The sequence below is a fragment of the Arthrobacter sp. FW306-07-I genome (assembly GCF_021800405.1).
Classification (GTDB): Bacteria; Actinomycetota; Actinomycetes; order Actinomycetales; family Micrococcaceae; genus Arthrobacter.
In genome coordinates this window covers 3,812,825-3,869,158 of record NZ_CP084550.1, presented here as the reverse complement: position 1 = coordinate 3,869,158, position 56,334 = coordinate 3,812,825, and the positions used below count along the sequence as shown (strand labels likewise).

Annotated in this window: 53 protein-coding genes and 1 pseudogene (1 of these 54 running past the window's edge); 25 read left to right on the top strand and 29 right to left on the bottom strand. The window is 65.1% G+C overall.

Annotated elements, in window-relative coordinates; translation table 11 throughout:
- Positions 1-58: 58 nt before the first annotated feature.
- Positions 59-1,348 (bottom strand): MFS transporter, encoded by a 1,290-nt coding sequence (locus tag LFT46_RS18020; RefSeq protein WP_236820563.1) that lies wholly within the window; start codon positions 1,346-1,348, stop codon positions 59-61.
- Positions 1,349-1,431: 83 nt separating this feature from the next.
- The gene (locus tag LFT46_RS18015; protein ID WP_236799779.1) at positions 1,432-2,664 is read right to left on the bottom strand and encodes a M20 metallopeptidase family protein; all 1,233 of its coding nucleotides are present in this window, start codon (positions 2,662-2,664) and stop codon (positions 1,432-1,434) included.
- Between the two features lie 136 nt (positions 2,665-2,800).
- Between LFT46_RS18015 and LFT46_RS18010 the strand changes: the two genes are divergently transcribed.
- The gene (locus tag LFT46_RS18010; RefSeq protein WP_236799778.1) at positions 2,801-3,820 is read left to right on the top strand and encodes an Lrp/AsnC family transcriptional regulator; all 1,020 of its coding nucleotides are present in this window, start codon (positions 2,801-2,803) and stop codon (positions 3,818-3,820) included.
- A gap of 65 nt (positions 3,821-3,885) precedes the next feature.
- Here the strand turns inward: LFT46_RS18010 and LFT46_RS18005 are convergent, their stop codons facing one another.
- On the bottom strand, positions 3,886-4,359 hold the full coding sequence (locus tag LFT46_RS18005; RefSeq protein WP_236820562.1) for a hypothetical protein: 474 nt from the start codon (positions 4,357-4,359) through the stop codon (positions 3,886-3,888).
- Between the two features lie 315 nt (positions 4,360-4,674).
- On the opposite strand from LFT46_RS18005, the gene LFT46_RS18000 reads away from it, so the two are divergent.
- The 4 genes from LFT46_RS18000 (at position 4,675) to LFT46_RS17985 (ending at position 8,071) form a co-directional block, all read left to right on the top strand.
- Complete coding sequence (locus LFT46_RS18000) at positions 4,675-4,974, top strand: putative quinol monooxygenase (protein WP_236799776.1); 300 nt, start codon at positions 4,675-4,677, stop codon at positions 4,972-4,974.
- An 88-nt stretch (positions 4,975-5,062) separates the two neighbouring features.
- The gene (locus LFT46_RS17995; protein ID WP_236799775.1) at positions 5,063-5,941 is read left to right on the top strand and encodes a Rieske 2Fe-2S domain-containing protein; all 879 of its coding nucleotides are present in this window, start codon (positions 5,063-5,065) and stop codon (positions 5,939-5,941) included.
- Between the two features lie 377 nt (positions 5,942-6,318).
- Entirely contained in the window at positions 6,319-7,311 is a 993-nt protein-coding gene (locus LFT46_RS17990) for an IS481 family transposase (protein WP_236820561.1), read from the top strand.
- Positions 7,295-8,071 carry an MBL fold metallo-hydrolase gene (locus LFT46_RS17985; RefSeq protein ID WP_236822075.1) on the top strand — a complete coding sequence of 259 codons (777 nt, stop codon included), beginning with the start codon at positions 7,295-7,297 and terminating at the stop codon, positions 8,069-8,071. Before LFT46_RS17990 ends, LFT46_RS17985 begins: the two co-directional genes overlap by 17 nt.
- 212 nt (positions 8,072-8,283) lie before the next feature.
- On the opposite strand, the gene LFT46_RS17980 is transcribed toward LFT46_RS17985, so the two are convergent.
- The gene (locus LFT46_RS17980) at positions 8,284-9,849 is read right to left on the bottom strand and encodes an HNH endonuclease signature motif containing protein (protein WP_236820560.1); all 1,566 of its coding nucleotides are present in this window, start codon (positions 9,847-9,849) and stop codon (positions 8,284-8,286) included.
- Positions 9,850-9,929: 80 nt separating this feature from the next.
- A complete protein-coding gene (locus LFT46_RS17975) occupies positions 9,930-11,129 on the bottom strand; it encodes an N-acetylglucosamine-6-phosphate deacetylase (protein WP_236820559.1) in 1,200 nt (399 codons plus the stop codon).
- 145 nt (positions 11,130-11,274) lie between these two features.
- On the opposite strand from LFT46_RS17975, the gene LFT46_RS17970 reads away from it, so the two are divergent.
- Positions 11,275-12,168, top strand: a complete 894-nt coding sequence (locus tag LFT46_RS17970; RefSeq protein WP_236799770.1) for a hypothetical protein — start codon at positions 11,275-11,277, stop codon at positions 12,166-12,168.
- A 77-nt stretch (positions 12,169-12,245) separates the two neighbouring features.
- Here LFT46_RS17970 and LFT46_RS17965 read toward each other — a convergent pair whose 3' ends face one another.
- Positions 12,246-12,836 (bottom strand): AAA family ATPase, encoded by a 591-nt coding sequence (locus tag LFT46_RS17965; protein ID WP_236820558.1) that lies wholly within the window; start codon positions 12,834-12,836, stop codon positions 12,246-12,248.
- A 224-nt stretch (positions 12,837-13,060) separates the two neighbouring features.
- On the opposite strand from LFT46_RS17965, the gene LFT46_RS17960 reads away from it, so the two are divergent.
- Entirely contained in the window at positions 13,061-13,339 is a 279-nt protein-coding gene (locus tag LFT46_RS17960) for a hypothetical protein (protein ID WP_236820557.1), read from the top strand.
- 2 nt (positions 13,340-13,341) lie between these two features.
- Complete coding sequence (locus LFT46_RS17955) at positions 13,342-14,274, top strand: threonine/serine dehydratase (protein WP_236799767.1); 933 nt, start codon at positions 13,342-13,344, stop codon at positions 14,272-14,274.
- A 59-nt stretch (positions 14,275-14,333) separates the two neighbouring features.
- Here the strand turns inward: LFT46_RS17955 and LFT46_RS17950 are convergent, their stop codons facing one another.
- Positions 14,334-14,684 carry a hypothetical protein gene (locus tag LFT46_RS17950; RefSeq protein WP_236799766.1) on the bottom strand — a complete coding sequence of 117 codons (351 nt, stop codon included), beginning with the start codon at positions 14,682-14,684 and terminating at the stop codon, positions 14,334-14,336.
- Between the two features lie 157 nt (positions 14,685-14,841).
- Here LFT46_RS17950 and LFT46_RS17945 point away from each other — a divergent pair, with 157 nt between their 5' ends.
- Positions 14,842-15,756: a hypothetical protein gene (locus LFT46_RS17945; RefSeq protein WP_236799765.1), complete on the top strand. Its 915-nt coding sequence runs from the start codon at positions 14,842-14,844 to the stop codon at positions 15,754-15,756.
- Positions 15,757-15,815: 59 nt separating this feature from the next.
- Here the strand turns inward: LFT46_RS17945 and LFT46_RS17940 are convergent, their stop codons facing one another.
- The 3 genes from LFT46_RS17940 to hisC form a co-directional block, all read right to left on the bottom strand.
- Complete coding sequence (locus LFT46_RS17940) at positions 15,816-16,457, bottom strand: NADPH-dependent F420 reductase (RefSeq protein WP_236799764.1); 642 nt, start codon at positions 16,455-16,457, stop codon at positions 15,816-15,818.
- An 84-nt stretch (positions 16,458-16,541) separates the two neighbouring features.
- Entirely contained in the window at positions 16,542-17,174 is a 633-nt protein-coding gene (locus LFT46_RS17935) for a YitT family protein (RefSeq protein ID WP_236802948.1), read from the bottom strand.
- 53 nt (positions 17,175-17,227) lie between these two features.
- A complete protein-coding gene (gene hisC, locus LFT46_RS17930) occupies positions 17,228-18,331 on the bottom strand; it encodes a histidinol-phosphate transaminase (protein ID WP_236820556.1) in 1,104 nt (367 codons plus the stop codon).
- A gap of 83 nt (positions 18,332-18,414) precedes the next feature.
- On the opposite strand from hisC, the gene LFT46_RS17925 reads away from it, so the two are divergent.
- A complete protein-coding gene (locus LFT46_RS17925) occupies positions 18,415-18,915 on the top strand; it encodes an Lrp/AsnC family transcriptional regulator (protein ID WP_236799762.1) in 501 nt (166 codons plus the stop codon).
- 203 nt (positions 18,916-19,118) lie between these two features.
- Complete coding sequence (locus LFT46_RS17920; protein ID WP_272910810.1) at positions 19,119-21,125, top strand: rhamnogalacturonan lyase; 2,007 nt, start codon at positions 19,119-19,121, stop codon at positions 21,123-21,125.
- Between the two features lie 100 nt (positions 21,126-21,225).
- On the opposite strand, the gene LFT46_RS17915 is transcribed toward LFT46_RS17920, so the two are convergent.
- From LFT46_RS17915 to LFT46_RS17900, 4 genes are all read right to left on the bottom strand, one after another.
- The gene (locus LFT46_RS17915; RefSeq protein ID WP_236799761.1) at positions 21,226-22,185 is read right to left on the bottom strand and encodes an SRPBCC family protein; all 960 of its coding nucleotides are present in this window, start codon (positions 22,183-22,185) and stop codon (positions 21,226-21,228) included.
- Between the two features lie 137 nt (positions 22,186-22,322).
- Positions 22,323-23,054 (bottom strand): polysaccharide deacetylase family protein, encoded by a 732-nt coding sequence (locus LFT46_RS17910; protein WP_236820555.1) that lies wholly within the window; start codon positions 23,052-23,054, stop codon positions 22,323-22,325.
- Positions 23,055-23,302: 248 nt separating this feature from the next.
- A complete protein-coding gene (locus LFT46_RS17905; RefSeq protein ID WP_236820554.1) occupies positions 23,303-25,945 on the bottom strand; it encodes an exo-rhamnogalacturonan lyase family protein in 2,643 nt (880 codons plus the stop codon).
- Positions 25,946-26,124: 179 nt separating this feature from the next.
- Positions 26,125-26,277 carry a hypothetical protein gene (locus tag LFT46_RS17900; protein ID WP_236799758.1) on the bottom strand — a complete coding sequence of 51 codons (153 nt, stop codon included), beginning with the start codon at positions 26,275-26,277 and terminating at the stop codon, positions 26,125-26,127.
- A gap of 238 nt (positions 26,278-26,515) precedes the next feature.
- On the opposite strand from LFT46_RS17900, the gene LFT46_RS17895 reads away from it, so the two are divergent.
- The gene (locus LFT46_RS17895; RefSeq protein ID WP_236799757.1) at positions 26,516-27,127 is read left to right on the top strand and encodes an NADPH-dependent FMN reductase; all 612 of its coding nucleotides are present in this window, start codon (positions 26,516-26,518) and stop codon (positions 27,125-27,127) included.
- 115 nt (positions 27,128-27,242) lie between these two features.
- On the opposite strand, the gene LFT46_RS17890 is transcribed toward LFT46_RS17895, so the two are convergent.
- The gene (locus LFT46_RS17890) at positions 27,243-27,719 is read right to left on the bottom strand and encodes a sensor histidine kinase (protein WP_236820553.1); all 477 of its coding nucleotides are present in this window, start codon (positions 27,717-27,719) and stop codon (positions 27,243-27,245) included.
- Positions 27,720-27,920: 201 nt separating this feature from the next.
- Here LFT46_RS17890 and LFT46_RS17885 point away from each other — a divergent pair.
- The 4 genes and pseudogenes from LFT46_RS17885 to LFT46_RS17870 all read left to right on the top strand — a co-directional run.
- A pseudogene (locus LFT46_RS17885) lies at positions 27,921-28,478 on the top strand (ZIP family metal transporter); the annotation flags it as partial.
- A gap of 1 nt (position 28,479) precedes the next feature.
- On the top strand, positions 28,480-28,830 hold the full coding sequence (locus tag LFT46_RS17880; protein ID WP_373462130.1) for a DUF6325 family protein: 351 nt from the start codon (positions 28,480-28,482) through the stop codon (positions 28,828-28,830).
- Positions 28,831-28,865: 35 nt separating this feature from the next.
- Positions 28,866-29,165, top strand: coding sequence for an SHOCT domain-containing protein (locus LFT46_RS17875; RefSeq protein WP_236799754.1), 300 nt, complete (start codon positions 28,866-28,868; stop codon positions 29,163-29,165).
- A 70-nt stretch (positions 29,166-29,235) separates the two neighbouring features.
- Positions 29,236-29,823, top strand: a complete 588-nt coding sequence (locus LFT46_RS17870) for a hypothetical protein (RefSeq protein ID WP_236820552.1) — start codon at positions 29,236-29,238, stop codon at positions 29,821-29,823.
- Between the two features lie 59 nt (positions 29,824-29,882).
- Here LFT46_RS17870 and LFT46_RS17865 read toward each other — a convergent pair whose 3' ends face one another.
- Together LFT46_RS17865 and LFT46_RS17860 are read right to left on the bottom strand one after the other, a co-directional pair.
- Positions 29,883-30,587, bottom strand: a complete 705-nt coding sequence (locus LFT46_RS17865) for an ABC transporter ATP-binding protein (protein WP_236820551.1) — start codon at positions 30,585-30,587, stop codon at positions 29,883-29,885.
- Between the two features lie 28 nt (positions 30,588-30,615).
- The gene (locus LFT46_RS17860; protein ID WP_236820550.1) at positions 30,616-31,719 is read right to left on the bottom strand and encodes an ABC transporter permease; all 1,104 of its coding nucleotides are present in this window, start codon (positions 31,717-31,719) and stop codon (positions 30,616-30,618) included.
- 166 nt (positions 31,720-31,885) lie between these two features.
- Between LFT46_RS17860 and LFT46_RS17855 the strand changes: the two genes are divergently transcribed.
- From LFT46_RS17855 to LFT46_RS17840, 4 genes are all read left to right on the top strand, one after another.
- The gene (locus tag LFT46_RS17855) at positions 31,886-33,202 is read left to right on the top strand and encodes a sensor histidine kinase (protein WP_236820549.1); all 1,317 of its coding nucleotides are present in this window, start codon (positions 31,886-31,888) and stop codon (positions 33,200-33,202) included.
- Positions 33,199-33,858, top strand: a complete 660-nt coding sequence (locus LFT46_RS17850; RefSeq protein WP_236820548.1) for a response regulator — start codon at positions 33,199-33,201, stop codon at positions 33,856-33,858. Before LFT46_RS17855 ends, LFT46_RS17850 begins: the two co-directional genes overlap by 4 nt.
- Before the next feature lie 156 nt (positions 33,859-34,014).
- Complete coding sequence (locus LFT46_RS17845; protein WP_236820547.1) at positions 34,015-35,628, top strand: AMP-binding protein; 1,614 nt, start codon at positions 34,015-34,017, stop codon at positions 35,626-35,628.
- 102 nt (positions 35,629-35,730) lie between these two features.
- Positions 35,731-35,916 carry a hypothetical protein gene (locus LFT46_RS17840; protein WP_236799748.1) on the top strand — a complete coding sequence of 62 codons (186 nt, stop codon included), beginning with the start codon at positions 35,731-35,733 and terminating at the stop codon, positions 35,914-35,916.
- Between the two features lie 188 nt (positions 35,917-36,104).
- On the opposite strand, the gene LFT46_RS17835 is transcribed toward LFT46_RS17840, so the two are convergent.
- The gene (locus tag LFT46_RS17835) at positions 36,105-36,404 is read right to left on the bottom strand and encodes an antibiotic biosynthesis monooxygenase family protein (RefSeq protein ID WP_236799747.1); all 300 of its coding nucleotides are present in this window, start codon (positions 36,402-36,404) and stop codon (positions 36,105-36,107) included.
- 36 nt (positions 36,405-36,440) lie between these two features.
- Positions 36,441-36,959 carry a GNAT family N-acetyltransferase gene (locus tag LFT46_RS17830; RefSeq protein ID WP_236820546.1) on the bottom strand — a complete coding sequence of 173 codons (519 nt, stop codon included), beginning with the start codon at positions 36,957-36,959 and terminating at the stop codon, positions 36,441-36,443.
- 169 nt (positions 36,960-37,128) lie between these two features.
- Between LFT46_RS17830 and LFT46_RS17825 the strand changes: the two genes are divergently transcribed.
- Positions 37,129-38,328, top strand: coding sequence for a GAF domain-containing sensor histidine kinase (locus tag LFT46_RS17825; RefSeq protein WP_236820545.1), 1,200 nt, complete (start codon positions 37,129-37,131; stop codon positions 38,326-38,328).
- Positions 38,329-38,398: 70 nt separating this feature from the next.
- On the opposite strand, the gene katG is transcribed toward LFT46_RS17825, so the two are convergent.
- Positions 38,399-40,693 (bottom strand): catalase/peroxidase HPI, encoded by a 2,295-nt coding sequence (gene katG / locus LFT46_RS17820; protein WP_236820544.1) that lies wholly within the window; start codon positions 40,691-40,693, stop codon positions 38,399-38,401.
- A gap of 327 nt (positions 40,694-41,020) precedes the next feature.
- Between katG and LFT46_RS17815 the strand changes: the two genes are divergently transcribed.
- Positions 41,021-42,112, top strand: coding sequence for an SDR family oxidoreductase (locus LFT46_RS17815; protein ID WP_236820543.1), 1,092 nt, complete (start codon positions 41,021-41,023; stop codon positions 42,110-42,112).
- On the opposite strand, the gene LFT46_RS17810 is transcribed toward LFT46_RS17815, so the two are convergent.
- The gene (locus LFT46_RS17810; protein WP_236799742.1) at positions 42,066-43,301 is read right to left on the bottom strand and encodes an MFS transporter; all 1,236 of its coding nucleotides are present in this window, start codon (positions 43,299-43,301) and stop codon (positions 42,066-42,068) included. The genes LFT46_RS17815 and LFT46_RS17810 overlap by 47 nt on opposite strands.
- A 227-nt stretch (positions 43,302-43,528) precedes the next feature.
- On the opposite strand from LFT46_RS17810, the gene LFT46_RS17805 reads away from it, so the two are divergent.
- The gene (locus LFT46_RS17805; RefSeq protein ID WP_236822073.1) at positions 43,529-45,262 is read left to right on the top strand and encodes an ABC transporter ATP-binding protein; all 1,734 of its coding nucleotides are present in this window, start codon (positions 43,529-43,531) and stop codon (positions 45,260-45,262) included.
- Positions 45,259-47,286, top strand: coding sequence for an ABC transporter ATP-binding protein (locus LFT46_RS17800; RefSeq protein WP_272910809.1), 2,028 nt, complete (start codon positions 45,259-45,261; stop codon positions 47,284-47,286). The genes LFT46_RS17805 and LFT46_RS17800 overlap by 4 nt, the downstream gene beginning before the upstream one ends.
- A 98-nt stretch (positions 47,287-47,384) precedes the next feature.
- Here LFT46_RS17800 and LFT46_RS17795 read toward each other — a convergent pair whose 3' ends face one another.
- The 8 genes from LFT46_RS17795 to LFT46_RS17760 form a co-directional block, all read right to left on the bottom strand.
- Positions 47,385-48,476, bottom strand: coding sequence for a type I restriction endonuclease (locus LFT46_RS17795; protein ID WP_236799740.1), 1,092 nt, complete (start codon positions 48,474-48,476; stop codon positions 47,385-47,387).
- 472 nt (positions 48,477-48,948) lie between these two features.
- The gene (locus tag LFT46_RS17790; protein ID WP_236799739.1) at positions 48,949-50,325 is read right to left on the bottom strand and encodes an MFS transporter; all 1,377 of its coding nucleotides are present in this window, start codon (positions 50,323-50,325) and stop codon (positions 48,949-48,951) included.
- Between the two features lie 87 nt (positions 50,326-50,412).
- Positions 50,413-50,865: a MaoC family dehydratase gene (locus LFT46_RS17785; RefSeq protein ID WP_236820542.1), complete on the bottom strand. Its 453-nt coding sequence runs from the start codon at positions 50,863-50,865 to the stop codon at positions 50,413-50,415.
- A complete protein-coding gene (locus LFT46_RS17780) occupies positions 50,866-52,059 on the bottom strand; it encodes a thiolase family protein (protein WP_236820541.1) in 1,194 nt (397 codons plus the stop codon).
- The gene (gene fabG, locus LFT46_RS17775; RefSeq protein ID WP_236820540.1) at positions 52,059-52,835 is read right to left on the bottom strand and encodes a 3-oxoacyl-ACP reductase FabG; all 777 of its coding nucleotides are present in this window, start codon (positions 52,833-52,835) and stop codon (positions 52,059-52,061) included. The genes LFT46_RS17780 and fabG overlap by 1 nt, the downstream gene beginning before the upstream one ends.
- Before the next feature lie 70 nt (positions 52,836-52,905).
- Complete coding sequence (locus LFT46_RS17770) at positions 52,906-54,102, bottom strand: acyl-CoA dehydrogenase family protein (protein WP_236820539.1); 1,197 nt, start codon at positions 54,100-54,102, stop codon at positions 52,906-52,908.
- On the bottom strand, positions 54,099-54,563 hold the full coding sequence (locus LFT46_RS17765; RefSeq protein ID WP_236820538.1) for an acyl-CoA thioesterase: 465 nt from the start codon (positions 54,561-54,563) through the stop codon (positions 54,099-54,101). Before LFT46_RS17765 ends, LFT46_RS17770 begins: the two co-directional genes overlap by 4 nt.
- Positions 54,556-55,806, bottom strand: a complete 1,251-nt coding sequence (locus LFT46_RS17760) for a CaiB/BaiF CoA transferase family protein (protein WP_236820537.1) — start codon at positions 55,804-55,806, stop codon at positions 54,556-54,558. The genes LFT46_RS17765 and LFT46_RS17760 overlap by 8 nt, the downstream gene beginning before the upstream one ends.
- Before the next feature lie 174 nt (positions 55,807-55,980).
- On the opposite strand from LFT46_RS17760, the gene LFT46_RS17755 reads away from it, so the two are divergent.
- A protein-coding gene (locus LFT46_RS17755) for a LysR substrate-binding domain-containing protein (protein ID WP_236799732.1) crosses the window boundary here: on the top strand, positions 55,981-56,334 show its 5' portion. It continues 543 nt past the right edge of the window; the window shows 354 of its 897 coding nt (coding positions 1-354); the start codon lies at positions 55,981-55,983; its stop codon lies off the right edge, out of view.

Sequence of the window (56,334 nt, the reverse complement as noted above, 5' to 3'; positions counted from 1 at the left end):
GGGAACGAAAAGGTCCCCGGCGCAGCCACACGCGCCGGGGACCGTTCGACTACCAAACCTAGTGCGTCAGGTCCTTGCCCTTGGTCTCGGGGATGGTGAAGACGAACGCCGCGCTGACCACGAGCAGCAGCACTGCGTACACGTTGAACACCTGCGGCGCGCCCAGCGAGGAGCCGAGCCACTGCTGCAGGTACGGGGCCGTCCCGCCGAACAGCGCCACGCAGATGGAGTAGGGAACGCCCACACCCACGGTACGGATCGACGTCGGGAACAGCTCGGCGTAAACGGCCGGGACGATGGCTGCGCACGCGGCGATGAACACCAGCATCACGGACATGCTCACGGCCAGCTGCCAGGCTGAGTCCTTCAGCAGCCAGGTCATGGGGAAGTGCAGTACCGCCGAGCCGATGGCGCCGGCCCAGAGGACTTTCTTGCGGCCGATCCGGTCAGACAGCTTGCCCCAGACCGGCAGGGCGGCGATGAACACGATGTTGGCCACGACGCTGGCCCACAATGCTTCGCCCCGGTCGATCTTCAGTGCGGTGGTGGCGTAGCTCGGTGCCACCACGCCCCAGATGTAGTAGATCACCGTGAGGCCCACCGTCAGCCCGATGACCTGCAGGGCCTGCTTGCGGTAGCGGACAACCTGCGGCCAGATCGCGGCGCGCTTCTCGGTGGCAGCCTCACCCTGGAAGGCCTCGGTTTCGTGCAGCCGCGACCGCATGATCAGCGCGTACAAGCCCATCGCGGCGCCGATCAGGGACGGAATGCGCCAGCCCCAGGCGTTCATCGCCTCGGTGCTCAGTGCCATGTTGAGCACGGCCCCCAGCAGCGTGCCGAACAGGATGCCCACCGTCCCTGAGGTGTAAATAAGGGTGGCCCAAAAGCCGCGGTGCTCCCTGGGTGCCATCTCCGACAGGTACGTCTGCGACGACGGCAGCTCACCACCGTGCGCCAGGCCCTGGACCAGCCGGGCTGCCAGCAGCATCAGGGAGGCGAACGCGCCGACGCTGGCGAAGGTGGGTGCGATGCCGATCATCAGGCTGCCCAGCGAGGCGAGGCCCACGGCGAGGGTCATTGAGGACTTGCGGCCGATCCGGTCGCCGATCCAGCCAAAGAGGAAGCCGCCAAACGGCCGGGCCACAAAGCCGACGGCGAAGATCGCCAGGGTGGACAGCACCGCCGACGCCGGGTCTTCCTTGCTGAAGAGTTGGCTGGCGATGAACGGGGTGAAGGTGGCGTAGATGGCCCAGTCGTACCACTCGACGGCGTTGCCGATGCCGGTGCCGACGACGGTCTTGGCGGTGGACATGCGGCCGGTCCTGGACTTGGTTGCTGCAACTGACATGGTGTTCTTCCTGGTCGGTTGGTCTGGAGGGGCAGCGGCGCTGCTGCCGATTTCTTGGGGTGCTGGGTTCTTTAGGGGGCTCTTTAGGAGGCGTTGGCGAGGGCGGCCAGGCGTGAGATGGCGAGTTCCGCATAGAGTGCGGCCCCGTCAGCCAGCACGCCGTCGTCGAACGTTGCGTACGGTGAGTGGTTGAACGGCGAGGCGTCGTGGTCGTCGCCGGGTGCGACGGCGCTGAGCCCCACGAAGGTGCCGGGCACCTCGGCCAGTACCCGGGAGAAGTCCTCCGAGCCGCTGAGCGGGGTGGCCCAGCGGGAGAGGCGGCGCTCGCCGAAGAGTTCGGTGATCACCTTCTCTGCGGTGTGGGTTTCGTCCTCGCTGGTGATGGTGAGGGGGTACTCCTGCAGGTAGTCGACGGCGACCTCCACCCCGTGCGCGGCGGCGATCCCCTTGAGCAGGCGCGGGACCGCGTCCATCATCTTCAGGCGCGAGGCCTCTGAGAACGTCCGGATAGTGGCCTCGATGCGGGCCGACTCCGGGATGACGTTCCGCTTGGTGCCGGCGTGCAGTACGCCCACGGACAGGACCACGGGATCGAACATGTTGAACTGCCGGGTGACCATCACCTGCAGGGCCGTCACCATCTCCGCGGCAACGGTGACCGGGTCCTTCGCGGAGTGCGGGGCGGAGCCGTGGCCGCCGGCGCCGAGCACCGTGACTTCCAGGCCGTCGGAGGCGCTGAGCATGACGCCGGGCTTTGTGCAGAATGTGCCGTGCGGCTCGAGTGAGGAGAACACGTGCATGCCGTAGGCCGCGCTGACCCGGGTGCCGGCGGCATCCAAAACGCCTTCGCGGAGCATGTAGCTGGCGCCGTCGAAGCCTTCCTCGCCGGGCTGGAACATCAGGACGACGTCGCCGTTGAGTTGGTGCCTCTTCTCGGCCAGGAGGGTGGCGGCCCCGGCGAGCATTGAGGTGTGCAGGTCGTGGCCGCAGGCATGCATGGCGCCGTCAGCCTGTGAAGTGAAGTCCACTCCGCTTTTCTCCTGGACGGGCAACCCGTCCATGTCGGCGCGGAGGAGGACGGCAGGGCGGGGCTTTGCGTCCTCGCCCGAAGTGGAACCGGCGCCTCCGCGCAGCACTGCCGTGACCGACGTCGTCTCCTTGCCCAGGGTGATCTCGTACGGGAGCCCCTCCAGCGCCTCAAGGACCTTCTCCTGGGTGCGGGGGAGGTGGAGCCCGATTTCCGGCTGCCGGTGAAGGTCGTGGCGCAGGCGGGTCAGGTCTCCCTGTAGGTCTTGGGCGTCATCTCTAATGGGCACGGGTCACTCCTCGGCGGTCGGCATCAGGGCTTGTGGACTATTGTGAAGTGGCGTGGTTCACACTTGTGGAAACCGCTGGAATTATCCTCCTGCCTGCTCTTCCTGGCAGGATTCGTGCAAACCCTAGGAGGGCCTGGTGGAGCTCAGCGAGGACGATCTTGCCCTGATCCAGGTCCTGCAGGCCTCACCGAGGCTGGGCTGGGCCGATGCCGCGAAGGTCCTCGGCGTGCACGCCACCACGCTGGCCGCCCGCTGGGACCGCCTGACCTCAAACGGTGCCGCATGGGTGACGGCACACCTGGCGGGCGACCCGAAGCAGATGCTCCTGGCTTATGTGGCAGTGGACTGTGAGATGAACCTGCGGGACAGCGTCACCGCGGAGCTGGCGGCCGTCCCCGAGATCGTCACGGTGGAGGAGTCAGCCAGCAACCGCGACCTGATGCTGACCGTCATCACCCGCTCGCTGGAGGAGTTCAGCGCCAAAATCATCACCCGCCTGAAGGCTGTTGAGGGACTCACCAAGTACCAGGTGGCGCTGTGTACCCGGCTGCATAGCAGCGGGGACGACTGGCGGCTGAACGTCCTGAGCCGTGCCCAGCTTGCCACCCTGCGGACGCTTGCTTCCCCGCCTGCGCCGGACTCCACGCAGGCCGCCCAGCTTCCGCAGAACCACCTTGACCTGCTGCCGTTCCTGGCGAGGGACGGCCGGGCCACCGCGGCGGACATCGCCCGCTCCCTGGGCCGCCATCCGGCCACCGTCCAGCGGCAGTTGAACCGGGTGCTGGCCAGCGGCATCCTGTCCTTCCGCTGTGAGATCGCACAGGCCTACTCATCGTTTCCGGTGACCTGCCAGTGGTTCGTCAACGTCCCTGCCGGCCAGCATGACGCCGCTGCGGCCCAGATCCGGACCATCAGCAATGTCCGGTTGAGCGCCTCCACCACCGGGCCCACCAACTTTGTGATCATCATGTGGCTGCAGACCCTGGCCGACGTGATGTCTGCCGAACTGGCGTTGCAGCAGAAGGTGCCTGGCATCGACATCGTAGAGAGCGCCGTGATGTTGCGAACGGTCAAACGGGTGGGCTGGATGCTGAAGGAAGACACGACGGCGAGTGGCGCCGTCGTCCATGCCGGGAACCTGGGTGCCGCGGACTGAAACGGGGCGACAAAGTGGGGAACCAGGAGCCTAACCCCTGGTTCCCCACTGTGGACCTGGAAGGTCTATTTGCCGCCGTGCACTTCCACTACGGCGCTCTTCTCCCATGGGGTCCAGTCCGACCAATGGCCGCCGTGGTTCTCCACCCGGAATGAGACGAGTTGGTAGACCTTTTCGCCCTTGCGGTCGTGGTTGCGAACATCGACAAAGTAGTGAACGGTCCTCGCGTCGTCATGGCGGCCAAATTCCTCCGTGAACTGTCGTTTGACGAGGAGGTCACCGTGGTGGCTCTCGTCTTCATAGATCCTCTGGCGGATCTCGACGGTCTTTTGGCCGTTGCAATCCACTGTGATCCTGAAGTCGACGTCGTCCCCGCGGAGATCCTTTGGATCCAAGGGGTTGACCGTACAGCCGTTGCGGCTTGTCTCCGCGTTAGCGGGGGCGGCCATTGCCAGGGAAACCCCGAGCAGGCCCAGTGAAACCAACGGAACCAGGGCCGTCCGTGCCTTGGTTTGGCGGTTTGTTCCAGTGTTGGACATTTTTCGTTGCTCCTCAAAGGGGGGTGATTCACCTTTGCGGGCAGCCTTCAGAACCGTCGCGACTAATGAGTATGTTGTAAAACCGGTGTGGCGGCCCCGTGCCTGCCCGTCCCATTTCAGACAGCCCGCCCGCCGAAGCGGGTGGCTTCGACTCCGGATCCTTCCGCTTGATGTTTGACGCGGTTATCCGGTCGTTTAATCTTCCGCCCGCGCTTAGGGGCGTACTAGGGGAGCACCTACCCTGCTTGTGGGGGTTTTCCCGTGGGTAGGCGGAACGGCCCGCCGATTGTCGCGGCCGTGCCGCACACTGTTTCCATGACATTTGCGAATGTGGGAACCCTTGGTACCAAGCCGGGGCAGCGCGATGCCCTCGTTGCCATCCTGCTTCGGCCCAAGCCGGAGATGCGGGAAGCCGGTTGCTTGCTCTATGAGGTGGGCATCAACGATGACGTGCCGGACACGGTGTTCGTTTCCGAACTCTGGGAGTCCGCAGAGGCGCACCAGGCCTCACTGCAACTCGACAGCACCCGCGCGGCGATAGCTGAGTCCATGCCGCTTCTGTCCGGGGAGATGGGCGGCCATCGGTTCACTGTCCTGGGATCGCCGCTGCGGTAAGTTTGCCTCGAGCAGCGACCCTTGGGCTTTGCCAAAACAGGGTGTTCCGTGATGAGTGGACCGGCCTGATCGGGGTAAGGGACGTCACATGAAACCGTTGCCTGCACTTGAGCTTGTCACCCGCCTTGAGGACGCCGAATGGCTTGACCCGCTGGCCAAGAGCGTCAGGAAGGCCGTCAAAAAGGTCATCAAACCCCAGTGGGCCCGCGACATCCTGCATGGCGTTCCCATCGGACACCCCGTGCATCCCCTTGCCGTCCAGGTCCCGCTCGGTGCCTGGGTGTCAGCCGGTGTCCTCGACGCGGTTCCAGGGGCTGAAAAAGCGGCCAGGCTGTTGATCGGAGTGGGAACTGCCAGCGTGCTTCCGTCTGCGCTCGCAGGGTTCACGGACTGGTCCCAGCTGCACCCACAACAGCAACGGGTTGGACTGGTGCATGCAGCGGCCAATGTGGCGGCAACGAGCCTTTACATCGCATCACTCATCCAACGGGCCAGGGGCAGCCAGGGCAGCGGCAAGGTTCTTGCCTATCTTGGGCTTGCCACTGTGGGCGCCGGCGGTTTCCTTGGCGGCCACCTTTCCTACCGCCAGGCCGCCGGCGTGAACCACAGTGAGGACGTCCCGCACCGTTTCCCCTCCGGCTGGCACCCGTTGGCGCCGTTGGCGGAGCTGCCTGAGGGTGGCCTGCACAAGCGCGAGGTGGCCGGCATCCCGCTGTTGGTACACCGCGAGGGCGACACCGTCAACGTACTGTCCGACGTCTGCAGCCATCTTTCCGGACCGCTTCACGAAGGAAAGATCAAGGACGACGACGGCGACCCGTGCGTCGTCTGCCCATGGCACCGGAGCACTTTCTCGCTGCGCACCGGAGAGGTGAAGGCGGGGCCGGCAACTTCCCGGCAGCCTCTTTTCGAGACGCGCGTCAGTGGAGAGCTTGTGGAGGTGTGCCTGCCCGGGGCGGACGGCTAGAAAGGCCGTTCGGCCCTACTGGGCAAGATAGGGCGGCGGAAAACTGGGTGCATGCGAGGTCCAGTGGTGCAACTGTCCGACCGGTCACCGCTGCGGTGCAAGGGCGAATCTTGTGCATGTCGATCTTTCGCGCGCCTGTGCTCCACCCGTCCCCTTATTTCCAGCGGTGTGATGCCACGGTGATGCGGGTTTCGGAACCGCGGGAGATTGCCTCCGGCGTGGTGCTCATGACCGCCGGTACGGGGCCTAGGTGTACTACCCAGGGACGTTGGTTGGGTGAATGTGATGACTCGCTGGAGTCGTTGACCCAAAGGTGAGGACCTCCGGTTGCACAGTGGAGTTGCTTAGACAACCGCTGCAGCGACCAGGAGGTCCTCATGTCCCACGCTAATGCCGCTTTGACTCCGCGCCAACGTTTGCGCGTCGCGCGTCTGATCGTGGACCACGGCTGGCCAGTATCCCGGGCTGCCGAGCAGTTCAACTGCTCCTGGCCGACCGCGAAACGGTGGGCGGCCCGTTACGCCGCGATGGGTGAGGCCGGTATGGCTGAGAGGTCCTCCCGCCCGTACCGGGTGGCCAACCGGACGCCGCAGCAGCTGGTGCGCAAAGTCGTGCACCTGCGCTGGAAGCAACGGCTGGGACCGGTCGCGATCGGGGCGAAGCTGGCCATGCCGGCCTCGACCGTGCACGCGGTCCTGGTCCGGTGCCGGCTGAACCGCCTTCATCACGTGGACAAGCGCACCGGAGAAGTCATCCGCCGCTACGAACACGAGACTCCCGGAGCGATGATCCACGTCGATGTGAAGAAGCTCGGCAACATCCCCGACGGCGGCGGCTGGCGCTACGTCGGCCGGCAGCAAGGCAAACAGAACCGTGCTGCGACTCCCTCAAAGCCCCGCAGCAAACACCGCAACCCGCTGATCGGGACCGCCTACGTGCACACGGTCATCGACGACCATTCCAGGGTCGCCTACGCCGAGATCCACGGCGATGAAACGGCAGCCACCGCAGTAGCAGTCCTGCAAAGGGCTGTGTCCTGGTTCGCTGCCCGCGGCGTCACCGTGGAACGGGTTCTCTCTGACAACGGGGCGGCCTACAAATCACATCTCTGGCGCGACGCCTGCCGGGAGCTGGACATCAGGGCAAAGAAGACCCGACCCTACCGGCCGCAGACCAACGGCAAGATTGAACGTTTCCACCGAACCCTTGCCGACGGGTGGGCATTCAAACGCTTCTACGCTACGGAATCAGCCCGCAGAAACGCCCTCCCGGCATGGCTGCACCACTACAATCACCACAGGCCCCACACCGCAATCGGAGGCCACCCGCCCATCAGCCGCTTAACCAACCTGCCTGGGCAGTACACCTAGGGCCGCAAACCTCTACCTTGTCCGTTCGGGTTCCGGCTGGGTAATGGTTGACTGCGGGTGGGCCGGCAGTGCAAGAGCCGTTCTCGGTGCTGTGGAGAAGATGCTCGGAGCCGGGAACGCGCCGGCTGCCATTTTCCTGACGCATATCCACCCGGACCACTCAGGTGCCGCCGGTGCACTGGCGCGCTCTTGGAACATCCCGGTGTACGTCCATCAGGCTGAGCTGCCAATGGCTGCCGGACGCTACATTCCCGAATTCTCGATGCCGCTGGACCGCTGGCTGGTTGCCCCGTTCCTGTGGTCATTGCCGACTCGTGCCCGCCGACGCATGGAAGCGGCAAACGACATCTCCGACGTGGTGCAAGGACTTCCGCGCAGTGGGGAAGTTCCCGGTCTGCCAGATTGGGCTGCCGTTCCGACCCCTGGTCACACACCCGGACATGTCGCCTACTGGCGCTCCAGGGACGGCCTCCTGATGACTGGAGATGCGGTGGTGACGGTGAATTTGAACTCGCTGCGCGGAGTCCTGCTGGCATCACCCGACTTGTCCGGCCCGCCCTGGTACACCACCTGGAACTGGAAGATGTCCTTGGAATCAGTCTCGCGATTGGCGGAGTTGGGCCCCCGCTTGCTGGCGCCCGGTCACGGGCAGCCCCTTGCCATGGGGGTCGTTCCCCGGCTCCGCGCCATGGCCACGAAGGAGCAGGCACAACGGCTGGTACGCCGACGCCGCACCGGCGGAGCGCCCAAAGCTGCATGAACCGGAGCTCAAAGCTGACTAAACCGTAGCGCCCCAAAGCTGACTAAACCGTAGCGCCCCAAAGCTGACTAAACCGTAGCGCCCCAAAGCTGCCTAATGGGAAGTCCCGTGGGGATTGCCGCGGCTCAATTTGGCTTGGAGGCATTAGGACTTCCGCTCAGGGGTATGCCGGCTTCATGCTGTGCAGGGCAGCATCATTTGGGCAGGCTGCATCACGTGGACAGAGCGAAGGGCGATGCAAGGAGTTCGGCCCACAACGGATCATCCGGTGCGAGATCATCGGGGTCTATGAGTGAGTCGTCGTCGGGTTCCCACGGGGGGAGGTCTTCCGGGCTGGCATCCACACACCTGGCATTGGCATTTGCACACCTGGCATCGAGGCACTGGTATTCGGTGGGCGTGAGCCATTGCGGCCAGTGGGTGGGTTCTGGGTGGGGGTGTTCGGGTTTGTAGTGGCGGCCGGTGGGTGAGGTCCAGCCGGGTGATCTGTCTTCTGTTGCCGGCTCTGGTGTCCATTGGGTGTGGTGTTTGAGCCGGTGGTGTTTCGGGCAGAGCTGTGCCAGATTGCTGGCCCCGGTGGTTCCGCCGTGTTCCCAGGCCTGAAGGTGGTCGGTGTCGTTGTCCGGGGTGCCGTTGGTGCAGCCGGGGAAGGTGCATTTGCCGTCGCGCATCCTGATCCAGCGTTTGATGGTTTCGGTGAGCCGGTAGTTCTTCCGGCCGATCTCCAAGGGTGCCCCGTCTCTCGGGTCCACCAGGACCCGGTAGAAGGAGTCCGCCCCGTCGGCGACCAGTTTCCGGGCCATGGATGCCGGGATGGGCCCTAACCCGTCCAGCGTTGCGGGCTCATCCGTGAGTCCGAGGAGGGAGAACACCGGCACCGTGACCAGGACGTCGGCCCGCGGGGTGGGGACCTTGCCGGGTTCGCTTGCTGATCCAAGGAGCAGGGATGCTGCGATGTCGGGGCGGAGTTGGGTGATGGTGCGTGGTTCGTTGGGGCCTTGGAGGCCGCGGGCGGTGGCGGTGGTGCGGTTCCAGATGGCGCAGGCGGTGTCGCCGGGGAGGTAGAGCGAGACCCAGGCCATCCCGTCCCGGTCCGGGGTGTATTCCATCCGCCGGTCAGTAACCCCTTTGGCGTGGCGTTTCTGCAGTGTCTCGGGGTGGTGGCGTTCGCGCCAGGCACGGACCTTGGCCCTAAACCGGGAGGGGACGAGTTCGCCAGGGGCTGCGCCGCGGGCGGGGTGGGGTGCGTCGGGGTCGAAGAAGTGCGCCACCAGCGCCGCAGCGCCCGCCTGATCGAGGCCCTCGGTTTCGTCCGCAACGATGCGGGCGTGCTGCCAGGACATGGCACCGGCGGACAGGGCCTGGAACACCGGTGGGAGGGAGCAGATTTTCCGGGACTGTTCCACCAGAGCACCTGCGGCGGCGGAGCTGACGGTCAGGACCCCTGCGATCTCCTCCACCACGGACATCTCGGCGTAGGTGCGGTCCTGCACCGACGCGTCAGGGGGAGTCATGGCCTGCTGGAACCCGACCGCCTCCGCTGCATCCCGCGCCTTCATCGCCGCGAGCTGCGCCTCCAGACGGGCCGCCAGTTCCAGCCGCTCCAGCCGGATCTCGTACCGCCGCCGCAACACATCAACACCCGAACCAACAGCAGCACCCGAGGCCAGCAAAGCGTCCTCCTGGTCCAGCGCACCAAGGGCAGTGAGCGCATCAAGGGCAGCCACAGAGGCTTGAACACCCTGCACACCTGCCCCAACACCGCTGCTGCTTGCCATAGAAGAATCATCCAACAGGGGTCCGACAATTTGGGTTGCGAGGCAATGAGGGAGGACAGCTACGAGGAAGCTCACTCAGTTCACCCGATCGGATGCACCCACTCACCCCCACGCAGCACCCCAGCCACCTGCAGATCCTGGCCAAGCATCACGATGTCCGCGGGCATCCCGGGGCGGAGGTCTCCTGCTTTTGCCGAAAGGCCCAGCACGGATGCCGGGACAGCGGAAGCGGACGTCACGGCATCCTGAAGGGGGACACCTGCGGCGACGGTAGCCCGGACTACGTCCATTAGGGTGGCGGTACCGCCGGCGATGGCACCCGAACCATCCACACGCGCCACCCCGCCGCTCACGGTTACCGGGAGCGACCCCAACCGATACTGCCCATCCTCCAAGCCGGTTGCGGCCATGGCATCGGTCACCAGGGCAATATTGCCCGCTCCAACAAGGTCGAACACCAGCTTCACCGTCTCTGGTGCCAGGTGCACGCCGTCGGCGATAAGCTCCAAGACTGCTTTGCCGGCCCTTGCCAAGCTGAGGCTGGCCGAGACGGGGCCGGGAGCGCGGTGGTGCAGCGGGGGCATCGCATTGAAAAGGTGTGTCACGGTGGGCCGGATCCTGCCGTGACTGTCAGCCGCAGAACGTAACCCGGCGCCCGCGCGCTCAAGGAAAGCAGCCGCCGTCGTATGGTCAGCAGCGGTGTGGCCCAGGGACGGGACAACGCCGCGGGTACTGAGCTGGTCGACCAAGCCGGAGGCACCCGGGAGTTCTGCTGCCAGCGTCATGGATGTGAGTGAGGACCCTGCCGCTGCCAGCAGTTGGATCAGCAAAGCAGGATCCGGGTCCGTCAACAGGTCAGGGTCGTGGGCGCCGCACTGCTGGGTAGAGAGGAAAGGACCTTCCAGATGGGAGCCTGCAACCAAGCCCTGCTCGCTCAGCTCCCTCAGCACGCGCAGGTTGCGGATCAGGTCCTGGGGTTTCCCGGTAACAAGACTGGCGAGCAGGGTGGTGGTGCCGCGGCTGTGCAGGTAGCGGGCTGCCCGGGATGCACCGTCCAGGTCGCCCTCTGAGAAGTCCGAACCATAGGCCCCGTGGCAGTGCAGGTCCACCAGGCCCGGCACGAGAACCCGGCCGCCAGGCCCGTTTTCTGGAAGAACCCCGGAAAATTCCGATGCTGGCCCCGCGAAGGCAACCAGGCCGCCGTCGACCGCTACAACCCCGTCCGGTATGTCCAAGGCGGCGGTGACAATCCGCCCGCGGAGGGTCAATTCGCTGCTCATGGTGCACCCGCCTCCCGCCACGGATTATGTCACAGGGCCCGAACGCGCACTCGGGCAAAAATCGCGCCCCGTTATTTCGCCCTCCCAATGGGAACATCTACAGTGGAAGTACTAAGCATGCTGTCTATTTCGGAGGTTGAACCTAATGCGAAAAGTTTCTGCGCTTGGAGTGGTTGCTGCTGCGATGCTGGCGTTGGCCGGCTGCTCGGGAGGAGGCGGCGGTACCGCCAGCCCCTCGGGCACGGCAAGCACGTCGGCTTCGGCGTCGGCGTCTGCCAGCAAGACGGCCGAGGCCAAGGTCTATTCGGAAGATCAGCTCCGTGACCTCATCTCCGGCATGAAGGACGCGGACGGCAACGAGCTCAAGCTGTACTCCAAGGAACAGGTGAACCAGGGTGGCAATATCGCCAATCTGCTCATGAGCACGGCGACCATTGATCCCAAGGAGTGCAAGGATATTGCCACCGCGGGCCTGCTGGACAAGGTGGAAAACGGTGACGTAGCCGTGGCGCTTTCCGAAGGCAACCAGCCGCGAACGCTGTCCGCCCAGTCCGGCAGCAACGGCCCGGATGCTGTCAAGACACTGACTGACATCAGCGACAAGATGGACCAGTGCGCCAAGTTCTCGGTCTCCGCGTTGGGACAGAAGTACGACGTTTCCAGCGAGAAACTGCAGGCGGATACGGACGCGGAGAAGACCTTCGCCACTGTCAGCACCCGCAGCGGTGACAACCAGCAGAAGCTGATGCAGGTGTCCGCTGCCCAGGGCCGGCTGTTGGTGGTTGCCACCAAGAGCGGCTCTGACCTGGGTGACAAGGACCAGAAGGAACTTGAGGGCCTCATCAACGACGTGCTGAAGAAGGCCGAGAGCGGCGGCGCAACATCCAGCGCCACCTCCACCTCCACCAGCTCGTCCGGTTCGGGAAGCATGTCCTCGCCGAGCAGCTCAGCCTCGTCGACGGCCTCGCCGACCTCTTCGTCGACGATGTCATCCGGCAGCGGCGCCTCGTCGTCGGCCTCCCCGACTGCTTCGCGGTAGCAGCACCTTCTCAGTACCAGCGTGTGCGGGTCGGGACCCCCTGGTCCTGGCCCGCACGTTCTGTATCCGCATTTTTTCTAGGCTGGCCAACGGCCAAACAGCCGTAAGAAGACCAACCGCGCGTCCAAGTCGGCCGCAACCTCGTCCGCCGTACGTGACGCGTCGATCTGCACAAAGCCCGCGAACTCCGGCAGTTCGCGGTACCCGCTGCGGAAAGCTGCGAGGTCATCAAGGGTCTCGGAATCCGTTCCGCGGGCAGTGATTCGGCGGTGTGCTTCGGCATTGTCAAGATCCAAGTGAAGAATGGCGTTTGGCTGCGGCAGCCGGGCCAACAGCCAGGGAAGGAACCGTCCCCGGGGCAACCCTTTCGCGCGGCGCAGTGCCAGTTGGCAGTGAAGATGCCGGTCCATGACCACCAATCCATCGAACCGGCTGGCGCGCAGGTGCGAGAGCAGCACGTTGCCCACCCGGAGGACGGTTTCGACGGCGTCAACCAGCTGATCGGGCAGCCGCACTCCCAGCTTGGCCGCGGCCAAAGACATGACGCGGCGTCCAGCATGGTTGCTCACCAGCATGGCCCGGCCGCCACCGGCGCGCACGGCTGCAACCAAGGCGCGTGCCGCCGTCGACTTCCCCGACCCGTCGATGCCCGTCAGCACTATGATCATCCGGCCTCCTCCCGCTGTTCCGTTCAACGCTGGAGGCGGCCGGAGAGTCCCCCACGGGATGCATCTCACAGCCGGGGGACGCGGGCGCTCAATAGGACTGGGGCGGACGAAGGAATACCTTCAGCCCGTAGGCTGGAGTCCGGACAGGGGTCCTCCCCGGTCCGGAACAGCAGTTCCGGAACAGCAGTTCCACAACAGGCAGTTCCCAGGTGAAAGGCAGGACCATGACCGTTTCCAGCGACGATCCCCAGAACACCGCAGACCTCCGCGGCCCAGGCGACCCGGACGAGGCCAAGGACCAGGCCACAAAGGCACCCGTGTCGGGCCAGCACCTGGAACAGGCGGGTGCGGAAAACATCCGGGAGGAACAGCAGACCCATGCCGCCGGAACCGTTCCGGCATCCTATGTTGGCGGCGAAGAAGCGGCGCGGGAACCCGAGCCGGAGGACGCCCTCAAGGACCAGGGAACCTGGGACCAGGGAACCTGGGACGACGAAGTCTAGGCATGATCAGCCACGCCGATATAGAGCAGGCGGCACGCCGGACAGCGGGCCTGATCCGCAGGACACCCGTGCTGCAGGCAGACCCCGGAGTGTTCAAGGGCGAGGTCTGGTTCAAGTGCGAGTTCATGCAGCACACCGGCACGTTCAAGGCCCGCGGTGCGATCAACCGAATCCTGGCCAGCAAGGAGCGCGGGGAACTGCGCGCGGATGTGGGAATTGTGGTGGCCTCCGGCGGAAACGCCGGACTGGCCAACGCCTATGCGGCGAAACAACTCGGGGTGCCGGCCACCGTGTTCGTTCCCGAAGCCGCGCCGGCCGTCAAAGTGGCCAAACTGAGGGCCATCGGAGCCAGCGTGGTCCAGGGCGGCGCCGAGTACGCCGCCGCCTACCAGGCCGCCGTGGCCCATGCAGAGGAAACCGGCGCCGTCTACTGCCACGCGTATGACCAGCCCGAAATAGCTGCCGGCGCCGGAACCGTGGGCTCCGAGCTGCTGGAACAGTTGCCGGACATCGATACAGTCCTGGTGGCCGCGGGCGGTGGCGGGCTGATGGCGGGAGTGGCGGCCGCCGTCGAAGGGTCCGCCAAAGTGGTGGCGGTGGAACCGGAAAGTGCGCCCACCCTGCACGCCGCCCTCGCGGCCGGCCAACCGGTGGACGTGGCTGTTTCGGGCATTGCCGCGGACTCCCTGGGAGCCCGGCGGGTAGGGGACATCGGATTCTCCGTCGCGGTCCGCTGCGGTGTCGTAAGCGTCCTGGTAACGGACGAACAAATTGTCGCCGCACGTTCAGCGCTGTGGAACGACTACCGCATCGTGGTGGAACATGGAGCGGCGGCCGCCTTCGCGGCGCTGGCGTCCGGAGCGTACGTGCCGGCGGAGGATGAACGCGTCGCCGTCATCCTGTGCGGCGCCAACACGGACCCCGCCACGCTCTAGGGCCATCAACAAAAAGGACCGGCCACCTGGACAGGTGGCCGGTCCTTTCGTCCAAGCTCTTAGCCGCCCGCCTGGCCGCAGAACTTGCTGTAGGTTGCGCCGGCTTCCTGGTAGCCGGACTGGAGATCGGCCAGCTTGTCCTTGTCCGGGTTCTCCTTGGCCTGTTCGTCCGTGTACGCCAGGATCGAGGCGAGGGCGGGCTTGAGGTCGTCGGAGGCCACCGCGTGGATGGGGCGGATCTGGTTCGCGAGGTTGTTCATGCCCGTCTTGCCTGCGTTGTTGGCGGGGTTCGACACAACGGCCTGGATCCGCTCGCAGGTTTCAGCGGTGGTCAGTTGGTGGGTGGCGGTGCAGGCCGTGGCAGAAGCAACGAGGCCGGCGGCAAACAGGGCTGTGGCGAATTTCTTCATGGGTCCCTCGGTAGTGGTCAGAGGGTTCGATTGTAAGCAGATTGGGTACCCCGATGCCTTCGCGGGCCCAATACCCGAGCTTAAAATGGCAGCACCAATCGTGCGGAGCTCGCCGCAGATGGGCCCCGTGCGCATCAGCCGAGACTAAGGAACCAGCATGCGCCGAACAGTACGCCGACGCGCCGCAGCCGGCCTCATTGCCACTGTTTCATTGCTCCTTCCCACGGCCCTTCCGGGCTTGGCGGCGCCGCCTTCAGGGGAGATAGTGCTCGACGGCGCCACCTCCGCCGAGGGTATCGCGGCAGGGGAGGGCAAGACTTTTTACGCGGGGGAACTCACTACCGGTGACATTTTCCGCGGCGATATCCGCGACAGCACCGCCACCCGCTTCATCGACGCACCCGCGGGGCGCGCCGCCGCCGGGATGAAGGCTGATCCCTGCCACAACCTGCTGTTCGTGGCGGGCGCCGAAACCGGGAAGGCCTTCGTCTACAACACCGACACCGGTAGGTCCGTTGCCGATATCGACCTGGCCAAGGGATTCATCAACGACGTCACGCTGACCGATGAAGGCGCCTGGTTTACCAACTCGGCCGCAGCGGAACTCTACTTCCTGCCCGTCGGAGAGGACGGCAAACTGGGCAAGGCTAAGACCCTCAAGCTGAGCGGCCCGGCCGCGGACCTCAAGCAGGGGTTCAACCTTAACGGCATTGCCGCAGCCCGGGAGGGCCGAGTGCTGATCGTGGCGCACACTGTTGACGGCGCCCTTTACACAGTCAACCCAAAGACGGGCGCGAGTGCGGCCATCAAAGGGGTCAACGTTCCGTTCGTGGACGGCATCCTGGTACGAGGCCATACCCTCTGGGCGGTCCAGAACCAGCTCAACCAGATAGTGCGCGTGGACCTTTCCGGTGACCTGTCCTCCGGCGTTGTTGAGGACACCATCAAGAGCGATGCGTTCAATGTCCCCACCACCGTGGCGCTGTTCGGAAGCACGCTTGCCGCTGTCAACGCGCAGTTCAATCAGCCGCCCAGCCCGTTCGAGGTGGTGCTGGTTCGGGCCCGGAGGTAGCAGGTGAAAGAAAACTGGCTGGCAGTGGGAACTGCCAGCCAGTTTTTGTATGCGACAAATCAGATGGTTCGAGGGGCCTTGGCCAGGTTGTCCTTCAGTTGCGTGGCGTTCTGCCGTGCCACATAGGCCGGGCGGTCGCGCTCCACGCGCCAGCTCTCGGAAAGCGGGCCGACGTTGACGGTGTCGAAACCGAATTCGTCGTAGAGGCGGGTCACCAGTTCAGCGGCTTCCGGGTAATCACTGGCGGTGGCAAGGGCGCGGCGGTTCTCCGTGCCGGCCGGAGTCCCGTCGGTGGTGATGTCCTTGGCCATGATGTGGTTGAAGCCCTTGGCCACCTTGGACTGGAGGAGGTGTTCCTGCAGCATCCCGGAGGTGGTGGCCTCGCCGTTGTCCAGGGCGGGAATGCGGCCGTCCCGCTCCCAGTAGTAATTGTTCGTGTCGATCACAATCTTGCCGGCCAGCGGTTCCACCGGGACGTCCTTGTAGTTCTTCAGCGGCACCGTGACCACGGCGAAGTCGCCGGCCGCTGCCGCTTCAGCTGAGGTGGCTGCCCGGGCCTTCGGGCCAAGCTCAGCCACCAGGTCCTGGAGGGTTTCCGGGCCCCGTGAGTTGCTGATGACCACGTCGTAGCCCAGCTCCACGGCCTTCCGTGCAACCTGGCTTCCAATATGTCCTGCACCGATGATTCCGATTGTTGTCATATGGGCGGCAACACCGCCCCCCGCCGAGATATTTCAGCCGGTCCAGGGGAATAAAAGGGCTGGTCCCTGCCTACTTTCGGGTGCCTACTTTCCCAGATAGCGCCCCGGCCGGTGGTTCAGCGCGAGAATAAGGTTCAAGAGGGTGGCGCCTGCAGCGGACAGCAGCACCATCAGCGGTGGAACGAGCACGAGCGACGCCACCACGATGGCCACGTCCAGCACCATCTGCACATACCCGGCCCGCCATTTCAGCTTCTCCTGCAGCAGCAGGGCCAGGATGTTGAAGCCGCCCAGGCTTGACTGGTGCCGGAACAGGATCAGCAGTCCGACTCCGGCCAGCAGGTTTCCGCCCAGCACGCCATACAGGGGGTCGATGTGCAGCGACCCCAGGGCCGCCGGGTGCAGGCTGGCCATCAGGGACACCAGGGCAATTGCCGCGCCGGTGCGGAGGGCGAAGTTCCAGCCTTTCTTCCACACCGCCAGCACGAAGAACGGCAGGTTGACCGAGAAGAAGATGACGCCGAACGGCAGCGCCACCGAGTAGCTCAGCAGCAGCGCCAGCCCGGCGGTGCCGCCGGTGACGGCACCGCTGGACTTGAGCAGGAACAGCCCCAGCGATGCGGCGAACGTGCCCGTCAGGATGCCCAGGACATCCTCAACCACGGAGTGGCGGGCGGCCGACGGCGGCGCGGAACCTGCCGTCGTCGGCTCTTCCACCTGCCGGGCCGGGGCAGCGACGGTTGCGTCAGCGGGAAGTCTCGTGGAGGTGCTCACCGGGACACAAACCTCTCGCGGTCGGCCAGGACCGCCAGCACGCGGTCATTGGTGGCCGCGTCGGCCAGAGTGATCCGCACGCCGTCGACGGCATAACCGCGGGCAAGGATGTCGGCCCCGGACAGTGCATCCAGGAGCCGTTCCCGCAGTTCGTCGGAGACGCGGATCCAGTAGAAGTTGGCCTGGCTGTCCGGCACGTCCCAGCCGTAGCCGCGGAGGGCCTGGATGACCCGGGTTCGTTCCTGCGCCACGGCCCCGGTCCGCTCCAGGATCTCGTCCGCGGCAGCGAGTGAGGCAACCGCGGCGGCCTGCGCCATCCGGTTCACGCCGAACGGAACGGCCGTGCGGCGGAGGCCTTCGGCGATACCGGGACGGGCAATGGCGTAGCCGATCCGCAGCCCGGCCAGCCCGTACGCTTTGGAGAAGGTCCGCAGGATGCAGAGGTTTGGGTAGCGGCGGTAGAAGTCCAGTGAGTCCACGCCGGGGCCGCGCTGAAACTCGACGTACGCCTCGTCCAGCACTACCAGCACCCGCGGGGGCACGGACTGCAGGAACTCTTCCAGTGCCTCCGGGTTGATGGACACGCCGGTGGGATTGTTCGGCGAGCACAGGATCACCAGGCGGGTGCGATCGGTGATGGCAGCCGCCATGGCCGGAAGGTCGTGGTGTTCGCTTGCCAGCAGCGGTACGGGCACCGAAACGGCTCCGGCCACCGCCACCAGGATGGGATACGCCTCGAAGGACCGCCAGGCGTAAACCACCTCGTCACCGTGCCCGCAGACGGCCGAGATGATCTGCTGCAGTACACCCGAGCTTCCCGGGCCGGCCGCAATTTCCTCAGGGCTGACGCCGAAGTGCCCGGCAATGGCTTCACGGGCCTCCACCGCACCCATGCTGGGGTACCGGTGGATACGGTCTGCCTCGGCGGAAATCGCCGTGATGACGGACGGCAGGGGAGGAAAGTGGCTTTCATTCGAGGCAAGGGCGGCGGTCAGGTCGGACTGCGCGCTCTTGCCGGCCACGTAGGCGGGGAGTTGGGCGACGGCGGCGCGGACCTCGGGTGCCGCGGCTTCGGAAAGGGTGCTGGTCATGGACAGCATGGTGCGGGAGTTCGGGAAGTTTGCGCAACAGGGGTGTATTGGGCAGGACAGATCCAGTAGTTGAGCTGCGCTTGAGTGGCAAAATGCTCAGTATGCACCTCATTGACGCGCTGGACGCAGAGATCCTCCTCACACTGGACAGTGACCCGCACGCGACGGTCCTGTCCCTCTCCAGAACACTGGGGGTGGCACGCAATACTGTCCACGCCCGGCTCCGCCGCCTGGCCAGCGACGGCAGCTTGGCCCCCTTCAGCCAACGGGTCCGGACAGCAGCGTTGGGCCTGCCGCTCATCGCGTTCATCTCCATTTCCATCAGCCAGTCCTCAAGTGACATCGCCGTCGCGGCGCTGCAGACCATCCCGGAAATCATCGAGATGCATGCCACCACCGGGGATGCAGACCTGCTCGCCAAGGTGGCCGCGAGGGACCCGGCCGACCTGCATCGGATCACCAACGCGATGCTGGCGATTGACGGCGTCGTACGCACCAGTACCGCCATGTCCCTGGTCGAAGTAATGCCCACCCGGACTGTGCCGCTGCTGCAGGCTGCCGCGGAGAAGGGGCATGTGCAGAAGCAACCCTAAAAGAACATATTCTCCCAATCACTTTCGGTCAAACCCCTTGACCGGGTTTGTCAGACGCTGATAGACCTAGAGGGCAGAAAGCGCTTCCTCGTAGTCCGCACCCCTCCAAACCACTCGCGATGGGTCAATAACGCTCTATGAATGAAACGTTTCAAAAAGACAGTGGCGGACTCAGCCGCCGCTGCATCAAAGGAGATGTTCTTTTGGCAAACCCCTCAATTCATTCCCCAAAAACTCTGGCGGGCAGGGCTTGGAAGGCGGCGCCGGCAGCGGCGGCTACCCTTACCGCGGCTGTTCTGGCCTTCACCGGTGTCCCGCTTGCCGCCGCTGATCCAGGCGCAGGAAACCCTGCCTCTCCCGCTGCCCCCGCAGGTCCAGGCCTCACCCGGCAGGTGGAAAACCTCGACCGTGCCCCGGTTGCCGTCCTGACCGGTCAGGGTGTTTCGCTGGGCTGGCGCATGCTGGGCCTGGACAAGGACAGCGTTGGGTTCCAAGTGATCCGTGACGGTGCCATCATTACCGACGAGCCGATCCGGGACACCACCACGTACCTGGATCCGGACGGCAAGGCCGACTCCAAGTACGTCATCAAGACCGTGGGCAATGGCAACGGGCAGGACAAACTCAGCGCCGAATTCACCCCGCTGGCCCAGAACTACCTGCCCATCAAGCTGGATAAGCCGGCCGATGGCGTCAGCAAGGATGGAAAGCCGTACACCTACAGCGCCAACGACTCCAGCGTGGCGGATCTGGACGGCGACGGTGCCTACGAAATCATCCAGCTCTGGAACCCTTCCAACGCGCAGGACAACTCCAAGTCCGGCCACACGGGCAACGTCTACGTGGACGCGTACAAGATGGACGGCACCAGGCTGTGGCGGATCGACCTGGGCCGCAACATCCGCGCCGGCGCCCACTACACCCAGATGCTCGCCTACGACTTTGACGGGGACGGCAAGGCCGAAGTGGCCTTCAAGACTGCGGACGGCACCACTGACAACGCCGGTACGGTCATCGGCGACCCCGCGGCCGATTACCGCAACAGCGCCGGCTACGTCCTGTCCGGGCCCGAGTTCCTCACGGTATTCAACGGCGCCGCCGGCACCATCATGGACACCGTTCCGTACGACCCGCCGCGCGGCAGCGTTGCGGCCTGGGGGGACAACTACGGCAACCGCGTGGACCGTTTCCTCGCTGGAGTGGCATACCTGGACGGCGAACACCCGTCCATGATGTTCAGCCGCGGCTACTACACCCGCACCGTGCTGGTTACCTATGACCTGGTGAACGGCAAGCTGGTCAAGCGCTGGAAGTTCGACTCCGACGTGGCGGGTGCCGAGTACAAGGGCCAGGGCAACCACAACCTGTCCGTGGCGGACGTGGACCAGGACGGCAAGGACGAGTTCGTCTTCGGCTCCATGACCATCGACGACGACGGGACGCCGCTGTACAACACCGAGCTCGGGCATGGCGACGCCATCCATACCGGCGACCTGGACCCCTCGCGGCCCGGCCTGGAAACCTTTGCTGTGCACGAGAGCATGAGCGCCAGCGGCAACCGGGGCGCCACTTTCCGCGACGCCGCCACTGGTGAAGTCCTCTGGAGCATCCCCGCTGTCAAGGACACGGGCCGCGGCGCCACCGGAGATATTGACCCCCGGTTCCCCGGCTCTGAAAGCTGGGCAGTGGGCGGCGACGCCGCCTGGAACTCACCCGTCGGATTCCTGATGTCGGCCAAGGGGGAGCGGATTTCGGACAAGATCCCCGCCGCCAACTTCATGGCGTGGTGGGACGGCGACCTGCTGCGCGAGATCGTTGACCATGACTTCGACGCCAACGCGGGCATGGGCGTACCCACCATCTCCAAGTGGAACTGGGAAACTGAAACCAGCGAACGGCTGCTGACCGCCGCCGGCGCCCGCACCAACAACCACACCAAGGGTAACCCGTCGCTACAGGCGGACCTGCTGGGGGATTGGCGCGAGGAGCTGGTGTACCCATCGGCGGACAGCAGCGAACTGCGGATTTACACCACAACTTCGCCCACCGAGGTCCGGCTCCGCACCCTGATGCATGACCCCATGTACCGCACCGGCGTGGCGCGCGAAACGGTCGGCTACAACCAGCCGCCGCACCCGAGCTTCTTCATCGGCGAGGGAATGCAGGCCCCGGCCGCACCGGCTGTCTTCTACGCAGGCAAGACGAAGTAAACCTTCCCGGACGCAAGAGCGCCGCCCGCCTCGGGGGAAGGCGGGCGGCGCTTGCTTTTGGGCTGGATCAGCGACCGGGCGGGTCGGAGATCCGGCGGGGTCAGTGACCGCCGAGGTTGCCGCCGACAGGCGGCAAGCCGCCTTCGGTGCCGCGATCACCTTCGCGCCGTTCGCCGGCGCTCAGGTTCTCGCCTTCGAGTGTCTCGTCCGACTCGCCGGTAGTATCCACCAGGCCGTTGGTCTGGTCGAACGTATGCCCGATCCGGCTGTCATCCAGATCGGCGACGGAACCGGAGGAACCGGCAGCCGCCGTCGTGCCCGCCGCGGGAACTCCGGTGCCCGCGTCCGCTGCGCCGGCCGTGGCGCCGGTGGTGAGCGGCTCAGCCGGAACAACCGGTTCCGCCGGAACCACGGGGGTGGTCTCGGTAACGGTCACGTCGGCAGTCTCGGTCTTGTCCTTGTTGCCGCTGGCCGCCATGGCTGCCGCTGCACCCGCGGCCGCCGCCAGGCCTACGCCGGCCGCAACCTTGCCGGAGACGCCCGCCTTGCCGGAATCACCGCGGGAGGCGCCGGCGTGTTCAACACCGGGGGTGCCCACAGCGGAACCGGCGTTGACGGATCCACGCCAGGCACCGCTCGCGTATCCCTCGTCCTCGATGAATTCCTTGAACTTCTGCAGGTCCGATTCGGCCTGGCGGTCGACGACGTTGAGCTTGTCGCCCACCTTCTCGATCACGCCTTCGGGCTCGTATTCGAGGGTCAGCTGGATGGAGGTCTGGCCGCCTCCCACGTCCTCGAAGTCCACTGCGCCGGCGTTCGTGGCGCCTTCGGTGGCGGCCCAGGCAACCCTGCGGTCCGGGACCTGCTCAAGGATCCTGGCTTCCCACTGCCGGCGGACGCCGCCGATCTCGGCCACCCACTCCAGCCTCTCGTCGCTGAGTTGCGTAACGCTCTTGACGCCGCCCATAAAGTGGGGGAACTCCTCGAACTGGGTCCACTGGTTATAAGCCGTGCTCACCGGTACGTTCACCAGAATGCGTTTTTCCACCTTCGTGCTCATAACGTCTCCTTCGCTTTGTTACCGGGAACTGATGATTTGGTAAAAATCATCAGCATGCTTACCAACATACCTTTTGGTTGCTTCGGTTTCCAGAGCGGGTGGTGCAAAAGGTGAAACCCCGGCGGGGCTTGCCCTACCTAGGGCGCCACCACGACGCCATACGAGCCCTCGTTGAGGTTGCTGGGTGTGGAGGAAGGGGCCACCACGCCGAGGTCGTAGCCCTTGGCCCGGATTGCGTCAATGGTTCTGGCCAGGTAGTCCCATTGCGAGGCGGGGCAGGACAGGACGTCGTTGCCGTCGTGGAGCAGGATGATCGCACCGGGGGCAACCTCATCCATCACGTACTTCTGGACTCCGGCTGCGCCGGGGCACTCGTAATCGCCCGGTTCGCCGACCTCCCAGTGCCATTGGATTCCGCCGCTCATGCCAATGCTCCTGATGTAGTTCAGGGAGTATGGGGTGCTGTTGCCGAACGGGAAGCGCATGAGTTTGGGTGTCGTACCGGTGATGGACTTGATGGCGGCGTTGGTGCGGTCAACCTCCTGCTTTTGGCTGGTTTGGTTCAGGTCGGGGAAGTTTGGGTGGTTCCACGAGTGGTTGCCGATCACATGTCCCTCGGCTTTGATCCGCCGGACGAGGTCGGGATACTGCTGGACGTGGGAGCCCTGGAGGAAAAATGTTGCCTTGACGCCCTTTTGTTTGAGGACATCGAGGACAAAGGCGGTGCGTTGGGGCGAAGGACCGTCGTCAAAGGTCAGGCCAATCAGTGGCTTGTCGGCGGCTTGGGCTGATGCGGCTGGACCCCCGGCCAGCAAGGCCAGGATCAAGCTCAGGGCGGCCAAGGCCATGACCGCAATCTTGCTCTTCATGGTGCTCTTTCCCTTCCCAAGGTCGCTTTCAACCTTGTTTAGGTGCAGCACCCTATGGCGGGCTTAAAGCGGGTGTAAACAGGTGGCAGGCGTCGAGTGCGTAACTTCTGTGGGCGCCCCAAAAGGGCGTTATGCGGCCGTTATCTTCCTCCGCGCGAGGCGGGTAAAACGGACGACGGCGGCACCTGGCCTTCCTTGGAATCAAAGCCGGGTGCCGCCGTCGTTGGTTTCTGGCTGGGAACGTTGCGTCAGTCCAGGTGGTCGCCCACCAGGGCCAGGTTCTGGATGACCGCAAGCCCGAACTGCGCGGTGTCATTGGTGGAAACGGTGGGCGCCTCATCCACAGGCAACAGCACGTGCGGCGGCTCGATCTTCCGCAGCGTGAACGCGGATTCGTGGTTCAGGTGCTCCCCGCCCTCGGCGAAGCTCTCCCAGGTCCTGGCCGCAAGGTCACGGTCCTGCAACCGCGCGGCGGCATAAGCCGTGAGCCGGCTGTGCGCCTGCGTGAGGTAGATGCCCTCAAGCGGTTGGCCCACGGCTTCCACCTGCTCCTCCTTGGTGGCCAGGAACAGGCGGCAGTACTGCAGCCAGGCCCGCTCGAACTCCGGATCGTCCACCAGGTCCACCAGTTCGCTGCAGATCTCCACCAGCCCGAACACGGCACTGAGGTGCGACACTGACATCTGCTCGCGGCCGGTATCGAACCGGCCCTTGTCCAGGTCGTACAGTGCTTCGCCTGTGAGGAAGCCGTACTTGAGCGCGCCGATGTCCGCCATGGTGCCCAGCAACCGGTCGCGGGAGCGCGGATTGCCGGTGCGTTCCCAGTCCGTCAGCCAGGTGGCCGCAAGTGAGCCCCAGTCCGTGCCGAGCCCCACGCCCAATGCCCGGCGGTCGGGCCGGTAGGTGGCGGCGTCCGGGCGGACCTTGCGGACCGGGTCCAGGCCCAGGAAGTTCTGGTCGCTGTCCACCAGTTCCGTCAGCAGGTCCCCGGTGCGCTCGTCGGCGGTCAGGTAGTAGTAGAAACGGCGGTAGGCGGGGGTGCTGATCCGCAGCTGCTTGGCGCTGCAGCCCCAGTGCTGGACGTTGTGCCGCGACCCCAGGCCCTTCCAGGGGCCGAGATGGTAGACGTCCACCTCGCCCGTATGCCGGGTCATGGCCTCGGCGAAGCGGAAGATGTCCGCCCGGCCCGAGCGCAGGTAGGAGTACCAGAGCCAGAGATCGGGGGAGAGTTCGGAATTGTCCCAGGCGTAGCCGCCGATGTCGTAGCGCCATACGTGACGGTCGAAGTCGTAGGTGTGCATCACGTCGCCGTAGTTCCAGAAGCCGTACCACCGCCGCTGCTCTACCTGACCGGCGTAGAAGTTGAACAGGAAGTCCAGGTGGTCCTCCAGGCGGGCCCGGGCCGGGGTGCTCCGGTCCACTGGCATCCAGTCGCCGAACACCCCCACCGAGTGCAGGTATTCCGGCGTGGCCTGCAGGAGAGCGGGGGTGGAAGCGGAGGCAGCATCTGCGGCCAGGCCTTCGGTGGACGGGGTGGCTTCATAGGCGAACAGGGTTAACTCATGCGTGCGGGCAATGCCCTTAGGGTTGCCGAAGCCCGGTTCGTAGTCCTCATACGTAATCTCGAGGCCCTCCAGCTGTTCGGCGAACGTGTCCTGGCCCAGGCCGTCGTGGTAGAACCGCAGGTCCATCGGCTGCGCTTCGGGCGAGTAGAGCCAGGCCGTAAGCGTTGCTTCGCCGGTGGCGGCGCCGCGGATGTCCAGCTGCCCTGGATGGGACTGCCAGAAGTCCTTGATCCCCACGCCCAGGCCACCCTGGGAGTCGCTCAGGGAGCAGAATCCCGCCGAGCGGGTTCCGCCGAAGATGCCCACCCAGCCGTGGCCGGCGGCAGTGCGCTTGCGCAGTTCGAAGCCGTCCGCACTGAGTTGGCTGAGGGTGTAGTCGCCCCAGGTGGGGATCAGGTGCAGGCGGGCCGAGACTTCCGGGTTCCAGGTGTCCAACGGGGGAGTGGGGCGGCCGGCGACCTGCGCCTCCCGCACCTCCGTGCCGGGGTCACGGCGGAGTCCGGTGAGGCCGCGGACCGCTTCGGTGAGGAACCCGCCGTCGGCGCCCGCAATGCGGATATGGCGGTTGTGCGGGTCGTCCTCCAGCGGCACCGTAAAGCGCACGCCGAGTCCGGCCAGGAAGTCCCGATCCGCGTCCCCGTCCCAAACAAAGGAGTGCACCATCCGAACGCTGCGGGCGCCGGCATAGAAGTAGAACCGCACCACGAACGGCAGCCACTCCCGTCGGCCGCTTTCCGGTTCGTCCGGGCGATGGGTGCCTTCCAGCCGGACCACGGCGCGGACGGGGCCGCTTTGTTCGAGGACGACGGCGGTGACCTCACCGGTGAAGGCATGGCGGCCCAACGTACCCGCACCTTCCGGAACGCCGTCCTGCAGGAGGCTGACGAGCTTGGCGTCCCCGGCAACTTCCCGGCCGTCCCGGACCAGGCTGCTGAAGAGAGTGGAGCCGCTGCGGTTGAGCACCATCGTCAGGAGGCCTGTGTGCACGGTCAAAGTGCCGGCACCTTCGGTGACCGTGACTGAAGCGGCGTCCGACGGCGGCTGGCCGGCCGCGATGGTTGTGCCGCCGTCGGCCGTCACGTGGTAAGTCTTCGACGGCGCGTCTGTTGCCGCCAATGCGATGCCTGCCCACTTCAAGGATCCGTCCGGCCAGGTGGCCAGCGGCCACGCCTGGCTGGGAATGGGCGTGCCGGTGGCGTCGGATACTGTCAGCGCCTCCGTGCCCGGCACGAGGCCACGTACGAACGGCATGCCCCATGTGGTTCCGCCGCTGATTTCTGTTGGGCCCTGCCCGTCGATCCACCTGATGAGGGTGCTGTCCGTCATGTCATCCAATTCCGCTGCTGATTGCCGCGCGTCTACGTCCCAACCAGGTGGGAAAGCGCTTTCTGGGGTTGGGTTACAACGTAGTAGACAAGTGCCAGGCAGGCAAGGGGTTTTTGCCAGGCGGGACAGTCCCGCGGAGTTGAAGCGGGCAGCCGTGGGGCTGGTAGACCGGAGAGGTACTACTTCTTGGCCGCGTCCCCTTCGTCGTCTGCGCCTTCGGCGGGATCCTGGGGGTGGACGCGCAGGTCGCTGGGGTCGGCGTTGGGGTCGCCTTCGGAGGGGGCCTGGTTGTGGACCCGGTCGTCGTCATCCTTGGCTCGGTTCTCAGTCATGGCTGCTCCTGTCATGGGTAGAGCTGGGGATTGTGGATTGGGCCATCCCTCATTCAGCGCTTCGCTTCCGGACCTGTCAAGGACCATCCACGCACTCTGGCCGGGCCTTGCCTTGTGTGCTGGACTGGGGGAGCAGTTGGCACCACCGCCGTCCCTTTGGTCTTCCCCGGGGAGAACGGCACCATTTCCAGCCAAACTCAGCCAGCCGGCGTGGACCGGCTGTTGGAAAGGATCACTCATGGCGACATACAAGATCGGATATTTCGTGGGCAGCCTGGCGAGCGGCTCCATCAACCGGACCCTGGCAAAGGCCTTGATCAAACTGGCCCCCGAAGAACTCGAATTCACCGAGATCCCCATCAAAGACCTCCCGCTGTACAGCTACGACTACGATGCCGATTTCCCGCCCGAAGGCCGCGCCCTCAAGGAAGCCATCGAGGCTGCCGACGGCATCCTGTTCGTGTCTCCCGAATACAACCGGTCCATCCCCGGCGCGCTCAAGAACGCCATTGACTGGGGCTCGCGTCCTTGGGGGACCAACTCATTTGCCCGCAAGCCCACGGGCATCATCGGCGCCTCTCCCGGCAGCATCGGCACCGCTGTGATGCAGTCGTCCATGCGCAGCGTCCTGAGCTTCCTTGATGCGCCCCAGCTGAACGCGCCGGAAGCGTATATCACGTACAAGGCAGAAGTTTTTGGCGACGACGGGGAGGTCAAGGACGAGTCCACAGCCAAGTTCCTGGGGCACTACATGGACGAGTACGCCGCTTTCGTTGCGCGGGTCCTGGCAGCCAACGCGCCCGGCCACATCGGCGACCTGGAGCCTGACTCCGCCAAGCTCTCCCGGTAGTTCCGGTAGTTCCTGCAGTTCATGGGCCGGGGCATTCCTGGGGCGTACGGATGCCCGCCGTCCCAGCGACGGCGGGCATCCGTATCTGTGAGTCCTTGACGGTCCGCGAGTCCGGTTAGTCCAGCGGCAGCGTGACCGTGACGCTGGTGCCCCGGCCGGGGCTGGAGGTAATTTCCACCGTTCCGCCCGCTTCCTGGACGGCCACTGACATGAGCCGGAGCCCGTAGCCGTGGTGCCGCCCGGTGGTGGCGAGGTTGCTGTCAAAGCCTGTGCCGTCGTCGGACACTGCCAGGCGGATGCCGTGGTCAACCGCGGCAAGCTGGATGGCGAGCGTGTGCGCCGAGGAGTATTTGAACGCGTTGCTCAGTAACTCGCGGGCGGACTGGTACAGCAGGGATGCGGAGTCCGCAGGGATCTCGAGGCCCCAATGGGGAGTGTCCCATTGGACCACCGTCCCCTGCTGCCGCAGGGGTGCCGTGAGCCGGTCGATGCACCCGGCCACCCCCAGGGTGTGGAAGTCCAGCGGCTGCCGGTCTGTCAGTACGCCGCCCACGGTTGTGACTTCGTTGTCCAACGTTGTTTTGCTTCCCATGACTTCCTGCTCCCCAAAAAGCTGGCTTTGCCGATGCCTCCAGCGTGGACCCGCAATGTCTAGGGATGGCAAGCTTTGCCTCAAGATCCCATCAATTTTGCGCGGCGGGGGAGGATGGCAGCCGCCTTTTTGCAGTGGCTGTGACATGGCGCGCTGCCAGCCCCATTGTTTTATCCCCGTTGGACTGGGGACGGAGGGCATATGCCTACTTGGTTGACTTCGATCGTATGGGGCACCGGCGCCGGAGCTGCGCTGGTCCTGGGAGCCGCTGTGTCCTGGCGGTGGGCGATACCACCGAAAGTTGTCTCCACGGTCATGGCCTTCGGCGCGGGGGTGCTGATCTCCGCCCTTGCCTTTGACCTGGTGGACGAGGCCGTCCAAGGCGGCGGTCTGTGGCCGACAGCGGGAGGCTTCCTGGCTGGTGCGGTAGTGTACGTCGGCGCGAACATGCTCCTGGCCCGGGTTGGCGCCAAGCACCGCAAGAGGTCCGGCGGCCAGCAACCCTCCGAGCAGGACGCGCCCGGCAGCGGCACGGCCATTGCTGTCGGAGCGTTGCTGGACGGGCTGCCGGAATCGGTGGTCCTGGGCGTCGGCCTGCTGGCTGGGGGAGGGATGAGCCCTGCCATGCTGGTGGCGGTCTTCATCTCCAATTTTCCTGAAGGGCTATCGGGTACCGCGGGCATGAAGAAGGCTGGCCGGAGCAAGGCTTACGTCTTTGGGCTCTGGGGCGGCATCGCGGGCCAGCCGGGAAGTGGCGCGGCTGGTCAAGGAAGGTGTGATCCGGCTACTCGATCTGCTCGTCATCGCAAAAAACGAGGAGGGCTTGGTCGAGGTGGTCGAGCTGACCGACCCGGGTGGTCAGGCGAAAGAGTTTTCATACTTGGAGGGGGTGCAGTCAGGCCTTCTCGGTGAAGAAGACATTGGGGAGGCGGCTGGCGCTGTTCTCCCGGGAAGCCTGGCGGTGCTGATCGTGTACGAGAACATTTGGGCGGCGCCTTTCGTAGCGGCCGTGCGCGACGCCGGGGGCGAGCTCGTCGCGAGTACGCGGATCCCCGCGCCCGATGTGATGGCAGCATTTGAAGCCCTCGGCGCAGCACCGCCCGTTTCCTGACCGATACGACCGGATTGAAGAGGAGAAGAGAGACGATGGGACTGCTTCGAGGCGTGGTGCGTACCGCTGTCGTTGCCGGGACGGCTTCGGCGGTCAGCGGCAGGGTCCAGCGCTGGCAGGCTGAGAAATTCGCGGACAAGGATGCCGGGATCGCTGCCAAACAGCAGGCGATGTATGAGGCCCAGATGGCATCGGCCCAGCCCGCCGCCGCTGCTGCAACCGGAATTTCCACTGAAGCTCTCGAGCGACTCAAGGAGCTCGGGGCACTGAAGGAGCAGGGCATCCTCAGCGAACAGGAGTTCGAGGCGCAGAAGGCAAAGATCCTGGGGAGCTGACGCTGCGCCACATCAGGTGGCGGTATCTCGTGTAGCGTGCAGGGAGATCACCAGCCTGAGGGGGCAGCGCTTGACCATCCTGACCGTTCAAAGACCAGCACCACCGTTGACTTTGTTCTGGAAGCTCACCATCACCCTTGCCGCGATTGTCGGCACTGGCACCTGCGTGGTCCTGGGGTTCATCTACGTACACTTCTTCGTCGGAGTCCCCGGGACCGTCGAAGTGCTCGAGCGGCAATTGACCAAGCAGGATGCGGTCCACGCCATCCAGGACGACGAAGGGGATGCCGAAATTCGGGAGAGCAGGTTCCTTGCCTCTTACGAGTCGACGTCCTACTACGCAGCGCCTGGCATCGACCCTGGCGTAGCGTGCCTGGTGGTGACGTCTCCTTGGGACGACGAAAGGTCCTACTGGGAAATGTGCCATGAGGTCCGTGACGGCCGGGACGTCCTGGTGGGGATTCAGGATCCCGACAGCAGGGACGTCCTCTTCGTGCCTGACCAGTTCGACCACGCACCGCTGGAACGGGACGGGTGGATGACGCTGCACCGCAACCTTTTGATCCGACCCCTGGCCGAAGTACCGCAACCAGCGGAACCACCGACCAGCAGCGCTGTACAGCAGGAGACCGGGCAGGGACACGCAATCCTTATCTGAACCGGAAGCCTTCTGGTGGCTGGCACCCAGCCCACGTGGAGGCTCCCCTTCGGGCAAAATCACTCTCCCACCGGGACCGGGACCGGCACCGTGAGCCTGCCGTCCCGCATGGTGGCCACAACGTCGGTCAGCGGCACGAACTCGGTGTCATGGGTGACCATTACCGTCGCCACCGAAAACTCCGTGGTCACGTCCTGCAGGAGGGCGATGATCGAAGCACTGCGCTCATGGTCCAGCGCGGCCGTCGGCTCATCCACCAGCAGCACCTTCGGACTGCCCATGAGTGCCCGGGCGATGTTCACGCGCTGGCGCTGGCCGCCGGAGAGCTGGTGCGGCAGCTTCCGGGCGCTGGCGGATAGCCCGACGACGTCCAGCAGTTCGGCCGCCCGGACCCTGGCCGCTTTGGCGGGCCTTCCGCGAAGGTGGTCGCTGATGATGAGCTGTTCGACGGCGGTGAGCGAGGGCAGCAGGTTGGGTTGCTGGAAGATGATGCCCACCTTTCCCCGCCGCAGGGCCGTAAGCTCCTTGTCCTTGAGCCCGGAAGTATCGGTGCCGTCGATGATGACCTGGCCGCTGGTGGGGCGCACCAGGGTGGCGGCGGTGGCCAGGAGGCTGGACTTCCCGGAACCCGAGGGGCCCACGAGTGCAACGAACTGCCCGGCTTCCGCGGTGAGACCCACCCGGTCCAGGGCGGTGGTGGTGCCGCCGCCATCGGGATATTCGAGGGTGACGTTGGCCAGGGTGAGGGGAACAGGAGTGGTCATGACGGGTTCCTTTCGGGGAGTGATGGGGTTAGTTGCCGCCGAGCGCCAGGAGCGCATCGACCTTGGTGACGCTGCGGACGGCCAGTGCGGCGGCGGCCAGGCCCAGGGCAACGATCCCGACGACGGGAAGCACCGTGGTGCCCGCGTTCAGTTGGAACGGGGCGGCCTGCGCGGCAAAGAAGCCGCCGGCAACGCCAACAGCTCCGCCGACGGCTGCACCCGCCACCAGGACGATGGCGGCCTGGGTCATGGCGTCCCGGAGGATGTAGGAGCTGGGCGCGCCCATGGCTTTCAGGACGGCGATGTCACGGGTCCGCTGGATGGTCCAGACGGTCAGGAAGGCCACGATCACCAGAGCGGAGATTCCATAAAGGAAGGCCTGCATCAGGGTGAGGGAACCGTTTTCGCTCTTGAAGGAGCCCAGTGCCTGGAAGGATCCGGTGCGGGACTGACTCACCGTGTGAGCCGCGGCGTTCCCGGCGGCCTCATCCACTGTGGCCCCGTCCGCATAGGTGATGGCGACAACGGTAGCCGGCTGGCCGCCGTCGGACACGTGCGCCGCCTTGGCCCACGCCGGCAGCGCCGTCCATACGACGCTGGTGTGCGCGTACCACTGGTCCGGCACCACGGCGGCCACGGAAAGCTCCACGCCGCCCAGGGACACCTTGTCCCCCTGGCCCACCGACAGCGCCTCCGCTACCGAGGCACCCACAGCGGCCGTCCCGGCGGACACCTCCACGGGCGCCAGCGGACTGCCGGGCGATACGCCGAACACCGCCACGTTCGCAGTGCCTGACGCGTCCGCCGACTGCGCCCGGGTCTGGGTGATGCCCAGCGGCTCGGCGGACTTGACGCCGGGCTGGTCCTTCCAGCTGTCCACCTGGGCAGCCGTCACGGAGCTTTCCGTATAGGACGCGGTCGGTGAGCCGGAACCCGGGGCGCCAAAGGCGATGGCGTCCACCGGCTTGGCGGCTGATGCGCCAAGCTGCCCGATGGCGGACGTCGACTGCTCGGCGAGCCCCGCGGTCAGCCCGGACAGCATGACCAGCAGGAGGGTGATCAGGGCTACGACGCCGCCCATCATGGCGAACCGGCCTTTTGCGAAGCGGATATCGCGGATTGCCAGGAACACGTTGTTTCTTCTCTCAGCAGGGGTGGTTTGTTCTGTCCTTCCACTCTCCCGGGGGCACCCCGCGCGGGCATCGCGGGGATGGTTGATTGGCGGGAATGGAAGGGTTGAGCTGCGAGTCAACCTTTCGGTTGATTCCCGCCTGGATGTCCCGGCATAAGCTGGTGAGATGCCTGCCACGCCCCCGCCGCCAACATCGGAGACGGCCCGGTCCGGCGGATTCCTGGGCGCACTGGAGAACGCATCGTCGGCTGCCATCCTTCGGGTCCTGCGGGTCACCCTGCACACCGGGTTCGCCGTCCTGCTGGCCGTGGGTTTGGTGCGGATGCTGATGGCCGGAGGTTCGCTGCGCTGGGTGTGGGCGGGCGCCGCCGTCGTCCTCGCTGCCGTCTACCTGACCGGCACGGTCCTGGAAAAGCGGCACGCGGAAGACCGGATCACGTTCAACCCCGGCCGCTACGGCCTGGTGTGGCTGGGGTTGGTAACGGCACTCTGGGCGTTCCTGCTCGCCGGAAGTGCTGACTTCGCCTGGCTCGCCTTTCCCATCTTTTTCCTGCACCTGCACCTGCTGCCGCGGCGGCCCGCGCTGCTGACTATTGGGTTGATGACGGTGGCGGTGATCGCTTCCCAGTGGGCCGTCAGCGGTGCCCCGGTGCCGCATGCCGCGGCTGTTGTGGGGCCCGTGCTGGGGGCCATCTTCTCGGTGGTCACCGGCCTGGCCTACGCGGCTTTGTACCGCGAAGCCGAGAACCAGCGGCGCGCGGCGGACGAATTGCGCCGCACGCGGGAGGAGCTGGCGCGTTCCCAGCATGAAGCGGGCGTGCTGGCGGAGCGGGCGCGGCTGGCCCGGGAAATCCACGACACCCTGGCGCAGGGCCTGTCCAGCATCGTGCTGCTGGGGCGGGCGGCGGAACAGTCGCTCGCGGACGGTGATGCCGCCACGGCCTCTGGCCGGCTGGCGCTGGTGCAGCAGACCGCGGCGGACAACCTGGACGAGGCGCGCAGCTTTGTCCGCGGCCTGTCCTCGCCCCAGCTTGAAGGCAGCTCGCTGTTGGGGGCCCTGCGCCGGCTCTGTGACAAGACCGAGGCTGCCGCGTCAGCTTCTGGGGCGGCGCTGCACTGCCGGCTGGAGGTGGACGGCGAGCCGCAGGAGCTGCCCCAGTCCGTCCGCGTCACCTTGCTGCGCGCGGCGCAGGCGAGCCTGGCGAACGTCCGCGAACACGCCCGGGCCGCCACCGCCGTCGTCAGCGTCGCCTTCCTGGGCAGCGAGGTGACCATGGACATTTACGACGACGGCGCGGGCTTTGACCCGTCAGCTCCGGCAGGTGCCTCGGGCGCAGCCGACGGCAGCGGATACGGACTGCGCTCGCTGAGGGAGCGCATCGCGGCGCTGAACGGCTCGCTGGCCGTGGAATCGGCGCCGGGCGAGGGCACGGTGGTGGCCATCCGGCTGCCCTTGGCGGAACTGCCTGTGGAGGAACAGTGAGCGACGTGCGCGTCCTGCTGGTGGACGACCATCCCGTGGTCCGCGCCGGACTGCGCGCTGTGCTCACGGGCTTTGACGGCATCTCGATTGCCGCGGAAGCAGCTGACGGCAAGGCGGCCCTGAAGGAGCTGGCACGGCTCACGGCCCTGGGCGAGGCGCCCGACGTTGTCCTCATGGACCTGCAAATGGGGGAGGGGATGGACGGTGTCACAGCCACTGCCGAGATCCGGAAGCTCGCAGTGCCGCCGCCGGTGCTCATCCTCACCACCTATGACACCGATGCGGACATCCTCGCGGCCGTTGAGGCCGGGGCGAGCGGCTACATGCTGAAGGATGCCCTGCCGGAACAGCTGCGGCAGGCAGTCCTGCAGGCCGCTGCCGGTGGCACCGTGCTGGCCCCCCGCGCTGCCGCGTTGCTGATGGACCGGATCAGCAACCCGGGCACCTCCCTGACCCCGCGCGAAGTGCAGCTGCTGGAGCTGCTGGCCACCGGCCTGTCCAACCGGGCCATCGCCAAGCAGGTCTTCATCTCGGAGGCCACCGTGAAAACGCACCTGGTGCACATTTACGGGAAGCTCGGCGTGGACAACCGGACCGCTGCCATCGCCGCGGCCACCCAGCGGCGGATCATCCGGCCGCCCGGCGCCAAGGGCTGACTGTCGATAGGTCGCGACGGCGGGGCCTGGCACCCTGCCGCGTCCCGCCGTCGTCCATCACCTGGGTGGCGCGCACGGCCCTACCCTGCAGTAGGTTTATGTCACTGCCCTTCAGGTGCCATTGCCCGTCAGGTCTCACTGTTCAAAGGAGAACGAATGTCCCGTCCGGTTCCACCCGTTGATGCCCTTCTTGCTACCTATGGTGCGGCAGACGCCTGCGCGGCCGACCTCCTGTGCGACAGCCATGACCCCAGCGCCGTCGCCTTCACCGTGGTTGCAGCCGATCTCACCGCGGAGGACATTACTTACGGCGAGCTCCGGGAGCGCTCGGAGCGGGGGGCCGCCGCCCTGGCGGAGCTGGGGATTGGCCCGGGCGACGCGGTGGCCACCCTGATGGGAAAGTCCGCGGACCTTGTGGTCATGCTCCTTGCCATTTGGCGGCGCGGAGCCGTCCACGTCCCACTGTTCACGGCATTCGCGTGGCCGGCCATCGAACTTCGCCTCACAGCTTCCGGCGCAAAGGCCGTGATTACCGACGCCGACCAGCGGGTGAAGATCCAGGAGACCGCGGCCGCAGTCGTGGTTGTAGGTGCAGAAGCAGCCCAGCCGGACCTGGCACTCACGCCGCTCCTGGCCAGGCAGCAGCCGGGTATCGCCTCCGAGGCTGTGGGTGGTGACGGTGCACTGGTGCTGATCTTTACGTCCGGAACCACGGGCGCCCCCAAGGGGGTACCGGTGCCGGTCAGGGCGTTGGCGGCGTTCCGCCAGTACGTCGAACTGGGCCTGGACGTCAGTGAAGAGGATGTTTTCTGGAACGCCGCAGACCCCGGCTGGGCGTACGGCCTGTACTACGGCATCCTCGGGCCCATGGCGGCGGGGCGGCGCAACCTCCTGCTGAATGCCGGATTCTCCCCGGAACTCAGCTTCAAAGTGTTGGAGGCATTTTCCGTCACCAACTTCGCGGCGGCTCCCACGGTGTACCGCACCATGCGCGCGAAAACCGAGCCCGGAACGGGCCCTTTCGGCCTTCGGCGTGCCTCGTCCGCCGGCGAACCGCTGACCCCGGAGGTGATCAGCTGGGCGCGGGAGGTACTGGGTGTTCCGGTGCGGGACCACTACGGACAGACCGAACACGGGATGATGATCATCAACGCCTGGCATGACGACGTACGGACAGAGCTGAGGCCGGGTTCCATGGGCCGGCCCCTCCCTGGATGGAGCTGCGCGGTGCTCAAGGACAACGCGGATGAACCGGCTGCGCCGGGTGAACTGGGCCGGGTTGCCGTCAACGTGGCCGAAAGTCCCATGATGTGGTTTAAGGGGTACCAGGACGCGCCGAAGAAGACCGCCGAAAGGTTCAGTCCGGACGGCAGGTGGTACCTGACCGGCGACGCGGGCATGGTGGACCAGGACGGCTTCTATTTCTTCTCCTCCCGGGATGACGACGTGATCATCATGGCCGGCTACCGGATCGGCCCGTTCGATGTGGAGAGTGTCCTGGCCACCCATCCGGCGGTCCTGGAAACTGCCGTGGTAGGTGCCCCGGACGAGCTGCGCGGCGAAGTACTGGAGGCCTACGTGGTCCTGGCGGAGGGAACCACGGGCAGTGATGCCCTGGTGGCCGAGCTCCAGACAATGGTCAAGACGCAGTTCGCCGCGCATGCCTATCCGCGCCGCATTCAGTTTGTAAAGGATCTGCCAAAGACGCCGTCGGGCAAGCTGCAACGCTACATCCTGAGGCAGCAGCGGGCCTCGGAGCTCGGCAAGTAGCAGGACAGGAAGGAACGACGGCGGGCAGAAACTTCCGGCCCTTCCGGAGCCTTTTGCTTTGGGGCCTGTTAGCGTGGAGGCCCAGCCACAGAAGGAGGAGCGATGACCATCAATTCACCTGATTCACTGCCCGAAGACGAGCCGCAGGAGGGCGCGGCAGCGGGCAAAGGCAATGCCGACGGCGGGATCCCCGGTGGGAAGGACGGCATCGGGATTTCCGATGGCGCCGCGCCGAACACTTTTGAACCTGAAGAGGACCCGGACGCTGCGGCCGATCCCGCCGACTAGCGGCGCGAAAATGACGGCTCAAGGTTGGATCAAGATTCGCCCAAGGTGTGGGGTTTTGGTCCAGGCCCAACCTACTGGCCGGTAATTTTTAAGTGCTTCCACGTCAGTTCCCCGGCAGGAAGCATTAGGAGCCCCCGCGCTGGAGCTAGACTCGCGCGGGGGCTCCCCCCAAAACTGTTGCTTTGGTTTTAGTTGGCGAATTTCACCGGATTGAAGTGCTCAACCACCGGAAACGGCTCGTAGAAGCGGTGCAGCAGCGTGCGCCACTGCTGGTATTCGGGAGATTCGCGGAAACCTACCGTGTGGTCCTCCAACGACTCCCATTCGACGAGGAGCAAATAGGTGTTGGGGGTTTCGACTGATCGGGACAGGGACAGCGAGACGAAGCCCGGCATGGAAGCAATGATGGGGCGGGCCTGCTTAAAAGCGGCTTCAAATTCCTCTTCCCGGCCCGCAACGACAGGCAGAAGCGCATGTTCAGTGATCACCGGCCAAGTCTGGCAGATGGGCGCGCCCACGCCCCGCTAATCGGTGCTGATCCAGTACCGGCGCTTGCCGTTGCGGGTGTCCTCGTACTGGCCGCCGTTCTTCTCGATGGTTCCCCGGGAGCCGGCGTTGTCCTCATCGCAGGTCAGCAGGACTCGCTCGATCCCCAGCGCCCGTGCCAGGGGAAGTGCGTCAGCCAGCGCCTTTGCGGCGTGGCCGCGGCGTCTCGCCGAGGGCCTGACGCTGTAGCCGATGTGCCCGCCTTCGTTGAGGAGGTAATGGTTCAACTCATGGCTGATGGCGAGGGATCCAACGAAAGTGCCGCCGTCGACCATCCAAAGGTAGGTGCAGGGCACGTAACCCGGCTTCCGCTCAGTCTCCGGCAGGGCATCTTTGACCAGGGCGTCGACGAAGCGGGCAAACACGCGCGGATCCTTGAGTTCTTCCAGCGACCAATCTTCGGCGCCTGCCCCGTCCAGGTGGGCTCCTTGAGACTCCGCCGTTCCCTCCAGCCAGGAGGAGTGGAGGGCAGGGTTCGGGACGATGAGTTGAGCCATCCCAGAATCCTATGCCGCCGCTGGGGAACACTTGTTGCCGGGAAACGATGCCCCGGCGCCACCTGCTCGCGGACGTTGCCCATGGCCGGTACTATCGGCCCGGGACCCATTTCGCGGTCAGGAAGGGGGACGATTAGTGGGCGGCACTCACTCAACAACGGCGGCTCTCATGGAACCGGTTGGGCGGGACGGGTTACTGCGGGACTACGGCTTGGCCACCCGGATCGACGAGGCCCCGCTGGTCAACGCTCCTGAACTGTCCGGCGAGCCCCTTGAGAATCTCGTCGAGCTCGCCACCAGACTCTGCGGCGTGCCGTACGGGGTGATCAACGTTGTCACGTCCGACGAGCAGCGCCAGGTGGCCGCCGTCGGAATTGATGCCGGTATTTGTTCCCGGCAGGACTCCATGTGCTCCAAGGTCTTCCTTTCGGGGGAGGCCACCGTGGTTCCGGATGCCTCCATTGATCCGCGCTTCGCGGCTAACCCGTTTGTGACCGGGGAGATCGCCGCCGTCCGGTTCTATGCGTCCGTGCCGCTGGAGACGGCGTCTGGGTTCGTCATCGGGTCCTTGTGCGTCTTCTCCAATTCGAGTGCCTCGCCCACCGATGAACAGCAGGAAATGCTGGAAATCCTGGCCCGCCAGGCGGTGCAGCTGCTCGAACTCCAGCGGCGCACCCTGCAGTTGAACAGCGCCCTTGAAGAACTGCGGGAAAGCAACGCCAAGCTGGCGGAATTTGCCGGGCGCGTCAGCCATGACCTGCGCAGCCCCCTCACCACCATTCTGGGTTACGTGGAGTTGGGCGAAGACGATGTGGAAAGCGACCACCCCGCTGCGGAATACCTTCAACTCATCGGCGCCAGCGGCAACAGGATGCTGGCCATGCTGGAGGACGTACTGCATTACTCACGCATGGGCGGAGGCCTTCAGCGCCAGCGTGTTTCCCTGCAGGAAGTAGCGTCCGAAGTGGCCGGCGATCTGGGCCTGTCCTATGGGGCCGACGGTGTCCTGGACAGCGAGGACTTGAAGCTCCATGTGGACCATGGCCAGCTGCGCATCCTGCTGCAGAACCTGGTAGCCAATGCCGTGAATTACCAGAGCCCCGACCGGGACCTCAAGGTGCGGATCAGCGGGATCTCGAACTGTCACGGAGCCACTGTCCTGGTGGCGGACAACGGCAAGGGCATAGCGCCTGCGGACAGGCAGCGGGTACTGGAACCTTTGGTCCGGCTGCACCGGGAAGGGGATGGGCAGGGATCCGGCCTTGGCCTGGCCATCTGCCGCCGCATAGTCGAAGCACACGGCGGTGAGCTGACGCTTAAGGAGACCCCGGGCGGGGGAACCACCGCGGTGATCAGCTTCCCCGGCTGACCAGTTTGGGATTTTAACTAGTCCGGGCCGGCCGCAGAGTGCGGCCGGCCCGGAGCTTGCGTCAAACGGATTAGTTCAGGTCGAAGCGGTCCAGCTCCATGACCTTGGTCCAGGCAGCCACGAAGTCGTTCACGAACTTCTCCCGGGCGTCCTCGCTCGCGTACACCTCAGCCAGTGCGCGCAGCTGCGAGTTGGAACCGAAGACCAGGTCCACGGGGGTGGCGGTCCATTTCAGCTCACCGGTGGCAACGTCGGTGATGTCGTAGACGTCCTCCTCCGACTCGGAGGCTTTCCACTTGGTGCCCGGCGAGAGCAGGTTGACGAAGAAGTCGTTCGTCAGGACCTGCGGCTGGTCCGTGAGCACGCCATGGTTGGAACCGCCCACGTTGGTGCCCAGCGCACGCATGCCGCCCAGCAGTACCGTCATTTCCGGTGCCGAGAGGTCCAGCATGTACGCCTTGTCCAGCAGGAGGGTTTCCGGCGGAAGCTTCAGCCCGGGGCGCAGGTAGTTGCGGAACCCGTCGGCGCGCGGCTGCAGGTACTGGAAGGATTCGACGTCGGTCTGCTCCTGTGCTGCGTCCGTGCGGCCCGGACGGAACGGCACCGTGACGGGGAACCCGGCGTCGGCTGCTGCCTTTTCCACGGCGGCGGCGCCGCCCAGCACAATCAGGTCCGCGAGGGAAACCTTCTTGCCGCCGGACTGTGCCGCGTTGAACTCCTCCTGCACCCGCTCAAGCACCGGAAGTACAGCAGCCAGCTGCTCGGGCTCGTGTGCCTCCCAGCTGCGCTGCGGCTCCAGACGGATCCGCGCACCGTTGGCACCACCGCGCCGGTCCGTCTTGCGGTAGGTCGCCGCGGATGCCCAGGCCGTGCCGGCCAGCTGCGGGACGGTCAGGCCGGAGTCGAGGAGTTTCGCCTTCAACTGGGCGATGTCCTGCTCGTCGATCAGGTCATGGTCGACGGCGGGAACGGGGTCCTGCCACAGCTGCGGTTCCGGAACCCACGGGCCCAGCATGTGCGGGCCAACGGGGCCCATGTCGCGGTGCAACAGCTTGTACCAGGCCTTGGCGAAGGCCAGTGCGAATTCGTCCGGGTTTTCCAGGAAGCGCCGGCCGATCTTCTCGTAGGTGGGGTCGAAGCGCAGCGACAGGTCTGTGGTCAGCATCGTGGGGCGGTGCTTTTTGTTGGGGTCGTGCGCGTCCGGGATGATTTCAGGGCCGTCCTTGGCAACCCACTGGTGGGCGCCGCCGGGGCTCTTGACCAGTTCCCACTCGTACTCGAACAGGATCTCCAGGAAGCGGTTGCTCCACTGGGTAGGAACGTCCGTCCAGGTGACCTCCAGGCCGGAGGTGATGGTGTCGCCGCCCTTGCCGCTGCCATAGGTGCTGAGCCAGCCAAGGCCCTGCGCCTCAAGATTGGCGCCCTCAGGCTCGGGGCCCACGTGCGCATCGGCGGGGCCGGCGCCGTGGGTCTTGCCGAAGGTGTGGCCGCCGGCGATCAGCGCAAAGGTCTCCTCGTCATTCATCGCCATGCGCTTGAAGGTCTCGCGGATGAAGGCCGCGGCGGCCACTGGGTCCGGGTTGCCCATGGGGCCTTCGGGGTTGACGTAGATGAGGCCCATCTCGGTGGAACCCACCTCGTCGGACATCTGGCCTTCGCCGACGTACCGCTCATCGCCGAGCCACGCGTCCTCAGGTCCCCAGAAGATCTGCTCCGGCTCCCAGACGTCCTCGCGGCCAAAGGCGAAGCCGAACGTCTTGAAGCCCATTGACTCCAGGGCAACGTTGCCCGCGAGGACCAGCAGGTCGGCCCAGGAGAGCTTCTGGCCGTACTTCTGCTTGACCGGCCACAGCAGCCGCCGGGCCTTGTCCAGGTTGGCGTTGTCCGGCCAGCTGTTCAGCGGCGCGAACCGCTGGCTGCCGTCCCCTGCGCCGCCGCGGCCGTCGTGGACGCGGTAGGTGCCGGCGGCATGCCAGCTCATGCGGATCATCAGGCCGCCGTAATGGCCGAAGTCCGCCGGCCACCAGTCCTGGGAGGTGGTGAGGACCTCAGTGATGTCCCGCTTCAGTGCGTCAACGTCGAGCTTCTGGAATTCCTCGCGGTAGCTGAAGGAGGGGCCCAGCGGGTTGCTTGCCTGGCCGTGGGTGTGCAGGACGGAGAGGTCCAGCTGGTTGGGCCACCAGTCCTGGTTGGTCCGCGGGCGGTGCCCCTTGGGCTGCGGGGAATCGATCGCCGGGTTTTCACTCTCACTGCCCTGGGCGGTGGCACTGCCATGGGCCACCGGGCACCCGCCCTCAACCTTCTGGTCCAGGCCCTGGGCGCTCCCGGGAGTGGGGACCGGAGGATGGTCTTGGGGTTCGGTCATGTGCTTTTTCCTTCCGTTGGGCCGAGGCCGCGGTTGGACTCGGGCAGCCGGTGCAACCCTCCTATTTGAACATGGACCTGTGACAGCGCAAGTCACGCCTACGCCGTGGGTGAAACCGCTGGTCATCGTCCCCGCGGAACCCACCTGGCAAAGACACTTGTGAAGCTGTTGGCGGGCAGGGATGGAATATCCGTCGGACGCTGCGGCTTGTCGCCAGTGGGCCGTCTTTGCCCCGTGTCCCGGCGTGACGCAGCGCGCGGGCCTCCGCCAGAGCGTGAGGCCGTGCTGACGCGCGGACACACCAGCACCTAAACCAAGAGGAGCACTATGACCATCGGATCAGGAACAGCAGCGGGCAGCGGCCGGAGAGCCCTGGTAGTAGGGGCCACCGGTATTGCAGGCTCCGCCCTGGTGGACACCTTGGTTGGTGAAGGCTGGGAGGTCCTCGCTTTGTCCCGCAGGCCCGGACCCGAGCGTTCCGGCGTCAAGTGGCTTTCTGCCGACCTGACCTCAGCTGACTCCCTGGCAGCTGCGCTTGCTCCGGAGAACCCCTCCCATGTGTTCTTCACGGCCTGGTCGCGGCGCGCCACTGAGGAAGAGAACATCGCCGTCAACGCCGCCATGCTGCGGGATCTACTCGCCGCACTGCGGGGCAAGAAGGTGGCGCACGTTGCCCTCATGACCGGGCTCAAGCACTACCTCGGACCCTTCGAGGCCTATGCCGCCGGTGAAATGCCGGACACGCCGTTCCACGAGGAGGAGCCCCGCCTTCCGGTGCGGAACTTCTATTACGCCCAGGAAGACGAGCTGTGGGCCGCAGCCGAGGAGCAGGGGTTCACCTGGTCCGTGCACCGTGCACACACCGTAATCGGCCACGCCGTGGGCAACGCCATGAATATGGGCCTCACGCTCGCCGCGCAGGCCACCCTGTGCCGGGACAGCGGGCAGCCATTCGTCTTCCCGGGATCCGAAACCCAGTGGAACGGCCTCACCGACATGACCGATGCGGGCCTGCTCGCCGAGCACATGCTCTGGGCCGCCACCACTCCCGCGGCCGCCAATGAGGCCTTCAACATCGTCAACGGTGACGTGTTCCGCTGGCGGTGGATGTGGCCCCAGCTCGCCGCCTACTTCGGAGTGGAGTGGGAGGGATACCAGGGGGAGCCCCGTCCGCTCGAAGGGTCCATGGCGGGGCGGGAGGACCAGTGGGGGCGGATTGCCGCGGAGAACAACCTTCGTGAACCGGACCTGGACCGGGTGGCGTCCTGGTGGCACACCGATGACGACCTGGGGCGGAACATCGAGGTGGTGACGGACATGGGCAAGAGCAGGGATGCAGGCTTTACGGGCTACCGGCGGACGCTGGACGCCTTTACCTCACTGTTTGACCGCTACCGCGCCGAGAATCTGATTCCTTGATCACCCGGTCGCGGCCGGCCAGCAGGCCCATCAGTGCCAGCACCGCCATGGCGCCGGCGGTGGCGAGCAGTGGAAGCGTCCACTCCGCGGTGGCGTCGTGGAGTGCGCCGAACACCACAGGCCCCGCGGCGCCAAGCGCGTAACCCACGGATTGGGCCATGCCGGACAGCGATGCTGCCTGCGGGTGGTTCACGGTCCGAAGGCTGAAGAGCGACAGGGCAATGACGATGAGGCTCCCGCACCCCAAAGCACCCAGGACAACCCACAGCAGGATGAGTTCCGGCGCCAGGGCCAGACCGAGGAAGGTCACGAACACCAACATCCCGCTGGCAAAGGAAACCAGCCGTTGGTCTGATCCCCGGTGCAGGACACCGCCCGTCCCCAGGCTGGCGAACACGCTGATCAGCAGGAAAACGGATAGGTGCAGGCCAGCAGTGGTGGCGGGGATCCCACGGCTTTGCTCGATGGTGGGCAACCAGGCCATGAGGACGTAGAAGGCAATGGACTGCAGCCCCATGAAGGCGGTCACCTGCCAGCCCAGGGCTGAACCCCAGGGCGACCGGTAGGCGGCGTCGGGCTTTCCCGATTGCCGCGTGCCTGCCGTGTGCCGGCGAAGCCAGGGCAGGAGCACGGCCATGGCGATGAGGGCCAGCCCCGCCCAGACTCCCAGGGCGAGCCGCCATCCTGCCGGGGAGGTCTGTGCCACGGGTACGACGACGGCGGCCCCCACCGCTGCGAAGGCGGCCTGGGCAGCGGTGTAGCTTCCGGTGACCTGGCTGACCCGCAACGGAAAGTCGCGTTTAACGAGGGAGGGCACCAGGACATTGAGGAAGGCAATGGCCACGCCGATCAGGATTGTGCCGGCCCAAATAAAGCCGGGCACGGGCAAAGAGCGAAGCACGATGCCCGAAGCGAGGATCAGCAAGGACACCCACATTGCCCGGTCCAGTCCCAGGCGTGAAGCGAATCCGGGGGCCCATGGCGAGAAGACCGCGAAGGCGATAAGCGGGAGCCCGGTGAGGAAACCTGCTGCGGCACTGGACAGGCCAAGATCGCTGCTGATATTGACCAGGACCGGCCCCACGCTGACAAAGGACACCCGTAGGTTGACGGCGATGAGCAGGACGCCGATGAAGGCCATTCCGAATCTCGCAGTGCGGTGTGGGGCGTTTTGTGTGGCGGCAGGCATCGTTGGTTCTTCCATCATTCGGTGAGGTGGCGCGTTCTTGGCGCCCTTTCAGTTCTCTTTCACTGACGTACCCACCGGCGCCCCCGAATCTCCCGCCGGGCCGATGAATACGCCGTGGGAGAACTGCCGTTTTTCCCAGTCAACTGGCAGGATCAACGGCCCTTTCCGGACGTACACTGACCTTCGCACCACGTTTGTGGACACTCCGTCAGGTGAGGGCTCTGCCTATGCTCTGGAAGTTGCTTGTCGAATACCTCCGGCCGCACCGGCCGCTGCTGGCCGCCGTCGTGGTTTTCCAGCTGGCGCAATCCATCGCGTCGCTGTACCTGCCCACGCTGAATGCGGACATCATCGACCAGGGCGTGGCCCGGGGCGATACCGGCTACATCCTGTCCACGGGCAGCATCATGCTGCTGGTCACGCTGGCGCAGATCGCCTGCGCCGTCGTGGCCGTGTACTTCGGCGCCAAGGCTGCCATGGGCTTGGGGCGGGACCTGCGGGGCGCCATCTTTGAACGGGTGGGGCAGTTCTCCGAGCAGGAAGTCACCCGTTTCGGCGCCCCCAGCCTCATCACCCGCTCCACCAACGACGTCCAGCAGGTGCAGCAACTGGTGCTGGTGTCCGCCACGCTCATGGTTGCCGCGCCCATGCTCAGCATCGGCGGCGTGATCATGGCCATCCGGCAGGACGCCCAACTCTCGTGGCTCATTGCCGTATGCGTCCCGGTGCTGCTGATCGCCGTCGGCCTTATCGTCACGCGGATGGTGCCGCTGTTCCGCAAGATGCAGGCCCGGATCGACACCGTGAACCGTGTGCTGCGCGAGCAGCTCACCGGCATCCGCGTGGTGCGGGCGTTCGTGCGCGAGGACGTGGAGACGGAGCGGTTCGCCGGCGCCAACACCGACGTCACCGACGTTGCCCTCCGCGCCGGCCGGCTGATGGCCCTGATGTTCCCCACGGTGATGCTGGTCCTGAACGTTTCCAGCGTGGCGGTGATCTGGTTCGGGTCGTTCCGGATCGAGGACGGGTCCATGCAGGTGGGCACCCTGATCGCGTTCCTGAGCTACCTGATGCAGATCCTGATGTCCGTCATGATGGCTACCTTCATGGCGGTGATGATCCCGCGCGCATCCGTGTCCGCTGACCGGATCGGGGAGGTGCTGGGCACCAGTTCAAGCGTCCTGCCACCGGAGAAGCCGGTCACCAGCGCGGTCCGGCGGGGTGAGCTTGAAATGCGCGACGTCGGATTCGCCTACCCGGGTGCCGAGCATCCGGTGCTGCAGGGCATCAGTTTCACGGCCCGTGCGGGGGAGACAACGGCGATCATCGGCAGCACCGGTTCGGGCAAGACCACCTTGGTGAACCTGATGCCGCGGCTCTTCGACGTCACCTCCGGGGCGGTGCTGATGGACGGCGTGGATGTCCGGGACCTGGACCCTGACCTGCTGTGGGGGCACATCGGCCTGGTGCCGCAGAAGCCCTACCTGTTCACCGGAACCGTCCGCAGCAACCTACTGTATGGCAATCCGGATGCCACGGAGGAGGAGCTGTGGTCCGCGCTTGAGATCGCGCAGGCCCGGGACTTCGTGGAGCGGATGGAGGAGGGGCTGGACGCGCCTATTTCGCAGGGCGGCACGAACGTTTCGGGTGGCCAGCGGCAGCGGCTGGCAATCGCACGTGCCCTGGTGAAGCGGCCCGAGCTGTACATCTTTGACGATTCCTTCTCATCCCTGGACACCGGCACGGACGCCCGGCTGCGCCAGGCGCTCAAGCGCAACATCGCGGGGGCCACCATGGTGGTCATCGCCCAGCGCGTGTCCAGCATCGTTGATGCGGACCAGATACTAGTGCTCGACGACGGCAGGATCGTCGCGCACGGAACGCACCACGAGCTGCTGGAAAGTTCCGATACGTACCGCGAAATTGTTTCGTCCCAGCTGGCAGCGGAGGAGACGGTATGAGCCACGGACCCGCTCCCGAGCGCGGCACCAAAGCCGGGCCCGCCGCCGGACCCGGCCAGGCCGCCGTCGTACGCATCCCAAGGCCGCGCGGCGGCCCCGGCCACGGCGGACCTTTTGCCGGGATGAACGTCCCGGCCGAGAAGGCGATGAACTTCAGCGGTTCCGCCAAGCGGCTGTTGGGTACGCTGCGGCCGGAACGGTTCTGGCTGATGCTGGTGCTGCTCATGGCCGTTGCGGGCGTAGTGCTGCAGGTGATCGGGCCGAGGCTGCTGGGCGAGGGCACCAACCTGATTTTCGCCGGCGTGGTGTCCAAGCAGCTGCCGCCGGGGATGACGCAGGCGCAGCTGATTGCCATGCTGCGGGCGTCGGGGGAGAACCAGAAGGCGGACATGCTCAGCGCCATGACGCTGACGCCCGGTGCGGGGATCGACTTTGGCGCGCTGGCCGGCGTGCTGACATGGGCGCTGGTGCTGTATGTGCTGGGATCGGCGTTCATGTGGGGGACGGCGTATGTGCTGAACGGCGTAGTGCAGCGGACGGTCTTTGGGCTGCGCGAGCAGATTGAGGCGAAGATCAACCGGCTGCCGCTGCGGTACTTCGACTCGATCCAGCGCGGCGAGCTGCTCAGCCGGGTGACCAACGATGTGGACAACATCTCGCAGAGCCTGCAGCAGTCCATCAGCCAGGCGGTGACATCGGTGCTGACGGTGCTGGGCGTGCTGGTCATGATGTTCATCCTGTCGCCCACGCTGGCGCTGATAGCGCTGGTGACCATTCCGCTGACGCTCGGGATCACCACGCTGATTGCCAAGCGCTCGCAGAAGCTGTTTGTTCAGCAGTGGACCAATACCGGCGAGCTCAACGGGCAGATCGAGGAGACCTACACTGGACATGCGCTGGTGAAGGTGTTCGGGCGGCAGCGCGAGGTGGGGGAGCGGTTCCGGCAGAAGAACGCGGAGCTGTATGAGGCGAGCTTCGGGGCGCAGTTCATTTCCGGGCTGATCATGCCGGCCATGACGTTCATCGGGAACCTGGTGTACGTGGGGATCGCCGTCGTGGGCGGGCTGCAGGTGGCCTCCGGGGCGATGCAGCTGGGAGATGTGCAGGCGTTCATCCAGTACTCGCGGCAGTTCACGCAGCCGCTGGCGCAGCTGGGGTCGATGGCCAACCTACTGCAGTCCGGGGTGGCGTCTGCAGAGCGGGTGTTTGAGCTGCTGGATACGGAGGAGCAGTCGGCGGACCCTGCCGGGGCTTCGTTGCAGAGCCCGGACGGTGCTTCGCGGGGGCGCCTGGTTTTTGAGGACGTGTCCTTCTCGTATTCGCAGGACAAGCCGCTGATTACTGGGCTTTCCTTGGTGGCGGAGCCCGGGCAGACGGTAGCCATTGTGGGGCCCACTGGGGCGGGCAAGACCACGCTGGTGAACCTGATGATGCGGTTCTACGAGCTCGATGGCGGCCGGATCACTCTGGACGGCGTCGACATCACCACCATGACCCGCCACGACCTGCGCTCGCGGATGGGGATGGTGCTGCAGGATACGTGGCTGTTCGGCGGGACCATCCGGGACAACATCGCGTACGGCCGGCCTACGGCTTCTTCCTCCGAGGTTCTGGAGGCAGCGCGGGCGACGTACGTGGACCGGTTCGTGAAGTCCCTGCCCGACGGGTACGACACCGTGCTGGACGACGAAGGTTCCAACGTGTCCGCCGGTGAGAAGCAGCTGCTGACGATTGCGCGGGCGTTCCTGGCACAGCCTTCGGTGCTGATTCTTGACGAGGCGACGTCCTCCGTGGATACCCGGACCGAGGTGCTGGTGCAGAAGGCCATGAGTGCTTTGAGGTCTGACCGGACGTCATTTGTGATCGCGCACCGCCTGTCCACGATCCGCGACGCCGACCTCATCCTGGTGATGGAGGCTGGCCAGATCGTGGAGCAGGGGACGCACGCTTCACTGCTCGCCGCCGGCGGGGCTTACGCGCGGCTCTACGAGGCCCAGTTCGCGGCGCCGGTGGCGGAGGTTTAGATCTTGGCCAGCCTACTCATCGTTATGAAAGTATTGGGCTCCGCTCTACTGGTGCTGGCATAACGACTGGGAGTCGGTAAACGTCAACTCGGGCCTGGTCACAGGTAGCTCTTCACAGTCGCTCGAAGTGCTTCGGTATGCTCGTAGATCTCCTCCAGCGAGTTGATGGGCACCCGAGTCTCTTCTTTGCTGTCATTGAATATGCCCAAGTACTTCTGCATCCGGTTGAAGTGGAGGCGGGCAATGGGCTTGCGGTTGTTGTCATCGAGCAGCACCGCAAAATACGACTTCGCGTCGCGTTGCGCCACCCGTGCCGGCTTTACCTCGCTGCAGACGATGGCCCGCACAATTTGGTAGCCCTCGATTTCCTCAAGTGTTGTCTCCAAGGCGTCGGCCTCAGCGAGATCGGCTTCGGCAACGGGGGTGCTGGTGACCGCGGCCGGAACCATGGTGTCGTCAGTTTGCGGGAACCCAGGGTTGCCCAAGGCCTTCTTCAGTCGCTCATTCACCTGGTCATTAAGGAATTGCTTGGTGGCCTTCCCAACCAGCGTTGTGAACTGCTCCCGAACCTTCTGCGTGTAAGGTCCGGAGTAGACCCTCGCTGTGAGGAACTTGACCCATTCATCTTCAGGTTCCTTGAACTGTGCAGCCAGTGTTCGTTTCAGCTCGCCGATGTATTTCAATTCACCGGCTGCGCTGATGATCGAGTCCAAGTCGAAGACATCCTTGGACAGTTTCTGCAGTTCGGGGATCAGGGACTGGTCGATGTCGTTCAAATCCAGCACGAGGAATGGTTTCGCATCCATTCGGTTAGGTGCGTCCAGATCCGTGAAGAACTGGTAGACCTCGCCGTTGGTGAGAATGGCGATTCGCGCATTTGTGACAGCAAAGTACCGGAAAAGCTGCGATGCGTGCTCGATCTTGACCGGCTCAGTAGACTTCTTGCACTCGATCAGGATCTGGACTTCGCCATCTTTTACGATGGCATAGTCGATCTTCTCACCCTTCTTGAGGCCCACGTCCGCGACGAATTCCGGGACGACTTCGAGTGGATTGAAGACGTCATAGCCAAGAATCGTCGAAATGAAAGGCATCACGAAGGCATTCTTCGTTGCCTCTTCCGTTTGGATAACACCCCGCTGCTGGCGTACCTTTGCGGCCAACGCTGAAAGTTTTTCTGCAAATTCCATGTCTTACCCCCATTGAGGCCCTACGCGGACACAGCTTCGTGTCCGGCGGCAGCTTGAAGTTGATTAAGCAAAACCTACATCTGATCGGCGACATATACACGTAACCGCTCGATGGCTTCGTCATGCTGCAAGTGTCCCCAACGGGAATTATCCGAGCAGACGGAGAAATTAGATCGCCTTCCGCTCGTTGCAAGCCGCCCAACAGGGAGCTGTAATTCACGCAGTGCCAGAAACCCCGGCGCGAACTTTGCGATCACGGTGGACAGCAGGAACGATGCCCTGATGGCAAGCCCTCCTGGCCACAGTGTCTACCCAAATGGGACGGCAGCCCTCCAGCTCCCGATCCACATCTAGAGCGAGGGTGGGGCCACCCGCGCCGCAATCAACAAGGGGAGAGCGGGGTATTAGCCTCCTCCGGTATAACGAAAGCGGGCGACGGCGGGAATCTTCCGCCGTCGCCCGCTTCGTCGACTTAGAACGCGTCGGCCTCCGAATTGAGGTCCCGGCCCCTGGTTTCGGGGGCGAAGAACCCTGCTGCAATACCGATCGCGGCATAAGCCATGAGGATTCCGGCTACCGGGATCCACCCCGGCCCGGTCGCAGCAACGACGCTGGCTGCGATGATGGGGCCGAGACCGCCGGACAGGACGGCGCCGATTTCCTTGACAGTTGTCATGAAAGAGAAGCGGCGCTTGGACCCGAACATTTCAACCAGCCAGGTCGACTCCACGCCGTACAGGTTCGGCAGCGGACCGCCAACGAAGATAACAAAGACCAAGGCCACCAATATGGGGTTACGCGTTTCGATCATCAGCATCGCGGGAATGGTGAAGGCGAACTGGAACCCCGAGAGCCAGAGCCAAACTTTGCGCCGGCCAAACCGGTCTGTGAGCTTCCCGGTCAGCAAGACTGTTACGACGCCCAGCACGGAGCCGAGTGTTACACCGGTAGTGACCAGGTTTGCATCCATCTTCACTACCGAAACCGTCCAGCCGATAAGGAAGCCCTTGACGAGGTAGACCGAACCGTTTTCGCCGAGCTTGATGCCCAGTGAGACGAGGAAGGCCTTCTTTGAATCTGCAGCGTCACGCCAAATGCTTTGCTGCCGGGCCTCAAGACGGGCCGCCGCACGCCGCGCCTTGACGGCCTCGAAGACCGGTGACTCGCTCACGCTCCGCCGCAAATACAGCGCCACAAGAGTGGTACCGACGCTCAGCAGGAAGGGGATACGCCATCCCCAAGCGAGGAAGTCGTCCTTGGGCATCTGCGAGAGCAGCAGCCACAGTCCGCTGGCCAACAGCACTCCGGTCGCCGTTCCGAGTGCCACCACTGCGCCATAAAAGCCGCGCTTACTGGAAGGAGCGGATTCCACCAGCAGCAGCGAGGCCCCCGAGAGCTCCGCGCCCGCGCCGAATCCCTGGATAAGCCGCAGGAGCACCAGGAGGATCGGGGCCATGATGCCGATCTGGGCGAATGTGGGCAGCAGGCCCATTCCCAGGGTGGCGATACCCATCATCCCTACGGTGATGACCAGGACGGATTTCCGCCCATACTTGTCGCCAAGGTAGCCGAAGTAGATTCCGCCCAGGGGCCGGACGAGAAACCCGGAACCGAACGCGGCAAAGCTCGCCATCAATGCCATCGCCGGGTCCGTATTGGGGAAGAAGAGCGGCCCGAAGACCAGCGCTGCTGCGAGGGTGTAGAGCGTAAAGTCCATGTATTCCAGGGCGGAACCAAGGAAGGACGAGATAGAGGTGCGGCGCAGTTCAGCCGGCGTCACCTGCAGCTCCGACGCCAAGCCCTGCGGGTCAGCGTCGGCATATGTGAGATTGGGGTTTTCTGTGCTCATTGAGTTTCTCCCTCGGGAAGAGCCTGTAGGCAGGCCGGGACGCAAACGTCGTTGTTCGGATGGTGGTGCAAGGTCTTCAAGGGCAGTTCAGTTAGGGAGCAGGGAGACAGTCTCCGCTATGCAGGCAGGCTTCTGCGAGCCTTCCAGTTCGATCAGGTGATGGAACTGCAGCTGGCGACCACTGGCTGTCTCGCTCACCGAGGCCAGCGTCAGCCGGTCCCTGATGCGCGAGTTGACCCTGGCCGGCGCCGGGAACCTTACCTTGTTCAGTCCGTAGTTGATGATCATCGCGGCCCCATCGACCCGGTACACCTGGCCCGCCAGGTATGGCAGCAGCGACAAGCTGAGGTAGCCGTGGGCAACCGTGGCGCCGAAGGGCCCGTGTGCTGCCCGCTCCGGGTCGGTGTGTATCCACTGTTGGTCCAGGGTGGCGTCGGCGAAAGCCTGGATCTGGGATTGGTCCAGGGTGTGCCATCCACTCACTCCGATTTCCTGGCCGGCCATGCCGGCAAGCTCGGCGGCGTCCTTGAACAGTCTCATTTAGACCCTCTCCAGCAGCATGGCGACGCCCTGGCCCAGGCCCACGCACATCGTTGCAAGGCCGCGGTTGGCGTTTTCGCGTTCCATGCGGCCCAGCAGCGTGACGACGATCCGTGATCCGGAGGAGCCCAAAGGATGGCCCAGGGCGATCGCACCGCCGTCGTTGTTGACGGTTCCCGCATCCATTCCAAGCAGCCGCATGCAGGCCAGCGCCTGCGCTGCGAACGCTTCGTTGAGTTCGACGGCGCCCACCTCAGCGAGTTCCCAGCCCGCCTTGGCCAGTGCCTTTTGTGTCGCCGGCACCGGACCGACGCCCATCACTTCCGGCGCGACACCGGCCGCTTGGCTGCTGACGATGCGGGCCCGGGGGGTAAGCCCGTAGCGCTCCACGGCATCGCCGCTGGCGACCAATACAGCGGATGCGCCGTCGTTGAGGGAGCTGGAGTTGCCGGCGGTAACCACTCCACCGGGCGCCACGATCGGTCGGAGGGCGGCCAGGGCATCGGCGGTTGAACCGCGCCTGGGTCCTTCATCGGTGTCCACCAGCGAGACTTCCCCCCGTCTGCCACTGACCGGAACAGGGACTATCTCGTCGCTGAAGCGGCCGGCGTCAATCGCCGCCACAGCCAGATTGTGCGAGCGCAGTGCAAAGCTATCCGCGTCGGCGCGGGAAATGTTCTCCCGCCTGGCTACCTCTTCTGCCGTTTCGGGCATCGAAAACCGCGCCCCCGACTCCATCCGCGGGTTAACAAACCGCGCACCGATTGAGGTGTCCGCGAGTTCGCCCGGTTTGGAGTAGGGCTTCTCAGGCTTGGCCATCACCCACGGCGCGCGGGTCATTGACTCTACGCCGCCAGCCACTACAAGGTCTGCGTCACCGTTGCGAACCGATTGCGCCGCCATGCTGATCGCGGTTAGCCCGGAGGCGCAGAGCCTGTTGACGGTCACGGCCGGTACGGCGTGCGGGAACCCGGCCAGCAGTGCGGCCATCCGGGCAACGTTACGGTTGTCCTCACCTGCCTGGTTAACACAGCCAAAGATGACCTCGTCGACGGTGGCAGGATCGACGCCGGCCCTGTCCACTGCGGCCTGCAGCACAAGCGTGGCCAGGTCGTCGGGGCGCACGGTGGCAAGCACCCCACCATGACGGCCTACCGGGGTGCGGACGCCCCCAACGAGGAATGCCTCGGGCATCAGCGGGCCCCGCCGTTGATGTAGAGGGTTTGACCGGAGATGTACGAGGAGTCATCACCGGCGAAGAACGCCACGGCCGCGGCCACTTCCTCTGGCTGGCCAACCCGCCCCAGCGGGGTACGTTCCGCCACCGCCCGCTGGTGTTCAGCCGGGCTTGCGCCCACCCGCTCTGCCGTTGCGGCAGTCATCGAGGTGGCGATGTAACCCGGTGCCACGGCGTTGACCGTGATGTTGAACGGACCCAGCTCGATGGCGAGCGTCGCGGTCAGGCCCTGGATACCGGCCTTTGCAGCCGCGTAGTTGGCCTGGCCACGGTTGCCCAGTGCGCTGCGGCTGCTGAGCGAGACGATCTTGCCGTACTTGGCCGGAACCATGTAGCGCTGGGCGGCGCGCGTGCAGAGGTAGGCGCTGGTGAGGTTGGTGGCCAGGACGGAGTCCCAGTCCGGCCGCTCCATCTTGAAGAACATGTTGTCGCGGGTGATGCCGGCGTTGTTTACCAGGATGTCGAGGCGGCTGAACTCACGGTGAATGTCATCGAATACCCGGTCCACGGCTGCCTCATCCGTGACGTCGCAGCAGGCGGCCACGGCCTTTCCGGCTGCCGCCAGGACGTCCGGGTGGTCCGAGATCCGCTGTGCTGTGTCCTTGGCGCCATCCTCATTGAGGTCCAGGACGACGACGGTGGCGCCCCCGGCGGCCAGTTTCAGCGCGGTGGCCGCGCCGATTCCTTGCGCCCCGCCGGTGACCACGGCCACCCGGTTGGTGAAATTGCTCATGACTTTTCCTTTGCATGGATGGTTCTGGTTGGTGTTGTGCCTGTGGAAGCCGGGGCAGCCCGGCGGGGCGCTAACTGAAAGCGGAGAGGCCGGTGATCTCCCGGCCAACGAGAAGCGACTGGATGGAGTCTGTGCCCTCGTAGGTGGAGACGACCTCCATATCGGTCATGTGCCTCGCCACATGGTTCTCCAGCAGCACGCCGTTGCCGCCGAGCATGTCCCGCGCTTCTGAACAGATCCAGCGGGCTTTCCGGGCGGTCTGCATCTTGGCCAGCGAAGCCATGGGACCGGTCATCCGGCCATCCTCGGCGAGCACGGCCAGCCGGAAGCACATGAGTTGCATGGCCGTCAGTTCGGCAAGCATATTGGCCAGCTTGTTCTGCACCAGTTGGAAACTGCCGATCGGTTTGCCGAACTGCTGGCGGGTCTTGGCGTAGTCCACGGCGATCTCGTATGCGGCCAATGCGTGGCCGTAAGACTCCCAGGATGCGCCGCTTCGCGTGGAGGTCAGCACCCGGCTGACATCCTTGAACGAGTGGCATTCAGTGAGCCGGTTGGCCGCCGGGACCCGGAGGTTGTCGAACGTGATGTCCGGCTGGAGGATCGCCCGCTTGCCGATCTTGCCGGTAATGACTTCGGTGGAATACCCGTCCGGAAAGCTGCCGTCCTCGTTACGCTCCATCACGAACGCCTTGACCTTCGCATCCGCTTCGTCGCGGGCAAAGATGATGACGACGTCGGCCATGCTGGCATTGCCGATCCAGCGCTTGCGCCCGTTGATGATGTAGCTGTCCCCATCCCGGCGCGCGCTGGTTTCGAGTGCCACCGAATCAGAGCCGTGCTCGGGTTCGGTCAGGGCGAAGGCGCCGATCTTGGCGAGGGTGGCCATTTCAGGGAGCCAGCGTTGCTTTTGCTCCTCGCTGCCGAGCATGTTGATGGTTCCCATCGCCAGTCCGGACTGGACGCCGAGGAAAGTGTTGACGGAACCATCGCCGCGGGAGATCTCTGCAGCAACAATCCCGGCGGCAAGCCGGCTTAGCCCGGGACATCCGTAGCCCTGAATGGTTGTTCCGGCGATGCCGAGCCCGGCAAGTTTGGGAACAAGTTCGAAGGGAAACTCGGCACGTTCCCAATAGCCATTGATAACGGGCAGCAGGTCTTTATCGACAAAGGCGCGGACTTTGAGCCGGAGCGCCCGGTCCTCAGCGCTGAGGAAATCGTCCATAAGGTAAAAATCGGTGCCGTTCGCGGCGGTATCCGGTGTCATCGAGTGTGCTCCAGTGGTGTGTGATTGCGGACCCGCTTACGCTGCGGGTCGGTGTCTCCCTGCGAAGGCTGGAAAAGAGCGAGCCAGCGGCGCTCGTTTTCCACCAAGGGCCGGGACGTGCCGGTGTCCGGATGGACTGAAACCAGCACCGTCCGGCCGTCTACGGCGACTGCCCCGTGTTGGCTGCCCCTGAATTCCAGGCTGAATGAACTCGTGCCGATCCTGGTCACGGTCAGTTCAACCTCCAGGTCTTCGCCGTGGTGGACTGGCCGCCGATAGTTCACTTCGAGGCTGGCTACCACCGTGGGGGTCGCCTCGGCTTGACGTATGCCCGGCATCGAAGACCGCCACTTGATTCTTGACTCCTCCAGAAGCGTGACGACGGCGGCGTGGTTGACGTGCCCGTTGAGGTCCTGATCGGACCACCGTGGGCAGACGCGGGTCCGGTAGGTTTCAGGCATCGACCAGGGCTTTCCGGTGCAGCAGCCAGTCCCGCACCAGCCCGGAGCTTTCGTTCAAGCCAGGCGGCGCAAGTGAGTAGTCCACCGGGGTAAGGGAATAGTCGACCGGATGGCGGACGGTGGGTATCTTCCGGGACCCTTCACCCGCCATCACTACCGGGTTCAGCCCCAGCTGTTCGGCCAACTCAACACCACCGCGGACATCCTGGATCGGAGCGCAGGGCAGGCCTGCCGAGGACAGCTCGTGGAACCACTCGTCGGCTGATTGAGCAGCCAACTGGGCGTGGAGGATGTCCCGCAGCTCGTTGCGGTTGGCATTGCGCTGCAGCGTCGTGGTGAACTTCGGGTCCCGGGCGACGGCGGGAATCCCCAGTGCCCCGCAGAGCCGGACGAACTGCGCGTCATTTCCCGTCGCGATGATGATAGTGCCGTCCCCGGTCTGCATCGGAGCGTATGGATACATGCTGGGGTGTTCGTTGCCCATCCTGGTGGGTACTACACCGCCCGTTACGTAGGCCGCAGACTGGTTCACCATGCCGGACAGGGCCGAGGTCAGCAGGTTCAGTTCCACCAGCTGGCCCTCGCCGGTCCGGTCCTTGTGGTGTAGCGCCCCCAGGATTCCAATGGCAGCGTGCAGGCCTGTGATGACATCGAAGAGCGCGATGCCTGCCCGGTACGGTTGGGTGTCCTGGTCCCCGGTCAGGCTCATCATTCCCGAGGCGGCCTGCACCAACAGGTCATATCCCGGAATGTGTGCGCCGGCTCCGGTACCGAATCCGGTGATGGAAGCATAGATAATGTCCGGGTTCAATTCGGCCGCGGACGCATAATCCAAGCCCAGCCGCGCCATGTTGCCGGGCTTGAAATTCTCGATCATGACGTCCGCGGTGCTGATCAGGGAACGCGCTACGTCGAGGTCCTCCGGATCCTTCAGATCCAAGGCAATGGAATGTTTGTTTCGGTTGACCGCGAGGAAGAACGTGGCTTCGCCGTCCCGGACGGGGGGCATGTATGTGCGGGTGTCGTCACCCTCAGGTCCCTCAACCTTGATCACTGTGGCGCCCATGTCAGCCAGGAGCATGGTGGCGTACGGGCCGGCCAGCACTCTGCTGAAATCTGCGACCACAATGCCTGCGAGGGGCCCGGCGCTTGCCCGGCCCAAGGCATCAAGGCCGTGGTTGTCGTTGCCTCCAGTGGCATGGTCCTGCTTTCTGGAGACCGATTCGTCGATCGGTTGTGTCATCTGAATCCTCCGCAATGTGTTCTGCATCACCAACCCTTGCAAGCGGACTGATTCACGTCCAATACGTATTTGGTGCTGGACTGATACCTGCCTGTTATCAGTGTCGGCGCATTCCTTTGGGTATCTTGGGCGTATGGACAATGACGTTTACCCGGGCAGAAGCTGAGCGCGGGAGTGGAAATACATCAGATCAGGGCCTTCCTTGCCGTGGCCGAGGAACTACATTTCGGCAGGGCCGCGCGCCGGCTCCATATGGCCCAGCCGCCGCTGAGCCGTTCCATCCAGCGGCTCGAGCATGAACTGAAGGCGCCCCTGTTTATCCGCAGCACGCGGACTGTGCAGTTGACTGCCGAGGGCCAGGCACTTGTCGGCCCAGCGCGGGACATACTCGAAGGTTGCCGGCGGGGCCGCCTGGCAGTCGCTTCGGTGGGCCGGGGCGAAACCGGGCGCGTACGGGTCGCCTTTGCCGGGGTTTCCTCGCATGTGATGGTCGGCAGGCTCGCCAAGCGTGTCCGGGAAGTGCACCCT

Coding starts and splice junctions, on each gene's coding strand:
- LFT46_RS17910 (WP_236820555.1), bottom strand. CDS start 23,054: ATGAAGAGCAAGATTGCGGTCATGGCCTTGGCCGCCCTGAGCTTGATC.
- LFT46_RS17955 (WP_236799767.1), top strand. CDS start 13,342: ATGATCAGCCACGCCGATATAGAGCAGGCGGCACGCCGGACAGCGGGC.
- LFT46_RS17905 (WP_236820554.1), bottom strand. CDS start 25,945: ATGACGGACAGCACCCTCATCAGGTGGATCGACGGGCAGGGCCCAACA.
- LFT46_RS17875 (WP_236799754.1), top strand. CDS start 28,866: ATGGGACTGCTTCGAGGCGTGGTGCGTACCGCTGTCGTTGCCGGGACG.
- LFT46_RS17840 (WP_236799748.1), top strand. CDS start 35,731: ATGACCATCAATTCACCTGATTCACTGCCCGAAGACGAGCCGCAGGAG.
- LFT46_RS17970 (WP_236799770.1), top strand. CDS start 11,275: ATGCGAAAAGTTTCTGCGCTTGGAGTGGTTGCTGCTGCGATGCTGGCG.
- LFT46_RS18000 (WP_236799776.1), top strand. CDS start 4,675: ATGACATTTGCGAATGTGGGAACCCTTGGTACCAAGCCGGGGCAGCGC.
- LFT46_RS17800 (WP_272910809.1), top strand. CDS start 45,259: ATGAGCCACGGACCCGCTCCCGAGCGCGGCACCAAAGCCGGGCCCGCC.
- LFT46_RS17895 (WP_236799757.1), top strand. CDS start 26,516: ATGGCGACATACAAGATCGGATATTTCGTGGGCAGCCTGGCGAGCGGC.
- LFT46_RS18005 (WP_236820562.1), bottom strand. CDS start 4,359: ATGTCCAACACTGGAACAAACCGCCAAACCAAGGCACGGACGGCCCTG.
- LFT46_RS17790 (WP_236799739.1), bottom strand. CDS start 50,325: ATGAGCACAGAAAACCCCAATCTCACATATGCCGACGCTGACCCGCAG.
- LFT46_RS17980 (WP_236820560.1), bottom strand. CDS start 9,849: ATGGCAAGCAGCAGCGGTGTTGGGGCAGGTGTGCAGGGTGTTCAAGCC.
- LFT46_RS17785 (WP_236820542.1), bottom strand. CDS start 50,865: ATGAGACTGTTCAAGGACGCCGCCGAGCTTGCCGGCATGGCCGGCCAG.
- LFT46_RS17950 (WP_236799766.1), bottom strand. CDS start 14,684: ATGAAGAAATTCGCCACAGCCCTGTTTGCCGCCGGCCTCGTTGCTTCT.
- LFT46_RS17975 (WP_236820559.1), bottom strand. CDS start 11,129: ATGAGCAGCGAATTGACCCTCCGCGGGCGGATTGTCACCGCCGCCTTG.
- LFT46_RS17915 (WP_236799761.1), bottom strand. CDS start 22,185: ATGAGCACGAAGGTGGAAAAACGCATTCTGGTGAACGTACCGGTGAGC.
- LFT46_RS18020 (WP_236820563.1), bottom strand. CDS start 1,348: ATGTCAGTTGCAGCAACCAAGTCCAGGACCGGCCGCATGTCCACCGCC.
- LFT46_RS17810 (WP_236799742.1), bottom strand. CDS start 43,301: ATGCCTGCCGCCACACAAAACGCCCCACACCGCACTGCGAGATTCGGA.
- LFT46_RS17945 (WP_236799765.1), top strand. CDS start 14,842: ATGCGCCGAACAGTACGCCGACGCGCCGCAGCCGGCCTCATTGCCACT.
- hisC (WP_236820556.1), bottom strand. CDS start 18,331: ATGCTGTCCATGACCAGCACCCTTTCCGAAGCCGCGGCACCCGAGGTC.
- LFT46_RS17780 (WP_236820541.1), bottom strand. CDS start 52,059: ATGCCCGAGGCATTCCTCGTTGGGGGCGTCCGCACCCCGGTAGGCCGT.
- LFT46_RS17805 (WP_236822073.1), top strand. CDS start 43,529: ATGCTCTGGAAGTTGCTTGTCGAATACCTCCGGCCGCACCGGCCGCTG.
- LFT46_RS17925 (WP_236799762.1), top strand. CDS start 18,415: ATGCTCAGTATGCACCTCATTGACGCGCTGGACGCAGAGATCCTCCTC.
- LFT46_RS17795 (WP_236799740.1), bottom strand. CDS start 48,476: ATGGAATTTGCAGAAAAACTTTCAGCGTTGGCCGCAAAGGTACGCCAG.
- LFT46_RS17990 (WP_236820561.1), top strand. CDS start 6,319: ATGTCCCACGCTAATGCCGCTTTGACTCCGCGCCAACGTTTGCGCGTC.
- fabG (WP_236820540.1), bottom strand. CDS start 52,835: ATGAGCAATTTCACCAACCGGGTGGCCGTGGTCACCGGCGGGGCGCAA.
- LFT46_RS17900 (WP_236799758.1), bottom strand. CDS start 26,277: ATGACTGAGAACCGAGCCAAGGATGACGACGACCGGGTCCACAACCAG.
- LFT46_RS17825 (WP_236820545.1), top strand. CDS start 37,129: ATGGAACCGGTTGGGCGGGACGGGTTACTGCGGGACTACGGCTTGGCC.
- LFT46_RS17855 (WP_236820549.1), top strand. CDS start 31,886: ATGCCTGCCACGCCCCCGCCGCCAACATCGGAGACGGCCCGGTCCGGC.
- LFT46_RS17770 (WP_236820539.1), bottom strand. CDS start 54,102: ATGACACCGGATACCGCCGCGAACGGCACCGATTTTTACCTTATGGAC.
- LFT46_RS17865 (WP_236820551.1), bottom strand. CDS start 30,587: ATGACCACTCCTGTTCCCCTCACCCTGGCCAACGTCACCCTCGAATAT.
- LFT46_RS17815 (WP_236820543.1), top strand. CDS start 41,021: ATGACCATCGGATCAGGAACAGCAGCGGGCAGCGGCCGGAGAGCCCTG.
- LFT46_RS17765 (WP_236820538.1), bottom strand. CDS start 54,563: ATGCCTGAAACCTACCGGACCCGCGTCTGCCCACGGTGGTCCGATCAG.
- LFT46_RS17845 (WP_236820547.1), top strand. CDS start 34,015: ATGTCCCGTCCGGTTCCACCCGTTGATGCCCTTCTTGCTACCTATGGT.
- LFT46_RS17830 (WP_236820546.1), bottom strand. CDS start 36,959: ATGGCTCAACTCATCGTCCCGAACCCTGCCCTCCACTCCTCCTGGCTG.
- LFT46_RS17995 (WP_236799775.1), top strand. CDS start 5,063: ATGAAACCGTTGCCTGCACTTGAGCTTGTCACCCGCCTTGAGGACGCC.
- LFT46_RS17965 (WP_236820558.1), bottom strand. CDS start 12,836: ATGATCATAGTGCTGACGGGCATCGACGGGTCGGGGAAGTCGACGGCG.
- LFT46_RS17960 (WP_236820557.1), top strand. CDS start 13,061: ATGACCGTTTCCAGCGACGATCCCCAGAACACCGCAGACCTCCGCGGC.
- katG (WP_236820544.1), bottom strand. CDS start 40,693: ATGACCGAACCCCAAGACCATCCTCCGGTCCCCACTCCCGGGAGCGCC.
- LFT46_RS17890 (WP_236820553.1), bottom strand. CDS start 27,719: ATGGGAAGCAAAACAACGTTGGACAACGAAGTCACAACCGTGGGCGGC.
- LFT46_RS17760 (WP_236820537.1), bottom strand. CDS start 55,806: ATGACACAACCGATCGACGAATCGGTCTCCAGAAAGCAGGACCATGCC.
- LFT46_RS17940 (WP_236799764.1), bottom strand. CDS start 16,457: ATGACAACAATCGGAATCATCGGTGCAGGACATATTGGAAGCCAGGTT.